At 63.9% G+C, this 56,579-nt stretch carries 55 protein-coding genes (1 of these 55 running past the window's edge); 31 read left to right on the top strand and 24 right to left on the bottom strand.

The window, feature by feature from the left end:
* A protein-coding gene (gene katG / locus ASD80_RS05885; protein WP_056230309.1) for a catalase/peroxidase HPI crosses the window boundary here: on the bottom strand, positions 1–872 show its start. Its footprint begins 1,336 nt before the window's first position; 872 of the gene's 2,208 nt are visible here — the first part of the coding sequence; it begins with the start codon at positions 870–872; its stop codon lies off the left edge, out of view.
* A gap of 93 nt (positions 873–965) precedes the next feature.
* Between katG and ASD80_RS05880 the strand changes: the two genes are divergently transcribed.
* On the top strand, positions 966–1,868 hold the full coding sequence (locus ASD80_RS05880) for a hydrogen peroxide-inducible genes activator (protein WP_056230306.1): 903 nt from the start codon (positions 966–968) through the stop codon (positions 1,866–1,868).
* Here ASD80_RS05880 and rarD read toward each other — a convergent pair.
* Positions 1,855–2,808: an EamA family transporter RarD gene (rarD, locus tag ASD80_RS05875; protein ID WP_056230302.1), complete on the bottom strand. Its 954-nt coding sequence runs from the start codon at positions 2,806–2,808 to the stop codon at positions 1,855–1,857. The two genes, ASD80_RS05880 and rarD, sit on opposite strands and share 14 nt — an antisense overlap.
* A gap of 193 nt (positions 2,809–3,001) precedes the next feature.
* Here rarD and ASD80_RS05870 point away from each other — a divergent pair, with 193 nt between their 5' ends.
* On the top strand, positions 3,002–3,448 hold the full coding sequence (locus tag ASD80_RS05870; protein WP_056230299.1) for a host attachment protein: 447 nt from the start codon (positions 3,002–3,004) through the stop codon (positions 3,446–3,448).
* A 189-nt stretch (positions 3,449–3,637) separates the two neighbouring features.
* Here ASD80_RS05870 and ASD80_RS05865 read toward each other — a convergent pair whose 3' ends face one another.
* From ASD80_RS05865 to ettA, 4 genes are all read right to left on the bottom strand, one after another.
* Positions 3,638–4,474 (bottom strand): alpha/beta fold hydrolase, encoded by an 837-nt coding sequence (locus ASD80_RS05865; RefSeq protein WP_056230296.1) that lies wholly within the window; start codon positions 4,472–4,474, stop codon positions 3,638–3,640.
* Between the two features lie 47 nt (positions 4,475–4,521).
* Positions 4,522–4,863 (bottom strand): hypothetical protein, encoded by a 342-nt coding sequence (locus ASD80_RS05860; protein ID WP_156460349.1) that lies wholly within the window; start codon positions 4,861–4,863, stop codon positions 4,522–4,524.
* A 107-nt stretch (positions 4,864–4,970) separates the two neighbouring features.
* Entirely contained in the window at positions 4,971–5,468 is a 498-nt protein-coding gene (locus tag ASD80_RS05855) for a hypothetical protein (protein WP_056230292.1), read from the bottom strand.
* Positions 5,468–7,123, bottom strand: coding sequence for an energy-dependent translational throttle protein EttA (ettA, locus tag ASD80_RS05850; protein WP_056230289.1), 1,656 nt, complete (start codon positions 7,121–7,123; stop codon positions 5,468–5,470). Before ettA ends, ASD80_RS05855 begins: the two co-directional genes overlap by 1 nt.
* A gap of 155 nt (positions 7,124–7,278) precedes the next feature.
* Between ettA and ASD80_RS05845 the strand changes: the two genes are divergently transcribed.
* Positions 7,279–8,172 carry a TolB family protein gene (locus tag ASD80_RS05845; protein ID WP_056230376.1) on the top strand — a complete coding sequence of 298 codons (894 nt, stop codon included), beginning with the start codon at positions 7,279–7,281 and terminating at the stop codon, positions 8,170–8,172.
* Between the two features lie 4 nt (positions 8,173–8,176).
* On the opposite strand, the gene ASD80_RS05840 is transcribed toward ASD80_RS05845, so the two are convergent.
* From ASD80_RS05840 to ASD80_RS18700, 4 genes are all read right to left on the bottom strand, one after another.
* Positions 8,177–9,766, bottom strand: a complete 1,590-nt coding sequence (locus ASD80_RS05840) for a tetratricopeptide repeat-containing diguanylate cyclase (protein ID WP_056230288.1) — start codon at positions 9,764–9,766, stop codon at positions 8,177–8,179.
* Between the two features lie 90 nt (positions 9,767–9,856).
* On the bottom strand, positions 9,857–10,957 hold the full coding sequence (locus ASD80_RS05835; protein ID WP_056230285.1) for a methyl-accepting chemotaxis protein: 1,101 nt from the start codon (positions 10,955–10,957) through the stop codon (positions 9,857–9,859).
* Between the two features lie 149 nt (positions 10,958–11,106).
* Positions 11,107–13,275 (bottom strand): FdhF/YdeP family oxidoreductase, encoded by a 2,169-nt coding sequence (locus tag ASD80_RS05830; protein ID WP_056230284.1) that lies wholly within the window; start codon positions 13,273–13,275, stop codon positions 11,107–11,109.
* 109 nt (positions 13,276–13,384) lie between these two features.
* Positions 13,385–13,546, bottom strand: coding sequence for a hypothetical protein (locus ASD80_RS18700; protein ID WP_156460347.1), 162 nt, complete (start codon positions 13,544–13,546; stop codon positions 13,385–13,387).
* 201 nt (positions 13,547–13,747) lie between these two features.
* Here ASD80_RS18700 and greA point away from each other — a divergent pair, with 201 nt between their 5' ends.
* The 5 genes from greA to ASD80_RS05805 all read left to right on the top strand — a co-directional run bounded on the left by greA (position 13,748) and on the right by ASD80_RS05805 (position 19,401).
* Positions 13,748–14,221, top strand: a complete 474-nt coding sequence (gene greA / locus ASD80_RS05825) for a transcription elongation factor GreA (RefSeq protein ID WP_056230281.1) — start codon at positions 13,748–13,750, stop codon at positions 14,219–14,221.
* A 158-nt stretch (positions 14,222–14,379) separates the two neighbouring features.
* Entirely contained in the window at positions 14,380–15,330 is a 951-nt protein-coding gene (gene trxB, locus ASD80_RS05820) for a thioredoxin-disulfide reductase (protein WP_056230279.1), read from the top strand.
* Between the two features lie 34 nt (positions 15,331–15,364).
* The gene (locus ASD80_RS05815) at positions 15,365–16,258 is read left to right on the top strand and encodes a LysR family transcriptional regulator (RefSeq protein ID WP_056230277.1); all 894 of its coding nucleotides are present in this window, start codon (positions 15,365–15,367) and stop codon (positions 16,256–16,258) included.
* Positions 16,259–16,405: 147 nt separating this feature from the next.
* Positions 16,406–17,110 carry an HAD family hydrolase gene (locus ASD80_RS05810; RefSeq protein WP_056230274.1) on the top strand — a complete coding sequence of 235 codons (705 nt, stop codon included), beginning with the start codon at positions 16,406–16,408 and terminating at the stop codon, positions 17,108–17,110.
* A 1,181-nt stretch (positions 17,111–18,291) separates the two neighbouring features.
* Positions 18,292–19,401 (top strand): hypothetical protein, encoded by a 1,110-nt coding sequence (locus ASD80_RS05805; protein WP_056230270.1) that lies wholly within the window; start codon positions 18,292–18,294, stop codon positions 19,399–19,401.
* A gap of 137 nt (positions 19,402–19,538) precedes the next feature.
* Here ASD80_RS05805 and ASD80_RS05800 read toward each other — a convergent pair whose 3' ends face one another.
* Complete coding sequence (locus ASD80_RS05800) at positions 19,539–20,741, bottom strand: pyridoxal phosphate-dependent aminotransferase (RefSeq protein ID WP_056230267.1); 1,203 nt, start codon at positions 20,739–20,741, stop codon at positions 19,539–19,541.
* Between the two features lie 208 nt (positions 20,742–20,949).
* On the opposite strand from ASD80_RS05800, the gene ASD80_RS05795 reads away from it, so the two are divergent.
* The 3 genes from ASD80_RS05795 to ASD80_RS05785 all read left to right on the top strand — a co-directional run bounded on the left by ASD80_RS05795 (position 20,950) and on the right by ASD80_RS05785 (position 22,414).
* Positions 20,950–21,246: a hypothetical protein gene (locus ASD80_RS05795; RefSeq protein WP_056230265.1), complete on the top strand. Its 297-nt coding sequence runs from the start codon at positions 20,950–20,952 to the stop codon at positions 21,244–21,246.
* 85 nt (positions 21,247–21,331) lie between these two features.
* Positions 21,332–21,760, top strand: a complete 429-nt coding sequence (locus tag ASD80_RS05790) for a CBS domain-containing protein (RefSeq protein ID WP_056230262.1) — start codon at positions 21,332–21,334, stop codon at positions 21,758–21,760.
* An 18-nt stretch (positions 21,761–21,778) separates the two neighbouring features.
* Positions 21,779–22,414 carry a LysE family translocator gene (locus tag ASD80_RS05785; protein WP_056230259.1) on the top strand — a complete coding sequence of 212 codons (636 nt, stop codon included), beginning with the start codon at positions 21,779–21,781 and terminating at the stop codon, positions 22,412–22,414.
* A gap of 1 nt (position 22,415) precedes the next feature.
* On the opposite strand, the gene ASD80_RS05780 is transcribed toward ASD80_RS05785, so the two are convergent.
* Positions 22,416–22,802 (bottom strand): GNAT family N-acetyltransferase, encoded by a 387-nt coding sequence (locus tag ASD80_RS05780; RefSeq protein ID WP_056230256.1) that lies wholly within the window; start codon positions 22,800–22,802, stop codon positions 22,416–22,418.
* Positions 22,803–22,923: 121 nt separating this feature from the next.
* On the opposite strand from ASD80_RS05780, the gene ASD80_RS05775 reads away from it, so the two are divergent.
* The 3 genes from ASD80_RS05775 to ASD80_RS05765 all read left to right on the top strand — a co-directional run bounded on the left by ASD80_RS05775 (position 22,924) and on the right by ASD80_RS05765 (position 26,134).
* A complete protein-coding gene (locus tag ASD80_RS05775) occupies positions 22,924–23,580 on the top strand; it encodes a Spy/CpxP family protein refolding chaperone (RefSeq protein ID WP_056230253.1) in 657 nt (218 codons plus the stop codon).
* 87 nt (positions 23,581–23,667) lie between these two features.
* Complete coding sequence (locus tag ASD80_RS05770; protein ID WP_156460345.1) at positions 23,668–24,900, top strand: aminotransferase class V-fold PLP-dependent enzyme; 1,233 nt, start codon at positions 23,668–23,670, stop codon at positions 24,898–24,900.
* A 328-nt stretch (positions 24,901–25,228) separates the two neighbouring features.
* The gene (locus ASD80_RS05765; RefSeq protein ID WP_056230251.1) at positions 25,229–26,134 is read left to right on the top strand and encodes a DMT family transporter; all 906 of its coding nucleotides are present in this window, start codon (positions 25,229–25,231) and stop codon (positions 26,132–26,134) included.
* A 141-nt stretch (positions 26,135–26,275) separates the two neighbouring features.
* On the opposite strand, the gene ASD80_RS05760 is transcribed toward ASD80_RS05765, so the two are convergent.
* A complete protein-coding gene (locus ASD80_RS05760; protein ID WP_082555088.1) occupies positions 26,276–26,656 on the bottom strand; it encodes a DUF2147 domain-containing protein in 381 nt (126 codons plus the stop codon).
* A 325-nt stretch (positions 26,657–26,981) separates the two neighbouring features.
* Between ASD80_RS05760 and ASD80_RS05755 the strand changes: the two genes are divergently transcribed.
* From ASD80_RS05755 to ASD80_RS05725, 7 genes are all read left to right on the top strand, one after another.
* Positions 26,982–27,575 carry a thymidine kinase gene (locus ASD80_RS05755; protein ID WP_056230245.1) on the top strand — a complete coding sequence of 198 codons (594 nt, stop codon included), beginning with the start codon at positions 26,982–26,984 and terminating at the stop codon, positions 27,573–27,575.
* A 66-nt stretch (positions 27,576–27,641) separates the two neighbouring features.
* Complete coding sequence (locus ASD80_RS05750; RefSeq protein ID WP_056230242.1) at positions 27,642–28,037, top strand: acyl-CoA thioesterase; 396 nt, start codon at positions 27,642–27,644, stop codon at positions 28,035–28,037.
* Between the two features lie 214 nt (positions 28,038–28,251).
* Positions 28,252–28,911 (top strand): SH3 domain-containing protein, encoded by a 660-nt coding sequence (locus ASD80_RS05745; protein ID WP_082555087.1) that lies wholly within the window; start codon positions 28,252–28,254, stop codon positions 28,909–28,911.
* A 116-nt stretch (positions 28,912–29,027) separates the two neighbouring features.
* Positions 29,028–29,594, top strand: coding sequence for an SH3 domain-containing protein (locus tag ASD80_RS05740; RefSeq protein WP_056230236.1), 567 nt, complete (start codon positions 29,028–29,030; stop codon positions 29,592–29,594).
* A gap of 211 nt (positions 29,595–29,805) precedes the next feature.
* Positions 29,806–30,441: an SH3 domain-containing protein gene (locus ASD80_RS05735; RefSeq protein WP_056230234.1), complete on the top strand. Its 636-nt coding sequence runs from the start codon at positions 29,806–29,808 to the stop codon at positions 30,439–30,441.
* 149 nt (positions 30,442–30,590) lie between these two features.
* Positions 30,591–30,965, top strand: coding sequence for a hypothetical protein (locus ASD80_RS05730; RefSeq protein ID WP_056230230.1), 375 nt, complete (start codon positions 30,591–30,593; stop codon positions 30,963–30,965).
* Between the two features lie 137 nt (positions 30,966–31,102).
* Positions 31,103–32,401: a PQQ-dependent sugar dehydrogenase gene (locus ASD80_RS05725; protein ID WP_056230226.1), complete on the top strand. Its 1,299-nt coding sequence runs from the start codon at positions 31,103–31,105 to the stop codon at positions 32,399–32,401.
* Positions 32,402–32,456: 55 nt separating this feature from the next.
* Here ASD80_RS05725 and ASD80_RS19170 read toward each other — a convergent pair whose 3' ends face one another.
* Positions 32,457–32,963, bottom strand: coding sequence for a type ISP restriction/modification enzyme (locus tag ASD80_RS19170; protein ID WP_082555086.1), 507 nt, complete (start codon positions 32,961–32,963; stop codon positions 32,457–32,459).
* Positions 32,953–35,607 carry a type ISP restriction/modification enzyme gene (locus ASD80_RS05720; protein WP_082555085.1) on the bottom strand — a complete coding sequence of 885 codons (2,655 nt, stop codon included), beginning with the start codon at positions 35,605–35,607 and terminating at the stop codon, positions 32,953–32,955. The genes ASD80_RS19170 and ASD80_RS05720 overlap by 11 nt, the downstream gene beginning before the upstream one ends.
* A 282-nt stretch (positions 35,608–35,889) precedes the next feature.
* Between ASD80_RS05720 and ASD80_RS05715 the strand changes: the two genes are divergently transcribed.
* On the top strand, positions 35,890–36,570 hold the full coding sequence (locus tag ASD80_RS05715; RefSeq protein WP_056230223.1) for a hypothetical protein: 681 nt from the start codon (positions 35,890–35,892) through the stop codon (positions 36,568–36,570).
* A 3-nt stretch (positions 36,571–36,573) separates the two neighbouring features.
* On the opposite strand, the gene ASD80_RS05710 is transcribed toward ASD80_RS05715, so the two are convergent.
* Positions 36,574–36,945, bottom strand: coding sequence for a DoxX family protein (locus ASD80_RS05710; RefSeq protein ID WP_056230220.1), 372 nt, complete (start codon positions 36,943–36,945; stop codon positions 36,574–36,576).
* A 335-nt stretch (positions 36,946–37,280) separates the two neighbouring features.
* On the opposite strand from ASD80_RS05710, the gene uvrB reads away from it, so the two are divergent.
* From uvrB to ASD80_RS05690, 3 genes are all read left to right on the top strand, one after another.
* Positions 37,281–39,818, top strand: a complete 2,538-nt coding sequence (gene uvrB, locus ASD80_RS05705; protein WP_413813363.1) for an excinuclease ABC subunit UvrB — start codon at positions 37,281–37,283, stop codon at positions 39,816–39,818.
* A gap of 124 nt (positions 39,819–39,942) precedes the next feature.
* Complete coding sequence (locus ASD80_RS05700) at positions 39,943–40,596, top strand: hypothetical protein (RefSeq protein ID WP_056230214.1); 654 nt, start codon at positions 39,943–39,945, stop codon at positions 40,594–40,596.
* Between the two features lie 331 nt (positions 40,597–40,927).
* On the top strand, positions 40,928–42,313 hold the full coding sequence (locus ASD80_RS05690) for a DUF4407 domain-containing protein (RefSeq protein WP_156460344.1): 1,386 nt from the start codon (positions 40,928–40,930) through the stop codon (positions 42,311–42,313).
* 8 nt (positions 42,314–42,321) lie between these two features.
* Here ASD80_RS05690 and ASD80_RS18935 read toward each other — a convergent pair whose 3' ends face one another.
* Positions 42,322–42,870, bottom strand: coding sequence for an SH3 domain-containing protein (locus ASD80_RS18935; protein WP_056230204.1), 549 nt, complete (start codon positions 42,868–42,870; stop codon positions 42,322–42,324).
* A 566-nt stretch (positions 42,871–43,436) separates the two neighbouring features.
* Complete coding sequence (locus ASD80_RS05680) at positions 43,437–43,871, bottom strand: hypothetical protein (protein WP_156460343.1); 435 nt, start codon at positions 43,869–43,871, stop codon at positions 43,437–43,439.
* Between the two features lie 129 nt (positions 43,872–44,000).
* On the opposite strand from ASD80_RS05680, the gene ASD80_RS05675 reads away from it, so the two are divergent.
* Positions 44,001–44,360, top strand: coding sequence for a hypothetical protein (locus ASD80_RS05675; RefSeq protein ID WP_056230198.1), 360 nt, complete (start codon positions 44,001–44,003; stop codon positions 44,358–44,360).
* Between the two features lie 65 nt (positions 44,361–44,425).
* Here ASD80_RS05675 and ASD80_RS05670 read toward each other — a convergent pair whose 3' ends face one another.
* On the bottom strand, positions 44,426–44,902 hold the full coding sequence (locus tag ASD80_RS05670) for an Lrp/AsnC family transcriptional regulator (RefSeq protein ID WP_056230195.1): 477 nt from the start codon (positions 44,900–44,902) through the stop codon (positions 44,426–44,428).
* A 115-nt stretch (positions 44,903–45,017) separates the two neighbouring features.
* Here ASD80_RS05670 and ASD80_RS05665 point away from each other — a divergent pair, with 115 nt between their 5' ends.
* A complete protein-coding gene (locus ASD80_RS05665) occupies positions 45,018–47,378 on the top strand; it encodes a transketolase (RefSeq protein WP_056230192.1) in 2,361 nt (786 codons plus the stop codon).
* Here the strand turns inward: ASD80_RS05665 and hemH are convergent.
* The 3 genes from hemH to ASD80_RS05650 form a co-directional block, all read right to left on the bottom strand.
* Positions 47,375–48,400 carry a ferrochelatase gene (gene hemH / locus ASD80_RS05660; protein ID WP_056230188.1) on the bottom strand — a complete coding sequence of 342 codons (1,026 nt, stop codon included), beginning with the start codon at positions 48,398–48,400 and terminating at the stop codon, positions 47,375–47,377. The two genes, ASD80_RS05665 and hemH, sit on opposite strands and share 4 nt — an antisense overlap.
* A 103-nt stretch (positions 48,401–48,503) precedes the next feature.
* On the bottom strand, positions 48,504–50,123 hold the full coding sequence (locus ASD80_RS05655) for a DUF1007 family protein (protein WP_056230187.1): 1,620 nt from the start codon (positions 50,121–50,123) through the stop codon (positions 48,504–48,506).
* 9 nt (positions 50,124–50,132) lie between these two features.
* Positions 50,133–51,032, bottom strand: a complete 900-nt coding sequence (locus ASD80_RS05650; protein WP_056230184.1) for a LysR family transcriptional regulator — start codon at positions 51,030–51,032, stop codon at positions 50,133–50,135.
* 144 nt (positions 51,033–51,176) lie between these two features.
* On the opposite strand from ASD80_RS05650, the gene ASD80_RS05645 reads away from it, so the two are divergent.
* Positions 51,177–51,599 carry a MarR family transcriptional regulator gene (locus ASD80_RS05645; protein WP_156460342.1) on the top strand — a complete coding sequence of 141 codons (423 nt, stop codon included), beginning with the start codon at positions 51,177–51,179 and terminating at the stop codon, positions 51,597–51,599.
* A 96-nt stretch (positions 51,600–51,695) separates the two neighbouring features.
* Positions 51,696–52,160, top strand: coding sequence for an SH3 domain-containing protein (locus tag ASD80_RS05640; RefSeq protein WP_244488945.1), 465 nt, complete (start codon positions 51,696–51,698; stop codon positions 52,158–52,160).
* 35 nt (positions 52,161–52,195) lie between these two features.
* Here ASD80_RS05640 and ASD80_RS05635 read toward each other — a convergent pair whose 3' ends face one another.
* Entirely contained in the window at positions 52,196–53,119 is a 924-nt protein-coding gene (locus tag ASD80_RS05635) for a DMT family transporter (protein ID WP_056230179.1), read from the bottom strand.
* Between the two features lie 76 nt (positions 53,120–53,195).
* Positions 53,196–53,525, bottom strand: a complete 330-nt coding sequence (locus tag ASD80_RS05630) for a hypothetical protein (protein WP_056230176.1) — start codon at positions 53,523–53,525, stop codon at positions 53,196–53,198.
* A gap of 194 nt (positions 53,526–53,719) precedes the next feature.
* Between ASD80_RS05630 and ASD80_RS05625 the strand changes: the two genes are divergently transcribed.
* Entirely contained in the window at positions 53,720–54,511 is a 792-nt protein-coding gene (locus tag ASD80_RS05625) for an SDR family oxidoreductase (protein WP_056230172.1), read from the top strand.
* The gene (gene uvrC / locus ASD80_RS05620; protein ID WP_056230167.1) at positions 54,508–56,394 is read left to right on the top strand and encodes an excinuclease ABC subunit UvrC; all 1,887 of its coding nucleotides are present in this window, start codon (positions 54,508–54,510) and stop codon (positions 56,392–56,394) included. Before ASD80_RS05625 ends, uvrC begins: the two co-directional genes overlap by 4 nt.
* Positions 56,395–56,579 lie beyond the last annotated feature (185 nt).

Below are 56,579 nucleotides of genomic sequence, written 5' to 3'. Positions count from 1 at the left end.
GCCTCGATGCCGGCCGCTTCCGGCTCGGCCCCGACATTGGCCGCGTCGCCCGCGCCATGCGTCTTGCCGAAGGTATGGCCACCGGCGATCAGCGCTACGGTTTCCTCGTCATTCATCGCCATGCGGGCAAAGGTGTCGCGGATGTCGCGGGCCGAAGCCAGCGGGTCCGGATTGCCGTTCGGTCCTTCGGGATTGACGTAGATCAGGCCCATCTGCACCGCCGCCAACGGATCGTCGAGGTCGCGGTCGCCGGTATAACGCTCGTCGGCCAGCCACTCGCCTTCCTTGCCCCAGTAGATATCGAGCTCCGGCTCCCAGGTATCGACGCGACCGCCGGCAAAGCCGAAGGTCTTGAAGCCCATGGATTCGAGCGCGACATTGCCGGTGAGGATCATCAGGTCGGCCCAGGAAATGGCCGAGCCGTATTTCTGCTTGAGCGGCCACAGCAGGCGCCGCGCCTTGTCCAGATTGACATTGTCCGGCCACGAATTGAGCGGCGCGAACCGCTGCTGGCCGCCACCCCCGCCGCCACGGCCATCGGCCACGCGATAGGTGCCGGCGCTGTGCCAGGCCATGCGCACGAAAAGCGGGCCGTAATGCCCGAAATCGGCCGGCCACCAATCCTGCGAATCCGTCATCAGCGCCCGCAGGTCGGCCTTGAGCGCATCGAGGTCGAGCGCATTGAACGCGGCAGCATAGTCGAAGGCTTCGCCCATCGGGTTGGACAGGGTCGAATGCTGGTGCAGCACCGAAAGATCGAGCTGGTTGGGCCACCAGTCGCGGTTGCTGCGACCCGCCGATTTACCGTGATCCACCGGGCACTTGCCGGCCGAGGCGGCGGCTTGCGGATCGGGGGAAATCTTGTCGTCCATGGAGGGCTCCTGTTGCTGCTGCCCGCCTTATAGGGGGGTGACAACCATTAGGCCAATCGATAATTCTTCCCTATTCGATAGGAAAAAATTATCGTGAACATATCCCTCAAGCAGATGCGGTATGCCCTTGCCGTCTCCCGCACTGGCCATTTCGGGCGGGCGGCGGAAGCCTGTGCGGTGTCCCAGCCCGCCCTGTCGCAGCAAATCCTGGCGCTGGAGGCCCTGTGCGGCACCCCGCTATTCGACCGCCTGCGCAGCGGCATCCGCCTCACCCCGTTCGGCCGGGAATTTGTCGGCCTGGCCGCCGGGGTCATCGAGCGCGCCGAAACCCTCGATGCCTTTGTGCTCGGCCATGCCGGCCAGCCCGACCGGCCCCTCCGCTTCGGGCTGATACCCACGGTCGCACCCTATCTGCTGCCCGAGATTTTCCCGGCGCTCACAGCCGGCCTACCCGGCCTCGATTTCACCATCAGCGAAAACCGCACCGACGCGCTGATCGCCGGGCTGGGCGATGGCAGCCTCGACGTGGTGCTGATCGGCACCGAGGCGCCTGCCGGCGGCCCCAGGCTGGTCAGCCGCCCGCTATTCGACGATCCCTTCGTGCTGGCCACCAGCAGCATCGAGCCCACCGCCGCGCCGGTCTCGCTGGCGAGCCTCGCCCCCGAGCGCATCCTGCTGCTCGACGAGGGCCACTGCTTTCGCGACCAGACCATCGCCGCCTGCCGGCTCGACAGCGATCCCGCCGGCCGCACCTTTGCCGCCACCTCGCTGTCGACCATTGTCGAATTCGTCGCCAACGGCCAGGGCGTGACGCTGCTGCCCGCCATCGCCCTGCGCAAGGAGGCCACCGATCCGCGCATCGCCATCCACGACCTGGTCTCCCCCGGCGCCGGCCGGCGCCTGTCGCTGGTCTGGCGCGAGGCGACCCCATTCGGCAAGACCTTCGAAAAGATCGCCGAAGTGATCAAAGGGACGCGGCCAGCTACCGCGACTTAGGCTGCGCCCGGCGCCGGAAACTGTCATAGCTGAACACCATCAGCGACACCCAGATCAGCGCGAAGCTCAACAGGCGCAGCCCGTTGAGGTGCTCGCCAAACAGGAAGATCGCCACCAGGAACTGGATCGACGGCGCGATATACTGGAACATGCCGATCGTGGTCAGCCGCAGCCGGCGCACCGCAAAGGCGAACAGCAGCAACGGAATCGCCGTCGCCGGCCCGGTTAGCACCATCAGCGTCATGAGGTAGGGATCGGCATGAACGCCGGGGCCGGTGGCGATGACCGTATAGAGGATGAAGCCCAAGGCCGCCGGGGTCAGCATCACCGTTTCGGCAAACAGGCCCGTCGCCGGCCCGAGATGGGCCGTCTTGCGGAAATAACCGTAAAACCCGAAGGACAGCGCCAGCCCCAGCGCAATGAACGGCACGCTGCCCAGCCCCACCGCCTGGATGCCGATGGCCACCACGGCGATCAGGATGGAAATGGTCTGCAGCCGGTTCTGCCGCTCGCCGAGCAGGATCATGCCCATCAGCACATTGACCAGCGGATTGATGAAATAGCCGAAGCTGGCTTCCAGCACCTGCCCGGTTTCCACCGCCCACACATAGAGCAGCCAGTTGCCTGCGAGCAAAACGGCGGAAAGCAGCGTGCCAAGCACGCGCTTCCTGTCGGCAAACAGCGTGCGTACCTCCCCGAAGCCGCCCGAGAATGCCAGGATGCCCGCCAGCAGCACCAGCGACCACACCGTGCGCTCGGCCACGATCAGCACCGAGCCGGCAGCCTCGACCGCGCGGAACAGCAGCGGCAGGAAGCCCCACAGCGTATAGGCGGCCAAAGCCGCCAGTACACCGTTGCGACCATCGCTTGCAGCCGGCTGGGACGGAGCGGACACCTCGGCCGGCACAATGGCCTCCGGTGCGGATTCTGGAAGGGACATAGAAAAACTCCGCATCCCGGACGGGATGCCTGAAAGTCTCCTGATACCAGTCCGGCTCCGATCCGGCCAATCAGACTTTGTGATCCCGCCACCTTGCAAAGCTGATGGGTGCCGCCAACCTTTTCCCCATCGGGGCGTTGATTGAGCAGCGTCGCGTCCGGCGCCCCACGACCAGACCAGCAGGAGCTCACACATGAAAAAGACCGTCACCTGGGTTTTGATCGCCGATGGCGCACAGGCGCGCATCCTCGAAAACACCGGTCCGGGCAAAGGGCTCAAGCAGGTGGAAGGGCTTGATTGGGCCATCGATCCGCTCTCGGCGCAGGAGATCGTGACCGACCGCCCCGGCAGCCGGAGCGGCGGCGGCAGTTTCGGCGGCGGCATGGAACCCCGCACCGACCCGGTGGAACACCGCGAAACCGAATTCGTGAAGTCGGTCGCCGCCACGCTCGACCGCAAGCAGCAGCAGGGCGCCTTCGACCGCCTCGTCATCGCCGCCGCCCCCATCGCCCTGGGCGACATCCGCAAGGCCATCACCCCCGCGGTGAAGAAAACCGTCGTGGCCGAACTGAGCAAGGACCTGACCAACACCCCCACGGCGCAACTCGACCAGCACCTGGACGGCATCCTCGCGACCTGACGGGAAATATGTAGCAATTCCAAAGCACTGAACACAGAAGCCGATTCAACCTTCCAATGCGTTGAATCGGCTTCTCAATGTCTTGAATCAGTTTGTGAAGGGGAACCCGCCTGCCTCGATGGGGCCTGTTGCCATCAAGGCTGCCCCATCGTCATCACCCGGCCTGTCCGGGTGATCCATCTTCCCTCCCTATTCGTCATCCTCATCATCGCCACCCTCGGTGGCGTCGAGAAATTCCAACAGCATGGAATTGACCAGCTCCGGCCGCTCGATGCTGGGAATATGCGCCACCCCCTCCAGCACCGCGGCAAAAGCATTCGGCATTTCTTCCGACAGGTGCTCATGCCGGTCGATGATAGCGGTGAAGTCCTCGTCGCCCACCAGCAGCAAGGCCGGCGCACCAACCTCACTGACACGCGGCCAGGCGGCGGGCGGACGCTCCTCCTGCGTCAGCTCCGGCTTGCACAGCGCGATGGCGTTCATGTCGAGAAACAGCTCACGCACGGCCCCTCCAACCCGGCCACTCTGTGCCCGTGGCCCGTCGAGCCATTCATGCGCCTGCACAAGGTTGAGCATGTCGCGGTCGCCACGCTCCCACGCATCCTCCTCGGCGGCCTCGATCATCTGCTCGGCCTGTGTCGCGCTCCACGGCGCCCCGGTAACCGAGGTGCCGATCAGCACCAGCCCGATCACCCGCCCCGGATGGCGCAGCGCGAAATCCAGCGCCAGCCCCCCGCCCATCGAGCAGCCGACAAACACCGCCGCATGAATATCGAACGAAGCGAGCACCGCCTCGAGGTCATCGACATGGCTGAATGCTTCGTCCGGGCTCTCGGACTCGCCATAGCCGCGCCGGTCATAAGCGATGGCGTGCCACCCCTCCTCGGCGACCATCCGCATCTGGCTCTGCCACATGCGCTTGTCGCAGACCCCGGCATGGAGGAACACCACCGGCAGGCCTTCGCCGAGCTGCCGGCCCGCCAGCACGGCCCCGCCGACAGCGACCGAAAACGCCTCGCCAATCACGTGCAATTCTCCGTCTCGGTGGCGTCGCTCTCCGACGGGCGCCGCTCTTATTGCTCGACCAACACGCAGAATTCGAAATCTTCGCCGCGCGCCCAGCAGCCCGGCCTGCCGTCAACAGCGCGGAAGTCGCGCAGTTCCTCGGGCATCTGCCCAGGCCGCGCATCGGCCTCGATCAGAAAGGCCGAACCAGTGCCGCCCTCGGTCAGCGTGAAGGCAAAGGTCTTGCCGTCAGGAAGCGCAAAAGTCAGCCCGCCGCCATCCAGCGCCACGTCGCAATCGAACGTATCGTAGCCGGTCACCATACACTGCCCCGGCGCCGCCGCCGCCAGCGTCACCATCGCACCAACAGCAGCGGCCACGACCGCGGCCGCCCAAATCATCCGTTTCAAGTCTTGCCCCCAGAGCAATCAGCCAACGTATCGCCGTGACGCTACCTTTAGCGCGGGATTGCCGGGGTGTCGCGCGGTTTTGCCACATAAGGCAAATGAGTTGATGGCTACAACAATTCCTGTGCGACCACTCGGAGGCGCTCAGTAACGTCCAACACACCGTCGATAGCCCAGTGATCTTCCTGCAAGCGCAATATCCAACCATTCACGTGTGGGGAGAAACGCGTGATGGGTTCGATCACAGCGTGAGGCATGATCATCGCCCTCTCGACTTCGTAGTTTTCCTTCAGCAGAAGAACCGCCAAATAGTCGAAGCCTTTTTCTGGCAGTCGACGTAGCGCTCCGAGTTGACGTGATCTACTGCTGGTCCGCGTCGTTCTTCTGCACTTGATCTGATATCGCTGACCCAACGCGTCTATTGCGTCGAATGCGGCATTCGAATTGGAAACAAGTGCCCAATCCATCGCCTTGGCGAATAGGTGTTCGGCATAGTCGCCGGTAGGATTGTTCGCACTTCTGAGAATCTGCCGACCTCGCAGCTCACCCGCAATTTCCGCGTGCAACTGCAGGAGCTCGGCAGTTCTCAATGTTGCAAGATCTGCCACTACCTTGTCAGCGGCTTATACGTCGCCCGCTTCGGGTTCACCGCATCCGCGCCCAGCCGCCTGATCTTGTCCTGCTCGTAATCCGCGAAATTCCCCTCGAACCATTCGACGTGACTATCCCCCTCAAACGCCAGCATATGCGTTGCCAGCCGGTCGAGGAACATGCGGTCGTGGCTGATGATCACGGCGCAGCCGGCGAATTCCTCCAGCGCTTCTTCGAGCGCCGCGAGGGTTTCGGTGTCGAGGTCGTTGGTCGGTTCGTCGAGCAGCAGCACATTGGCGCCACTCTTGAGCATCTTGGCCAGGTGGACGCGGTTGCGCTGCCCGCCCGAGAGATTGCCCACCTTCTGCTGCTGGTCGCCGCCCTTGAAGTTGAACGAGGACGTATAGGCGCGCGAATTCACCTCGCGCTTGCCCAGCATCAGCACTTCGTCGCCTTCCGAGATTTCTTCCCACACGGTCTTGTTGGGGTTGAGGCTGTCGCGGCTCTGGTCGACATAGCCCAGATGCACATTCTCGGCCACGGTCACCGTGCCGGCATCGGGCTTTTCCTGGCCCGTCAGCATCTTGAACAGCGTGGTCTTGCCGGCGCCGTTCGGCCCGATAATGCCGACAATGCCGCCCGGCGGCAGCTTGAAGGTCAGGTTGTCGATCAAGAGGCGCTCGCCGAACGATTTGCTGAGCCCGTCGATGTCGATGACATTGTGGCCCAGCCGCTCGCCGGCCGGGATGATGATCTGCGCGGTGCCCGACATGGTCCGCGCTTCGTTGAGCTTGACCAGATCGTCATAGGCCTTGATGCGGGCCTTGGATTTGGACTGGCGCGCCTGCGGGCTCTGGCCCATCCATTCGCGTTCGCGTTCCAGCACCTTGGCGCGGGCCGCATCCTCGCTCTTTTCCTGCGCGAAGCGCTTGGCCTTGGCGCCGAGATAGGCCGAATAATTGCCCTCATAGGCAACGCCGCGACCCCGGTCGAGCTCGAGAATCCAGCCGGTGACATTGTCGAGGAAATAGCGGTCATGGGTGATGATCAGCACCGCGCCTTCGAATTCGCGCAGGTGGCGTTCGAGCCATGCCGTGGTTTCGGCGTCGAGATGGTTGGTCGGCTCGTCCAGCAGCAGCAGGTCGGGCTTGCTCAGCAGCAGCGCACACAAAGCCACGCGGCGGCGCTCGCCACCCGACAGCTTAGTGACATCGGCATCGCCGGGCGGGCAGCCCAAAGCCTCCATGGCCACTTCCACCTGCGACTCCAGGTCCCACAGATTCTCGGCGTCGATCTTGTCCTGCAGCGCGGTGGCTTCGTCGGCGGTCTCGTCCGAATAGTCCATCATCAGCTCGTTGTAGCGATCGACGATGGCCTTCTTTTCCTTGACCCCGGTCATGACGTTGCCGAGCACGTTCAGCGCCGGGTCGAGCTCCGGCTCCTGCGCCAGATACCCCACCTTGGCGCCCTTGTCGGCCCAGGCTTCGCCCTGGAATTCGGTATCGATGCCGGCCATGATCTTGAGCAGAGTCGACTTGCCCGAGCCATTGGGGCCCAGCACGCCGATCTTGGCATCGGGGTAGAAGCTGAGATGGATATTATCCAGCACCTTCTTGCCGCCGGCATAGGCTTTGGACATTCCGTGCATGTGGTAGATGAACTGGCGAGCCATAGGCTTGCTGACCTCTTCGGGGTTTTCGGTGATTGGCCGCCTATGTAGGGGAACCGGGGCTATCAGGCAACTGCGGCATGCCGGTGCGGCGTCTGGAAATCGCTTTTCCCCGCATGCTAGGCTCGGCGCGCCTCCTCCGTCCTCCGGTGCCCGTCATGACCCATATTTTCCCCCGCCGCGGCCGCTCGCTGGCATCAGGACAGCGTTCCGAGCTGACCGTCATCGCCACTGACGGCAAGGCCGAGGTGATTTTCACCGCCACCGAGGTCATCGAGGCGCCCAACTGGTCCGCCGATGGGCAGTGGCTGGTGTTCAACGCCGGCGGGCGGCTCTATCGCATCGCCCCGAGCGGAGGCACGCCGGGGCCCATCGATACCGGCGCTCTCGCCAATCTCAACAATGACCATGTCCTGTCGCCTGACGGGAGCACCATCTATGTCAGTTCCGACGACGGCCATCTCTATGCACTGCCCTTTGCCGGCGGCACGCCGCGCCGCGTTTCCAACACCCACGACACACCGTTCCACTATTACCTGCATGGCATCTCGCCCGATGGCGCCACGCTGACCTATGTCGCGGTGGAGCAGCGCGGTGACGAACGGCAGGCCAATATCTTCACCATCCCGTCGGCCGGCGGCCCGGACACCAGGCTCACCGACCTCTCCATGCCCAATGACGGCCCGGAATATTCTCCCGATGGCCGCTGGATTTACTTCAACTCCGAACTGGCCGCGAGCCGGCCCGGCCATGCGCAGATATTCCGCATGAACGCCGTCGACGGCAGCGACCTCGAACAGCTCACCTTCGACAGCCAGGTGAACTGGTTCCCTCATCTATCGCCCGATGGCCGGCTGGTGGCCTTTCTCAGCTTTCCGCCGGGCACGCTCGGCCATCCCGCCGACAAGCATGTACTGTTGCGCCTCATGTCGCCCGAAGGCGAAAATCCGCGCGTACTGGCCAGCTTCTTCGGCGGCCAGGGCACCATCAATGTCAATTCCTGGGCGCCCGACAGCCGGCGGCTGGCCTACGTGGCCTATCCGCGGGGCTAGGCAGTCAAGCGGTCAGGCTGACCTCTTCGACCAGGTCCGTACTGATCACCCGGTTGCGACCCGATGCCTTGGCCCGATAGAGCCTGCGGTCGGCCACCGTCATCAGCTCCGTCAGCGGACCGCCCCTGGAGGCGGCCACGCCGATGCTCGCGGTCAGCCGCAGCCTCGGCGCCAGATCGGTCAGGTCGGCGCGTTCGAGTTCGCCGCGCACCGCCTCCGCCACAGCCGACGCCGCCTGGATGTCGAGCCCGGCGAATAGCAGCGCGAATTCCTCGCCCCCGAGCCGGAAGGCCCGCATATGCTGGCCAAGCCCGCTGAGCACGCCGGCCACGCGCTGCAGCACCGCGTCGCCCACCAGGTGCGAATACTGGTCGTTGATGGCCTTGAAGTGGTCGAGATCGGCAATGGCGAGACAGAAGCGGCTGCCCTGCAACTGCTTGAACGCCGCGTCGAAACTGCGCCGGTTGGGCAGGCCCGTCAGCGCATCGTGCCCCGCCTGCTCCTCCAGCGCCGCCGCCTGCACGCGCAGCTTGCTGGTTTCGAGCTGCATTTCCACCAGTTGCGCGCGACGGCGGATCATCTCGCCCATCTGGCGCTGATAGGCGATATGGAACCGCTTGTAGAGCGCCAGCGCTTCGGCCGTATTGCCCAGCGCTTCCTGCACTTCGGAGAGCCGGCGGATAGTATTGGCCTTGTGGTCGGCATGCGAACTCGCCTCGGCCAGCGCCACCGCGCGCTCGCAGAATTCCAGGGCCTCCGCGAGCCGCCCGGTGCGCGTCAGCAGTTCGCCGCGCGTATAGAGATAGTGGATATTTTCGCGCAAGCCGACCTCGCCGGTCAGCGCGTCCCAGCGCTGGAGATAGGCGCCCGCCACGTCCTCGCGGTGAAGCAAGGCATAATATTCGGCGCCGTTGCACAATGCCGTGCGCAGCGACCACTTGCAGCCACAGGCCTCGGCAACGGCGATGGCCTGGTCATTGGTGGCCAGCGCCCGCTCGCGCCACTGCCGCCCCTCATCCACCTTGCCCTCGTTCTCGGCCGCCTCGGCAATCGACACCTGCGAAAACGCCAGGTTGCAGAGGTAGAGCGACTCCGCCCACGGGTCACCCGTATCGCGCACCAGCGCCAGGCTTCGCTCCAGTAGTGGCCCCACCAACTGGTCCTGCCGGCAGTACATCAGCGTCACGGCCTTAGCATTGACGGCAAAGGCCAGGATGGACGGGATGTCGGCCAGTTCGGCCAGGCTCACCGCCGTACTGGCCTCGGCAAAGCCTTCGTCAACGAGGCCGAGTTCGACCAGCAGCCAGGCATAGATGGCGCTCGCATGCGCCTCGCGCGCAGTATCGCCGAGCTGCGCCCACAGCGCCTTGGCGGCAATGGCGCAGTCGATGCCCTGCTCGGCATGGCCCAGTTGCAGGCAGAACCAGCCGATCTGCGTCAGGCATTGCGCAATGCTGGTATCGTCTTCCGCCTCGCGGGCCACTTCGAGCAGCGCGCGCACCTCCTGCAGCGCCTCGGCCGAGCGGCCGGAACGCCCCATATCCCAGGTCCGGGTCAGGGCATCGGTCAGGTCGGGGACAGACGGTTTGGGCACGGCAGCGCCTGAGCTTGCGATCGATCGCCTCAGGATCGGCTTTTCGCGTAAACAAACCGAAAAGGCAGCCGTTGCAAGGCCACCGATGGCTCAGCGCCCGGCCATTCCCAATGCCTGGCGGATCGACTCGTCCTGTTCGGTGCGCTGCAGGATGACGCCCCACCAGCCCAGCCCGTCATATTCCTGGTAGCCCAGCGTGCGGGCGAAGGCGACGATATTGCCCCTTCCGTCATAATAGCTCCCGCGCTGGCGATCTTCATGGCGCAGGTCGAAGGCGGTGAAGCGGCTTTCCGGCCGCGTCGAGGCGATCACCCTGCCCCGGCCATCGAGCAGCATGACCTCGGTGCGCTCGGCGATCTTGGGCGGCAGGGCCGCCTCGGTCTCGACGATGGAACGACCCTGTTCCTGCCAGTCGAAATAGACGCCCAGCGTGCCCAGCACCTGGCCATTGGCGCGGCCATTGCTGCGCACTGCCGTACTATAGACCAACGCCTCGCGCCCGCCATGATGCGGGCTCTCCGCCACCTCGCCCACCGCATAGGCATCGCCCGAGCTGGTGCTGCGCGCCGCACGGAACCAGGCCTCGCGCGAAAAATCGGCCCCCACGATATTGCGGGCATGGTCGGCATTGGCGCTGGCCACCACGCGGCCCTGCGCATCGGTCAGCACCAGGTCGCAATAGACGCTGTAAAACCTGTTGATCGTGGCCAGCCGGTTGGCCGCAAAACCCACCGCATCGGCACCGGCGTCGGGCTCCAGCGCCTGCCAGAACGCTGTATCGGTGGCCCACCAGCGCACATCCGCGGTTCGCTCATAGAGGTTGCGCACGATCAGTTGCACCAGCGATTGCGCCAGGTCGATCAGGCGCGCACCCTCCATCTCGTCGACCAGCGTCTCGCTCATGGCCCGGCTGAGCGAAATCCGGCCCACCAGGACATCCTGGAAGCGGGTGGCGATATCGGCCGCCCGGTCGGCCAGCCGCTGCACTTCGTCGGCCACCACGGCAAAGCCCTTGCCGGCGTCCCCGGCCCGCGCGGCTTCGATGATGGCGTTGATGGCCAGCAGCTTGGTCTGCTTGACGATCTGCAGGTTGCTGCTCGAATAGGATTGCAGCTCGGTCCCGATGCCGTCCATCACCACACGCATGGCGCGCGGCGATGCGGCTACGGCCGCATTGTCGTTCGAATTCATCTTTGCGTCCCAATGCACCTTGGGTCGGCCAGACGATTGTCGCTTGCGCGCAGGCAATATTTTACGGCAAAGGACAGCCACTTGGTTCGACAGTATTAGCGGCCGGATCATGAATGGATATGGTAACCAGCCGGTAAATTTGTCTTCTTCTATATCTCGATCCACACCGGCACGGATTTGAACGCGGGCGTCTTGCTGCGCGGATCGACCTCGGTGCCGACAAGCACATTGGCCTCGGGATAATAGGCCATGGCGCTGCCCCGCGGCAGGTCGAACATTGTGGCGATGGCGCTCATCCGCCCGGTATCCGATGCCAGCGTCACCGCCTGCCCCTCGCTGAGGCCGAATGCCGCCATGTCCTCGCCATTGAGGAACACCGCATGCCGCCCGGCGCCGCCGCGATAGCTGTCCTTTTCCTCGTAGATGATGGTGTTGAACTGCCCCTCGCTGCGCATCGTCGCCAGCGTCAGTCTGTCACGCTGCAGTTTCGGCAGCGGTGTCACCACGAAATGCGCCTTGCCGTCCACCGTGCCGAATTCGGGCGTGTGCATGACCCGGTGTTTGATGTGAAATTCCTGCTTGGCCACGCCGATATCGGCCAGTTGCTCCATGCCCGGCACGATGGCGGCGATGGCGTCGCGCACCTTGTTATGTGCGCTGAAGGCCTTGAAATTTATGGGTGAATTCGGCAGCAGCCGTTGCCCCAACTCGCCCAGTATCCAGCTTTCGGGCCGCACATTGTCCAGCCGGTGAATGCCGCCGTCGGAAAGCCGGACATAGTTGAACATCGATTCCTGCGTCGTCGGCTCCCATTCTTCGTCGCGCGCCGTCACCGGCAGGATCATCACCTCGCCGTCGCCCAGCCCGTGCACATGACCCATATTGAGCGTGGTGGTGAGGAACAGCTTGAACCCGATGGCCCCCATCGCCCGGCTGGCAAAAGCCCGATCCGGCGTGGCGCCCCACAAATTGCCCCCCATGATGACCGCGCTGTCGATGTCGCCGGCCTCGGCCGCCTTGAGGCAGGCCATGGTGTCAAAACCCTTCTCCTCGGGGAATTTCACCCCGAATTCGGCCTCCATCTTCGCCAGCACCGCCTTGGCCAGCACCGGCTTCACCCCAATCGTGCCGATGCCCTGCACGTTGGAATGCCCGCGCAGCGGCAACAGGCCGGCATAGCGCTTGCCCACCATGCCGCGCAGCATGGCCAGGTTGGCGATGGCCTCCACATTGGCGACGCCGTGAATGTGGTGCGTCATGCCCATGCCCCAGGCGAACACCACCCGCTCGGCCTGCCCGTAGCGCCGGGCGACATGGGTAATCTCCTCCCGCCCGATGCCGCAGGCGTCCGTGATCTCGTCCCAGCCCAGCGCATCGAGATCGGCCCGGAAGGCGGCAAAGCCACTCGTATGGTCGGCCAGGAAAGCTTTCGCCTCCAGGCCCAGCTCCAGCACCGCCTTGGCAATGCCCTTCATCAGCGCGATGTCCGAACCGATGCGCGGCTGCACATAGTCCGAGGCAATCTCGCTGCCGCCCTTGAGCATCGAACTCGGCGATTTGGGCACTGCGAACTTCACCAGCCCCGGCTCCTTGGCCGGATTGATGACGATCACCTCCCCGCCCCGCTCGCGGCAGTTCTTCAGCATGTGGATGAAGCGCGGATGGTTGGACGACGGGTTGGCGCCGATCACGAAGATCATGTCGGCCCCGGTCAAATCCTCCAGCTCGACGCTGGCCGTGCCCTTGCCGATAGTGGTCGCCAGCCCCTCGCTGGTCGCCTGGTGGCAGTAATACGAGCAGTTGTTGACGTTGTTGGTGCCATAGGCCCGCGCCACCAGTTGGAACAGGAAACCCGCCTCGTTGGACGAGCGTCCCGAGGAATAGAAAAAGCTCCGCTTCGGATCGGTGGTCCCGAGCCGGGCCGCGGCATGCTCGAGAGCGAAATCCCAGTCGACCGGCTGGAAATGATCCGATCCGGCCGCCTTGAACAAGGGCGTGTCCAGCCGGCCCAGATGCTCCATCTCCCGCCCGTTCAGTTCTTGCAGGTCTTCCAGTTCATGCTCGAAAATCGCGTATGGAATGGCCGGTTGGATATCGGTCGATTGCGCCTGCACGCTCTTGTTGCAGACCGAAGGGAACTCGCCCAGCTCATTGGTCATACCGCCGCGCTGCCCGCCCATGCCATAGGCACAGGCCTTGCAGGCATTCTTGGCCGTCAACGCCTTGCCGGCCTTGCCCACGCCCATATGGGTAATGGTGGCTAGTGTATACAGAACCTTCTTGGGCCCACCCCCAACAATGCGGCTTGTATCGGCCATGGCACGGCTCCGGCTAAATTGTGTATACATAGTTGACGGATTGCACCGCCGACGCAAGCGATCTGCGTTCCGCTCGCTCGGAAATGTACCCCCATCCGGCCCGGCGCGCCTAGCGTCCTTCCGGCAGGAAGCCGGGCGCCCAGGAATGATCCAGCCCCTCGGCAATCACGGTGGCCGTCAGGTTGCCGGCGCTGGCTTCGACGGCCTGGCCGAGGGCCGGCGGGGAGGCAAGCGTCCGAATCGCTGCGGACGTGACGGCGAAGCGGTACATTTCGAGGGCCTTTCATTGCGGCCGGGTCCAGAAACTTGAATGCGTATGTGGACATGACCATGTTCATGCCGACACCCGCTTGACCGCAACGCGGCGGGCGGGCAATTTGAGCTTATCTCCCCTCAAAACTAATCGTGAAGCGCACGCCGAACGGATTTTGGCTGGGGAGAAGCCTATTAGCTTGCCGAATGGAGGCGACGAATGGACAAGATCCCGATGACGGTGGGCGGCCACAAGGCCCTGACCGCCGAGTTTGAGCATCGTACTGCGAGCGAACGCCGTCGCATCATCGACGCCATCGCCGAAGCGCGTGCCCATGGGGACCTGTCCGAAAACGCCGAATATTCGGCGGCCAAGGAACAGCAGAGCCTCAACGAGGGCCGCATCAAGGAACTCGAGACCATCCTGGCGCTGGCCGACATCATCGATGTCAGTAAGCTCAGCGGCACCTCGGTCAAGTTCGGCGCCACCGTCACCTATCTCGACGAGGACACCGAGGAAGAAAAGACCTACCAGGTCGTCGGCGATCCCGAAGCCGATGCCTCGGCCGGCCGCATCTCGATTTCCTCGCCCATCGCCCGCGCCATGATCGGCAAGTCCGAAGGCGATTCGTTCGAGGTCGCCGCTCCCGGCGGGGCCCGCAGCTACGAAATCATCAAGATCAAGTATGTCTGATGCCCAAAGGTTAGGCATTCGCCTGGCCTGGGGTGTGACATTTCCGTCTGTTCCACAGGCGCGTGGCTGCCATTGGAATGGTTTGCCTTGAAAGAATACTCCTTCGCCCTCTACCTTAGGGGCCGAGGGAGTATTCGCATTTGTCGGAGAGCGTCGCGATGCACGCGAAAGTCATCATCATCGGTTCCGGTCCGGCCGGTTACACCGCCGCCATCTATGCGGCGCGTGCCATGCTGGAGCCCGTGATGATTCAGGGCCTGCAGCCCGGTGGGCAGTTGACCATCACCACCGATGTCGAGAATTACCCCGGCTTTGCCGACGTCGTCCAGGGCCCCTGGCTCATGGACCAGATGAAGGCCCAGGCCGAGCATGTCGGCACGCGCATCGTCAACGACATCATCGTCAACGTCGATTTCGACCGGCGCCCCTTTGTGCTGACCAGCGACAGCGGCACCGTCTACACCGCCGACAGCGTCATCATCGCCACCGGCGCCCAGGCCAAGTGGCTGGGCCTGCCCAGCGAGCAGAAATTCCAGGGCTTTGGCGTCTCCGCCTGCGCCACCTGCGATGGCTTCTTCTATCGCAACAAGGAAGTGCTGGTGGTCGGCGGCGGCAATACCGCGGTCGAGGAAGCCCTGTTTCTCACCAATTTCGCCTCCAAGGTGATTCTGGTGCATCGCCGCGACGAGTTCCGCGCCGAGCGCATCCTGCAGGACCGCCTGTTCCGCAATCCCAAGATCGAAGTGCGCTGGAATACCGAGATCGTCGAGGTTGGCGGCTCGCCCATGCCGCCTTCGGTCAATACGGTGACCCTGCGCGACATCGCCAGCAACCGCACCTATGAGCAGCCGATCGACGGCATCTTCATCGCCATCGGCCACGCGCCCTCCACCTCCATTTTCGCCGGCAAGCTCGACATGAAACCGGGCGGCTACCTGCAGGTGAAGCCCGGCACCACCGAAACCAACATTGCCGGCGTCTTTGCTGCCGGCGATGTGACAGACGACGTTTACCGCCAGGCGATCACCGCCGCCGGCATGGGTTGCATGGCCGCGCTCGAAGCCGAACGTTACCTCGCCGAACACGAACTCGCCGAAGCGGCGGAGTAGCACACAGACACCCAACCAAAGGCGTCACCTGGAAATGCTCGACTGGGACAAACTCCGGATTTTCCACACCGCCGCCGAGTCGGGCAGTTTCACGCATGCCGCCGAAAAGCTCGGCATGAGCCAGTCGGCCGTGTCCAGGCAGATTTCAGCGCTTGAGGACGACCTGGGCCTCAAGCTCTTCATCCGCCATGCCCGCGGCCTGGTGCTGACCGAAGTGGGCGAACAGCTCTTCCGCACCGCCCATCGCATGCATTGGGAACTCCAGCAGGTGGAAACCCAGATGTCCGAGAGCCAGGACGTCCCCACCGGCCCGCTCATCGTCACCACCACGGTCGGCATCGGCTCGACCTGGCTATCCTCGCGGCTCGACGAATTTTTGAAGCTCTATCCGCTGATCCAGCTCGAAATCCGCCTCAACGACGCCGAGCTGGACCTGGCCATGCGCGAGGCCGACGTGGCCATTCGCCTGCACCGGCCCAACCAGTCCGAGATGATCCAGCGCAAGCTGTTCACCGTGCACAACCACTTCTATGCGTCGACCGGCTATATCGACGAGTTCGGCATGCCCTCCAGCGCCGAACAGCTCGATGACCACCGCATCATCAGCTTCGGCGAGCCGGTGCCGTCCTATCTCGGCGACATCAACTATCTCGAACGCATGGGCCGCAGCGATTCCAGCCCGCGCCGCGCCGCGCTCAAGGTCAACGCCATCTATGGCATGCTGCAGGCCTGCCGCGCCGGCATCGGCATCGCCATGCTGCCCGACTACGTCACCGAAAAGGAAGACGGCCTGGTCCAGGTGCTGCCCGAGATCGAGCTGCCGGCCTATGAGGGCTTCTTCGTCTATCCCCCCGCCCTCAAGAACTCCAAGCGCGTCGGCGTTTTCCGCGACTTCCTCGTCGCCAAGGCGCGGGAATGGAGCTTCTGACATCGCGCCACGCCCTCGTGGTTCGAGGCTCGCGAAGGGCTCGCACCTCACCATGAGGGCTGCTGGAACACCGGATCAAGAGTAGCCCTCATGGTGAGGTGCGCCACTTGGCGCCTCGAACCACGAGGGCGTGCCACCGAGGCCCCCATGCCCATCACCACCATCGCCCTCGATGCCGACGATACCCTCTGGCAGAACGAGCAGTTCTTCCGCTTGACCGAACAGCGCTTCGCCGATCTGCTCAAGGACTATACCGACGCGCCCGACCTCAACGATCGCCTCATCGCCTCGGTCACCAAAAACCTTGCCTTCTACGGCTTCGGCATGAAGGGCTTTGCCCTCTCCATGGTGGAAACCGCCCTCGACGTCACGGACCACCGCGTCCCCGGCACGGTCATCGCCGAAATGCTCGCCGCCGGCCGCGAGCTGCTGAGCTATCCCATCGAAACCCTGCCCCATGTCGACCAGGCCCTCGACCAGTTGCAGCAGACCCACCGGCTGATCCTCGTCACCAAGGGCGATGTCTTCGACCAGGAGCGCAAGGTCGCCGCCTCGGGGCTCGCCGGCTATTTCGCCGCTATTGAAATCGTCGCCGACAAGAACGCCGCCACCTATGCCCGCGTCTTCGAGCGCCATACCGATGGGCCCGACCACACCGTCATGGTCGGCAACTCCCTGCGCTCCGACATCCTGCCGGCCCTCGCGGCGGGCAGCTTCGCCGTCTATGTCCCCCACGACCTGACCTGGTCCTACGAACATGCCGACGAACCTGTGGGCGAGCCGCGCTATCGCAAGATCGCCCATCTCGGCGAGCTCGCCGACGCCATAGCCAGCCTGGAGCGCGCGGAATAGGCACGTTCCAAACCGCATGCACGCCGCGCATGGCTTCCATGTCACCTGCCCGATTGTTGGGCAGAAGCCCGCGGCCTATATGCCCTGCAGCACAGCGGGTGCTTCTCCTCCTCCCTTGCGCCCTGCTGCGTTCCCTCCTTGCGGGAATTCGTTCCTGCAACTTTGTGGCTCCGCTCTCCCCTCGAGCGGGGCCACATTCTTTTTCAAGCCTGCGCAAAATTGCATGGCTGACATGTTTGTCATCGTATTGTCTACCGATCCGATAGAGTTCATATAGCCAGTGTCGCTGAGACGCGCTCCGTATCCTCCTCCCTCGGACCCCGTATCGCGACACCGAACCGGGATCGTATCCTCCTCCCTCGATCCAGGTTCAACGGCAGAGCGCATATCCTCCTCCCTTGCTCTCTGCCCCACTTTCGATTTGGCTTCGGCCGGTCATCAGGCTCCAACTTCGGTTGGAGCCTCTTTTTTTGGCCTTCCCACCCACTGCACCGGCGCAATGGACAACTTGTCGCTGTGCGAAATGCATGGCAGTCATGTTGACCCATCTATTGCTGACCAAACGGTCAAAACCTATATTGGCCTTGTCGCTGGTGAAGCCGCTCCGTCTCCTCCTCCCTCGGACCCGCTTCTTGCGACACCGGATCTAGGCCATCTCCTCCTCCCTTGGCTTGGGTCCACCCGGTTCGGCGCATATCCTCCTCCCTTGCGCTGGACCAAAACTTTCGATTTGGCTTCGGCCCTATCATCAGGCTCCAACTTCGGTTGGAGCCTCTTTTTTTGCCCAGGGTCCCGCGTGGAAACCGCCAGCGAATCTGCATGGCAGCGTTTCCCATTGCGCGTTTGTGTCGCGCGACCCGGCGTCCGATACTGCCTCTTGACCAGACCAGCGGCGTTCGTGGCGCCGCTCCTCCAAGGTCAGATGCTTCGGCTGAAGACCTCTAAGGCCCCGCCCATCCCCTCGGGCGGGGCCTTTTCTTTTTCAAGCGTTTCCAGCAAAAGTGGCAACGGTTTGCGGTTCGGAAACGCAACAAACCAAGACACTGGTCCATTCTTGCCCCGACCCCGGCAAATTCTGCCGTCCCCGCCGCCACACGCCGGCTCAACCAGTTGTTTTTGCTGACCCTTCCCCGCGGCATGTTGCTTGCATCACGGTCTTTGACCGTTCGCAGGAGCATCCGATGGTTGCCGTCAGCACCGCCTATTCGACCAACAGCTACTACAAGGCCGCAGCCTCGGCCCAGGCGGCCAATGCCGCCAACGCTGCGGCGGCAAGCACGGCGGCTGGCAATACCACGGAACAGGCGGCCACCTCGGTCACCCTGTCGGACGAAGCGATGGCCGCCCTCGCCGACCGGGACTTCGCCGCCGTGATCGCCGATGCGCGCGCCAAGCTCTCCGCCCTGCTGACCGAAGCCGACCGCACCTCGCCGCTCGAGGGCGACAAGCTGGCGCTCGATCTCTCCAGCCTCGATGCCCGCGAACTCTTTGCCATGGCCAGCGACGACAGCTTCACCTCGGACGAGCGCGACGCCGCCGGCCTCGAAATGCAGCGTCGTTTCGAGGCCGCCCTGGCCGGTCCCGCCGCCGTCGCCCAGGTGACCGGCAATTTCACCGGCCTCTACAAGGCCGCCGCCGAATATCTCGACAGCCTCGGTCCCGAGGAAAAGGCCGGCGCCGACTGGATCGCCGGCCGCGCCGCCATCACCGAGGCGCAAAAGCAGTTGCAGGTTGCCCCCAAGACCATGCCCGATGCCGGCGAGGACGATCCCGTCGCGCTCTACTTGGCGCTGGTCGAGGCCGGCCAGGCCGCCGAGCCCCAGGCCATCGAGGACGTGGCCACCGGCGCCCGCAAGACGCTCGACACCCTCTATGCCGACGCCATCAAGGCCGGCAAGGTGCCCACCTTCAACAAGTCGACCACCATCGGCACCTATATCGACATGTCCAAACTGCCCAGCCGCACCCTGTCATCCATCGTGCTGGACGGCACCGGCCAGTTCACCACCCAGGAAGTCAGCGCCGCCAATACCGCCCTGCGCGGCAAGAGCGGCGCGGCCCTGGTCGCCGGCTTCCAGAATGCCGCCAAATCCAGCGACCCCACCGCCTTCAGCCAGAACATCATGGCCATCTTCGCCTCGATGAGCGCCGAGGAACGCCAGGCCGCCGGCTGGAGCGAAAAGTTCTACCAGGCCGCCGTCGACAGCTACACCACCACCAGCAAACTCACCCAGATGTTCGCCGAAGCCGGCGGCGACAGCACCGGATTTTTGAGCTGGATGGGGAAATAGCTTCTTTTTCACCTCTCCCTTTGGGGAGAGGTCGACCCTCTTGGGTCGGGTGAGGAGGCCTTCCCCAGGCGCCGCACCAAGAAAAGGCCCTCACCCGGCGCTGCGCGCCGACCTCTCCCCAAAGGGAGAGGTGACGCCTAGCGTATCCCCGCGCAGAACCCCTGGATCCGCGCCACCGCCTCTTCCAGTTCCGCGTTACTGGCCGCATAGCTCAGCCGGAAATGCCCCGGCAATCCAAATGCCGCGCCATGCACCAGCGCCACGCCGGTTTCCTCCAGCAGCGCCATGACGAAATCCTCGTCACTATCGAGCGTCTTGCCCCCGGCGGTGGTCTTGCCCAGCAGCCGCTTGCACGAGGGGAACACGTAGAACGCCCCCTCCGGGGTCAGGCAATCGAGCCCGGTATTGGCATTGAGCCCCTTGACCACTAGGTCGCGCCGCTCCTGGAACACCTGCCGCCACTCCGCGAGGAATCCCTGCGGCCCGTTCAGCGCCTCGACCGCCGCCCATTGCGCGATGGAACTGGGATTGGTGGTCGACTGGCTTTGCAGCTTCAGCATCGCCGCCAGCAATGGCCGTGGCCCGGTGCAATAGCCGATGCGCCAGCCGGTCATGGCGTGCGACTTGGACACCCCGTTCATCGTCAGCGTGCGCGGCTGCAAAGCCGGCTCCACCTGGGCGATGGTGGCAAATGTGCCGCCGTCATAGACCAGCACTTCATAAATATCGTCGGTGAGAATATGCACATGTGGGTGCCGCAGCAGCACCGCCGCCAGCCCCTTGAGCTCCTCTGCCGTATAGGCCGCCCCGCTGGGATTGGACGGCGTATTGAGGATCAGCCACTTGGTCCGAGGCGTGATCGCCGCCTCCAGCACATCCGGCTTGAGCTTGAAGCCGGTGCTCGAATCCGCCACCGCGAAGACCGGCTCAGCGCCGCACAGCCGAACAATCTCGGGGTAGCTCACCCAATAGGGCACCGGCACCACGACCTCGTCGCCGGGATTGAGCGTCGCCATCAGCGCGTTGAAGATGATCTGCTTGCCGCCCGAGGCCACGAAACAGTCCGCCGCCGTCACATCCAGCCCGTTGTCGCGCCGGAACTTGGCCGCCACCGCTTCCTTGAGCTCGGGAATGCCGTCGACATTGGTATAGCGCGTCTTGCCTTCATTCATGGCGCGAATGGCCGCTTCACGCACATGCAACGGCGTGTCGAAGTCGGGTTCGCCCGCCGAGAGCGCGATGATATCGCGCCCCTCCTGCGCCATGGTGCGCGCCTTCTGGCTGATCGCCACCGTCGCCGACGGCGCCACGCGCTCCAATGCCTCGGACAAGAACCCCATTCGTCACTCTCCCCGGAAATGCCGGCAGACAGATACGGGGTCGCGCCGGCGGCGGCAAGCGCTACGAAGGTGGGCGCGCCGCCTCCCGACGGGTCTGGTGCCACAGTTTCGCCCTCAAATGGTACGCGCCGCACCCTATTCGACACAAACTCGAACCGCATTCACATGGCTTGATAGCACCATTGCGAAGACACGGACGACGGATCCCATGCACAAATCGACGTCCAGGCGGAAAAGTTTCAGGCTCTACGCCATTGCCACGACGGCCCTGCTGGGTCTCGGCGCGATGGCTGCCCTGATTGCCGGCGTCACACCGGCCACTGCCGCGAACCTGGCCAGCCAGCCCGACACCCAGATTGCGGTGTTCATGGTGCCACTGACCATTCTGGTCGTCGCGATCTTGCTTGAAGCCACGCGCATTGCCTTGCGCGGCGCTCTCCCGGCCGAGGCACCGCTTCGCCGCACGACCCATCGCCATTGGTCTCCCGGCCAGGGCGAAGGCTGACTTCCCGACGTCACTGGGCCGGCCTTGCGCCGGCCCTTTTCTTTTCCGACCATCGGGCTACACTTGGACCGAGGAGGACTTCAACATGCTTGTCGATACCATCCTGCAAACCAAGGGCGTGATCGTCCACACCCTGCCTGAAACCGATACCTTGGCCGATGCGGTTGGCCTGCTCAACACCCACAATATCGGCGCCGTAGTCATCACCGATGCCGGCGGTGCCATCATCGGCATCCTGTCCGAGCGCGACATCATCCGCCGCCTCGGCAAGGATCCGGCCGGCGCCCTGGCCCTGCCCATCGGCAAGGCCATGACCCGCGGCGTCGTCACCTGCCGGCGCGACACCAACATTGCCGAGGTCATGGAGCGCATGACCAGCCTGCGCATCCGTCATATGCCCGTCGCCGAAACCGGCGGACTGGTCGGCATCGTCTCCATCGGCGATGTGGTCAAATACAAGATCCAGGAAGCCGAACACGAGGCCGAAGTGCTAAGGGAATACATCGCTTCCTGATCCGCGCGGGCCGTTCCGATGCTGCAGAGTTTTCTTCTCGTCTTTCTCGGCGTCGCCGCGGCCCAGGCCTCGCCCGGCCCCAACATGTTCGCCGTCATTGGCGTCGCCCTGGGCAATGGCCGCCGCGCCGCCCTGCTGGTTGTCGCCGGCATTGCCTCGGGCACCCTGGTCTGGGCGGCCATGGCCGCGCTCGGGCTCGGCGCGGTCTTCGCTGCCGTTCCCGCCCTGCTCACCGCGCTCAAATTCATCGGCGGCGCCTATCTCTGCTATATGGGCTTTCGCGGCCTGCGCGCCGTGCTGCGCGGCACCGATTCCGCGTTGCGCGCCGAAACCCGCCCTCTTTCGGACCTTGCCGCCTGGCGCCGTGGCCTCTTCGTGGTTCTGACCAATCCCAAGGCCCTGCTGATGTGGCTGGCTTTGGCCACGTTCCTTTTCGGCACCGGGCTCAATCCCGGCCAGGTCCTGCTGTTCGGCCCGGCCGTGGCCCTCTCGTCGGCGCTGATCTACGGCTGTTACGGCGTCATGTTCTCCACCGGCCTCGCCAGCCGCGGCTATGCCCGCTTCTGGCGCTGGATCGAAGCCGCCTTCGGCACCGCTTTCGGTGCTCTGGGCCTCACCCTGCTCATTTCGGGCATCCGGGATTTGCGCCCCTAGCCTACACCAACCGCATCAGCCCCGCCGCCGTCGGCCCAAACCCGCATTGCCGGTAAAAACCCTCCAGATGCGGCTCGAAATCCACATGCAGCCACTGCGCCCCGCGCTGCCGCGCCACCGCCGCCGCCCGCTCCACCAGCCGCGAGGCAATGCCCCGCCGCCGAAACGCCGGATCGACGCAGGTATCGAGGATAAAGGCATGCACGCCGCCATCCCAGGCGACATTGACGAAACCGACCAGCGTGGCGCCGTCATAAGCGCCCATATGCGCCAGGCTCCGCTCCAGCAGCGGCCGGAAACTGTCATGCCCGTCATCGCCCCATGCCGCGCGCCACAGCCGGTGCATTGCGTCGTCGGCCGGGAACGGGTCCGTCACGATCTCGATCAAATCGACCTCCTGTCCTTACCAACCTGACCAAGTCTTCATCCGCTCGCAAGGTCGTGAACAGGCGACACTCTCTAGGGTCATTCATGCCGGATCAACCGGCTCCCATGCAAAGGACCCCTCCATGAAGACGATCACGACGACCGCCATTGTGGCGCTGATGACGGCCACTATCGGCCTTTCCGCCATTGCCCCCACCTATGCGCAGGATGCTGCCGCCCCTGCCCAGGAACAGAAAGGGGAACAGGCCTTCCGCCACGACGGTCCCGGCATTCACTTCCGCCAGGACGGTCGCGAGGGTGCCGCCCGCGGTGGCCTCATTGATTTTCTCGGCAAGGGCGACGGCACCGAAGCCGTCGAAATCGCCCTCGTCCGCCTCAGCCACGCCATCGAGATGACCGCCGAGCAGCAGGCGCTGTTCGATACGCTCAAAACCGACGCGCTGGCCGCCGCCCAAGCCTTCTCCACCGCCACCGAGGGTCTGCGCCCCGCCGCGCCGGCCGAGGGTCAGGCGGCAGAGCCTCCTGCCTTCTCCGACATGCTGGAAAACCGCATCGCCTTCGAAACCGCCCATCTTGCCGCGCTCGAAGCCGTGCAGCCGGCAGCCACCGCCTTCTTCGACAGCCTCACCGCCGAGCAGCAGGCCCAGTTGACCCCGCAGCGCCCCGATCGCGGCGACATGCCGGGCGGCTTCGGCAAGGGCGGCTCGCGTCATCAGGGCAACCAGCAGGGCGGCCCCGGCGCTCCGGCGCCCGGTGGCGCCCCGCCGGCCAACGGCTAACCACCGCAAACCCCGGCGCTCAACCGCCGGGGTTTGCTTTTTCCCGGCCATCCACTACCAATCGGAGACCATTCGACTGGATAGACCATGACCGCCCTGCCCCTCGATCCCGCCCGTATCCGCGCCGAATTCCCCGCCTTTGCCGAGCCGTCCCTCAAGGGCCAGGCCTTCTTCGAAAATGCCGGCGGCTCCTATACTTCGCGCGCCGTACTGGCCAAGCTCGACCACTATTATCGCGCGACCAAGCTCCAGCCCTATGGCCACTATCCGGCCTCCCAGGCGGCCGGCGCCGCGATGGATTTGAGCTTCGAGCGCCTCGCCCAGGCCCTCAACGTCACCGCCGACTGGATCCATTTCGGCCCCTCCTCCTCGGCCAATACCTATGTGCTGGGCAATGCCTTTGCCTTCTGGCTCAAGCCGGGCGACGCCGTCATCGTCACCAATCAGGATCACGAGGCCAATACCGGCGCCTGGCGCAGGTTGGCGAAAATGGGCGCCGAAATCCGCGAATGGCAAGTCGACCCCCTGACCGGCCGCCTCTCCCTGTCGGACCTCGACAAGCTGCTCGACAGCAAGGTCAAGCTGATCGCCGCGCCGCATTGCTCCAATGTCACCGGCGAGATCAACCCCGTCGCCGACATCGCCGCGCGCGCCAGATCCATCGGCGCCGTCACCGCCATCGACGGCGTCAGCTACGCCCCCCACGGCCTGCCTGACCTCGCGGCGCTGGGCGCCGATATCTATTTTTTCTCCGCCTACAAGGTCTATGGCCCCCATCAGGGCGTCATGGCCGTACGCCCGGAGCTGGCCATGTCGCTGCCCAATCAGGGCCATTTCTTCAACGACGACAAGCCGCGCTACCGTCTGACCCCGGCCGGCCCCGACCACGCCCAGATCGCCGCCGCCTCCGGCATCGCCGATTATCTCGAAACCGTGGCCGCCATTGCCGGCAGCAATGTCGAGGGCACGAGCCCCTTCCGCCGCGCCCACGCCGCCATGCGCGCCCAGGAAATCGCCCTGGCCACGCCCCTGCTCGACTATCTGCGCAAGAAGAACTCCGTCCGCATCATCGGTCCCGACGACCCCGCCCTGCGTGCGCCCACCATCGCCCTCGGGCTCGCCGAGCCCGCCGCCACCGTCGCCGCGCGCCTGGCGAACCACAACATCATGGCCGGCGGCGGCCACTTCTACGCCTATCGCCTGCTCGAAGCCGTCGGCATCGCCCCCAGCCACGGCGTCCTGCGCCTGTCCTTCGTGCACTACACGACACCCGAGGAGATCGATCAGTTGATCGCCGCACTGGACGAAGAACTACCTTAGGTTCGCGCCCACCATATCTGCCTTCCCCTTATATAAAACTGGCCGACCGAAAATGTTTCGGCTTGGAGCGACCCGAAGGGTCAAATCGCTCCAGTGGAGCGATTTGAGTGAACAAGGCCATGAGGGCTGTGCCCGAATGGCTGGATCAAGGGTGGGGGATGTTTGGCCCCGATATCCGGGCCAACCGCCACCCCCTCCCAACCTCCCCGTCAAGGGGGAGGAGCCGCGCGGCGGACGTGGCGAGGTCGTGCCAGCCTATATGCGATAGCCCTCCCCACAAGGGGGAGGGAGACGACTGAAAAATCTCGCCCACAACCACCGAGCCCCCATGTCCCGCCCCGTCGCCGCCCTGCTGCTCCTGATCTGCACCATGCTCTGGGGCTTCGCCTTCATCGCCCAGAAATCGGCCATGGATTCCATGGGTCCGCTGACCTTTGCCGGGGTGCGCTACCTGCTCGGCGGCCTGCTCGTCCTGCCGCTGGCTTTGTGGGAGCGCCGCCGCCGCACCGCACCGCTGACCGGCATACATTGGGCCTTCATCACCGCGATGAGCCTGGTCTTCTTCATCGGCTCCTGGCTGCAGCAGGCGGGCCTTGCCACCACCACTGCCACCAATGGCGGCTTCCTCACCGGACTCTATGTCTTCTTCGTGCCGCTGCTGGGCTTTCTTATCTTCCGCAGCCGCCCGCATCCCATCATCTTTTTCAGCGTACCGCTGGCCCTGATCGGCATCTACTATCTCAATGGCGGCGGGCTCGACAGTTTCAGCCAGGGCGATGGCCTCATCGTCAGCAGCGCCATATTCTGGGCCATGCACGTCATCCTGCTCGGCCATGTCGCCCGGGCCACCGGCCTGCCCATCTTCGTCTCGGCCGTCAGCTTCCTCGTCGCGGGAACGGTGGCCCTGGCGCTGGCCTTCATCATCGAGACCCCGAGCTGGGACGGCATTTCCGCCGGCTGGATCGAGATCGCCTATGCCGGCATTCTCTCGACTGCGGTGGCCTTCACCTTCCAGGCCATCGGCCAGCAATATGTCCCGCCGGCCAATGCCGCCATCATCCTGTCGGCCGAAAGCCTGTTCGCCGCCATCGGCGGAGCGCTGTTGCTGGGCGAACGCCTGCCCCCCATCGGCTATGCCGGCGCGGCGCTGATCTTCGTCGCCATCCTCGCCGTCGAGGCCCTGCCCCCACTCTGGGCCAGGCGCCAGGCCCATGTCGCGCGAACCACCAACTGAGGCTGTCCCCAGCCATCTCTCCAACCACCGCGCGTCACCCTCGGGCCTGACCCGAGGCTCTGTACTTACCGAACGCTCAGCAAGTGGAACACCCTCGGGGTCAAGCCCGAGGGTGACGATCGCGTTGCCGGGGCGGCCTGCCTACTCCTGATACCGATACATCCGGTACGTCTTGCACACCACAAACACCACGCAGCCTTCGAGCACGATCTCGTCCTCGCTCACCTGGGTAATCGTGCCGCCGGCCGTCTGCCCATAGATATGCAGGTCGCCCTTCCACTCCTGGGGGCCGGTCTGCGCCGCGTGGTCGATCAGCAATGTATTGAGATAGGGCAGGTTTTCCTCATTGTCGGCGCCATTGCCCAGCCAGATCAGCGTGCCGCACAATTGCGTGCCGTCGCCGCACATCTCCACCGAATAGCGAGAATCCCGCATTTCGATTTCCCATGTGCCCACCGGCGAGGCCAGTGCCGGCTGGACCAGCAGCGCCAATGCACCAAGCACGAAAACAGATTTACCCATCGCAACAAAACTCCACGCTGTGGATAACCAGCCTGCCACCGCCAAGCTGAACTGCAACTGAACGATATCTGGGCGGACCCGTCACCTCCGCGTCATACAAACTCGCTAAGCGTTCAGGCGTTCCCGGCCCATCCCCCATGTGGCCCGGACCCGCCGCGCCCCACGTCCCCAACGTCGCGCCCGGCTTTTGGAGAGTGCGGCCGCCAACCCCGGCTCTCCCGCCGATCCAGTCGGCATTCTGGCCGCCCCGGTTGGGCGGCCTCTTTTTTGTGGAGCACCCGGTTTTCCGCTCGCGTGGATCAGGACGCTCCGGCACAACGGAACCATGGCCAAGCTCTATTTCTCCTATGCGGCAATGAATGCCGGCAAGTCCACCTTGTTGCTGCAGGCTGCCTACAATTACCGCGAGCGCGGCATGCGGCCGCTGCTCTATACCTCCTCGCTCTATGTCGAGAACGGCGTCGGCCTCATCGCCTCGCGCATCGGCATTTCCGAGCCCGCCTCGCTCTATGGCGCCGACGACGATCTCTACCAGGCCATCCGCGAGGAGACCGAAAGCGGCAAGATCGATTGCGTCTTTGTCGACGAGGCCCAGTTCCTCACCCCCGACCAGGTCTGGCAGCTCGCCCGTGTCAGCGACCGGCTCAAGATCCCGGTCATGTGCTTCGGCCTGAGGACCGATTTCCAGGGCAAGCTGTTTCCCGGCTCCATGCAACTGCTGGCCATTGCCGACGAGCTGCGCGAAATCCGCACCATCTGCGAATGCGGCGCCAAGGCCACCATGGTCGTGCGCCAGAGCGTCGATGGCCGCGTGCTCACCGATGGCGAGCAGGTATCGATCGAAAAATCCGTCTATATCTCGCTGTGCCGCAAGCACTGGGAAGAAGCGGTCGGCCGCTGGCCGGTGAAAGGACCCTAAAGCGTTTTCAGCAATAGTGGCCACGGTTTTGCGGTTCGAAAACGCGACACAACAAAGGACTTGAACATGCTGTCGGATTCCACCGAACCCAAAGGCGCGCTGACCATCCGCACCCTGGCCATGCCCGCCGATACCAATCCGGCCGGCGATATTTTCGGGGGCTGGGTGATGAGCCAGATGGATATTGCCGGTGCCATCGCCGCCGTCGAGCGCAGCGGCGGCCGCGTCGTCACCGTGGCGGTCGAAGCGATGACCTTCATCGCCCCGGTCAAGGTCGGCGACATTCTCTGCGTCTATGCCAATGTCGAGCGCGTCGGCACCACCTCCATCACCATTTCCATGGAAGCCTGGGCCCGCCGCAACCGCATCGCCGACCGCGTCAAGGTCACCGATGGCCGCTTTATCTATGTCGCGCTTGACGAAGACGGCTCCAAGCGCCGTATTCCGCCGCAGGCAACCTGAACGATTCCGTTCAGCCAGCGTTCAGGCGCGGCCCGCTAGAACCGCTCACAAGGGCGATGCCGCCAGGCACCGCCAAGTTACGACAATGACTCGACAATTTCCGGGGGGCCGGAACTCTTTTCTTCGTCTCCCCGTTTCTTGAGCAAAGGCTGGCTGCCGTAAAGCGTCGTCCCATCCCGGGACCGGCTGGACCAGTACATGAGGAGCGTTAGACATGAACCGCCATACCCGCAGGATGTTGCTCAACATCGCCACCGGCGTCGCCGTTGCCGCCACCGCCGTCGTCGTGTTCCTGCCGGCTGCCTATGCGGCCCCCGGCGTCGTCACGGGCAATGTCAACGTGCGCTCCGGCCCCGGCACCAGCTACGGCGTCGTCGATGTCGCGACTCGCGGCACCCAGGTCGATGTGCAGCAATGCCAGGGTTCCTGGTGCTACATCAACAAGTCCGGCCCCGACGGCTGGGTTTCGGCCAGCTACCTGAGCGCCGGCGGGCGGCCGGTCAATCCGAGCCAGCCGGGCCTCTCCTTCGGCTTCACCATCGGCGGCCCCAACGGCCCGCAGATCAGCATCGGCGTCGGCAATCAGCCCCAGCCGCGCCCGCCGGTCGTCCGGCCCCTGCCCGAGCCGGTCTTTAGCGAAGTCTGCTTCTACGACCGCACCCGCTTCCGCGGCACCAGCTTCTGCCTCGAATCGGGCGATAGCATCCGCAATCTGGGCGATTGGGCCGACCGTATCTCCTCGGTCGAGAACGACGATGGCCTGCAGGTCCAGGTTTGCTCGGAGAGCAACTATCGCAACTGCCGCACCTACACCACCAGCGCCTCCTCGCTGGGCGATTTCGACGACTATATCGTCTCGGTTCGCGTGCGCTGATCGCGCCGCCTGACCATCTCAAGGGCGTGGCTCCGGCCGCGCCCTTTGCTTTGCCCTTGGAGGCCGTCCCCTGCCGCGCTAGTGTGCCCTCCGTTGACACGTCTCGAGGTACTGCCATGCGTCGTTTCGGCCGCCTTCTGACCGCCCTTGCCGGCATCATGATCCTGGCAACGGCCTCCGCCTTCGCCGCCTCGGAGTCCGGCACGCATGCCTGGAGCAGCGATCCCCTGACCCTGCGCAACGGCCCCGGCCTCGCCTATGACGTCACCGGCCAGATCGCTGCCGACCTGCCGATCAAGGTGCTGCGCTGCGAGGACCTGTGGTGCGCCGTGGATGGTCCGGGCGGCCACGGCTGGACCGGCAAGCAGTTCATTGTCTTCGGCCTCACCTCCACCGACTGGCCCGGCGGCGTCCACCCCGATTACCCGTCCGGCGGCAGCATGTGCTTCTATACCGGCGCCAATTTCACCGGCGCCGAATTCTGCTTCGGCTCCGGCCGCGTCATTCACGACCTGGCTTTGCTGGGCCTCGACAACAGTTTCTCCTCCGTCAGGGTCAACGGCGCCTCCGCCGCCGCCTGCCGCGACCGCGGCTTCCAGAGCTATTGCGAGCGCATCATCGCCGACCAGCCCGCCCTCGACCCATACCTGCGCCGCGCTTTGTCCTCGATCCGGGTCTACTGAGCCCGCTGCTGCGTCACAGCCTGTGGCCTCGCTATTGCACGACACCACCGACGGGCTCTATCCCCCGTTCATCTTCGCGCCCCATCCCGGCCACTTCCGCCTGCCCCGCTAAACACCCCGTTCAGCAGCAGTTCAGCCGCAATACTGTCTATTCCCCCTCAGAACAGGCGAGCTTCACGCTCACTGCAAGTCAAACGAGGGTATCTTCAAAATGAACGCCAAGCACATCACTGCTCTGTCTTCCGGCGCCGCTATCGTCCTGCTGTCGACTGCTGCCGCCTTTGCCCAGCCCGGCGTCGCCACCGGCGCCGTCAACGTCCGCACCGGTCCCGGCACGTCCTATTCCAAGGTGGGCACGCTCAGCACCGGCGAGCTCGTCGACGTCAAGGATTGCCAGGGCTCCTGGTGCTTTGTCGACCGCAATGCCGGCACCGACGGCTGGGTCTCTGCCAACTACCTCAAGCCCGCCGCCGCCCAGCCGGCGCCCGCCCCGTCCGAACCCGAAATTCCGTTCAACTTCGGCGTCACCGTCGGCCCCGGCGGCCCCTCCTTCTCCTTCGGCATCGGCGATGCCCCGCCGCCGCCCCCGGCTCCCGCCACCCCCAAGGTCTGCTTCTTCAAGAGCACCAACTTCGCAGGCAGCAAGTTCTGCGTCAGCCCGGGCGACAGCAATTCGCACCTGGCCGGTGGCTGGAACGACTCCATCTCCTCGGTCAGCGTCGAAGGCGGCGCCCAGGTAACGGTCTGCAAGAATTTCGGCTATGGCGGCTCCTGCGCCACCATCATCAATTCCAAGCCGTCGCTCAGTTCCTACAACAACGCCATTTCGAGCTTCCAGGCGCTCTGACCGCGCCCGCTCCCAGGCCTGGCGCCGCCCTTCGGGGCGGCGCTTTGGCGTTCATCGCGCCGATGGATTTCGCGCCGGCCCCGCCCTACCATGCTTTGATCCGGCCGAGTCTGTGAGGAGACGTTGAGGCCAGCTTTTTGGGGGAAACCATGCCACGCATATCCGAATACTATTTCCGCAGCGCCATTCTGTTCCTGATCGTCGGCATATCCGTCGGCATCCACATGGAGATCAGCCAGAACCACAACGTGATCGGCGCCCATGCGCATATCAACTTGCTCGGCTGGGTCACGTCAGCGCTGTTCGGCGGCTATTATGCGCTGAACCCGGCCAAGGCCGCCGGTCGCCTGCCCATGATCCAGTATGTCGTCTATACACTCGGCGTGGCCATGATGGCGGTGTCGCTCTATCTGCTGCTGGCTGGCAATGAGGCTTTGGGGCCGGTTGTTGCAGTATCCTCGCTGGTCACATTCATAGGCGTCCTGCTGTTCGCCTGGGTGGTCTGGACACCCGCCCGCGCCTGAGCCGACCCCCAACCCAGGCGCCGTCCACCCACTGGACGGCGCCTGGCCTTCGGCGCGAAAAAACCATGCCAGCCATGGTGTTCACGCCGCTGCAATGCCATTACCTTGGCCAAACCATCCGACACCAGAGTTGCCAAATGACCGAGTCCATCTTCGCCAATATCGTCGCCGCCATCGGTGCCGTCGCCGTCGCTGTTCGCCACCGCGGCGATGGACCGCGCCCGGCCGTCTATGGCGCGGCCCCCGTCATTCCGGCGCCCAAGGCCCAGGGCAGCATTCCGACGCTGAAAATGCCCACCGCCAAAGGTTGGGAAAACGGCCGCACGCCCACGCCGGCCGCCGGCCTCAAGGTCAATGCCTTTGCCACCGGGCTGGTTCATCCCCGTAACATCCATGTCCTGCCCAATGGCGATGTGCTGGTCGCCGAATCCATGGGTGAATCGGGCAAGCCCAGCTCGCTGTTCGATCACGCCATGTCGAGCACCATGAAGCGCGCCCGCGCCTCCGGCACCAGCCCAAACCGCATCACCCTGCTGCGCGACGCCGATGGCGACGGCATTGCCGAAATCCGCCACCCCTTCATCACTGGCGTCCGCCAGCCCTTCGGCATGGTCCTCATCGGCGATACGCTCTATGTCGGCGCCAGCGACGCCGTGCTCGCCTATCCCTATGAACCCGGCGCCACCAGCATCACCGCCCCCGGCAAGAAGCTCATGGACCTGGTCCCTGGCGGCCACTGGACGCGCAATCTCATCGCCAGCAAGGACGGCAGCAAGCTCTATGTCGCCGTCGGCTCGCTCACCAATATCGGCGATGCCGGCATCGCCGCCGAAACCAACCGCGCCTGCATCCACGAGCTCGACCTCGCCTCCGGCCAGTCGCGTATCTTCGCCGGCGGCTTGCGCAATCCCGTCGGCATGGCCTGGGAGCCAGCCTCGGAAACGCTGTGGACCGTGGTCAACGAGCGCGACGGCCTCGGCGACGAAACCCCGCCCGATTACCTGACCTCGGTGCGCGATGGCGGCTTCTATGGCTGGCCCTATTCCTACTGGGGCGTCGTCGATGACCGCGTCCCCCAGGATCCCGCCCGCCCCGCCGCATCGCAGGACCATCCCGACTACGCCCTGGGCGGCCACACCGCCTCGCTCGGCCTCTGCTTCCTACCCGAGGGCACCCTCCCCGGCTTTCCGTCAGGCATGGCCATCGGCCAGCACGGCTCCTGGAACCGCAGCAAGCTCAGCGGCTACAAGTTGACCTTCGTCGCCTTCGCCAACGGCAAGCCAACTGGCACACCGCGCGACCTCCTCACCGATTTCCTCTCCCCCGACGAAAAACAATCCTACGGCCGCCCCGTCGGCGTCGCCCTCGCCACCGACCAGTCCGTCCTGATGGCCGACGACGTCGGCGACGTCATCTGGCGGGTGACGGGGGCATAGGAGCAGTTCGTCGCCCTCATCACGCCGGTCGGGCAGCGACCTCGGCCGGCGTGGCTCACCGCTTCGCCAGCTTCATCGCCTCGGTGATCCTGACGGTCTCGACACTCACTCTTGCCACCCGTCCGATCAGATCAACTACCCTCTCCTTGTAGTCGGCGAACCGATAGGTGTTGAACTCATCGCGGATCGTCGGATCCCTGGGTGTCTTTTCCTTGTGCTGGTCCAGTACCCATTCGACGCCCGAGCGATTGCCAAGCCGATAGGTCCACGCCTCGGCCGGCACGCCGCTCAACTGTGTCTCGCTGTCGAGCCGCACCATCCCATTATCCCTGTCGACCTTGAGCATCGCCCTGGGCGCCACGCCCGCCAAACGCGCTCCTTCGTCTGCCATGTCGAGACGCATCAGCGGCCAGGGCTCCGCATTTTTGTAGTCGATATGCAGCGCCATCAGTTGCTCGCCCCATGCCGCCCATTGCCAGAAGTCGCGGTAGAACGGAATGCGCGGAAATTCACGCTTGAGGTTCAGCGCATATTTCTCCCGATAGACCGGATCATGCAGCACGCCATAGACATAATGGAAGACATCGTCCTTGCTGAGCGGACGCTTGCCTTTCTTCGACGCGCTTTCCGCGCCGGGGTGACGGCGCCTTCCCCTCCGCACCCCCCACCGGCTCCCCTTCATCCGCGTCCAGCCGCGCAGGATCAAGCGCGCCGTTGACGCCATAGGCCCTAATGAACTGCCTCAGCCCCCAGTCGGTGATGTTGTCGATCCGAACGCCGTCTTTGGTGAAGCGATAGCGTGCTACCTGCTGATACCCGTCAATTGCCGCTCCAAAGTGGAGATCGGCTGGCCCATCTACCGCAAGAATGCAGATGTCCGAGCGGGCGCCCTTGTCGTTAAAGCAGATCGCCTGATTTTTTTCGTCCTGCGGAAACGCCTCGGAACTCCAACCCGGTCGGTCAACAAACAGCGCCGATTGGTAGTGCCACTTGGCAGTAAATGGCCGATATGACGCCAGCCTGAGACGCCCGGCCTCGTAAAGTTCTTTCTGGCCCGCAGCCTTTCGGCGCTTCAGACTCTCGGACCACTTTATGTCCGACGGGTACTCCGCCGCATTTGGGGAAACCTTGTCGTAGCGCTCCGCGAGAAGCGACACCTTGCGATTGAGAGTGGCGCGATCAAAATCGTAAAGCCACTCGTCGCGATTGGTGGAAACGCCCAGAGAATAGGATTTGAAGATCGCACGCTCACGCGACGCCCAGGTCGCAGCTTTTGTCTCCTGATTGGCTACGGGAAGAAACTGCTCCCAATCACCATCGGGGACGTCGCTCCAATTCGCATTTTTGTCAGGCTCCACCCGAGAAAAGTCGATGGATGCTGCATTGTGGCTCGCCAGAAAGTTCAGCTTGTCTTCGGCATCCTCCGCTCGCGGCCTGCCGGCATAGAATATTTTCCCACTGCCTTTGTGCGAACGCCTGACGAAGAAGGCGATCGCGACGCCCGTCCCTATCCCGAATACGTTTCCACCCCCGGCATCGTCCTTGCGCTTCCAGTCCCCGCCAAGGTCGACGACGTACACTTCGGAAAACTCGTTCACGACCGCCCTTCGAAATCCGTCATCCTGGCGAGAATCGACGAATGCTCTGTTGGTGATGAAGGCAACTACGCCCTCGTCACCCAAACGGTCGGAGGCCCAACGAATAAAGCGCTTGTACATGTCATATTGCTTGGTCTTCTGCGCCGTTGACTGCGCGATATAGGTCGCCTTGATCGCCGCATCGATATGCGGATAGGCCCTGTTCTTGTTGTTGTCGTTCTCGTTCTGCTGGTTCGCATTGTAGGGCGGGTTGCCGATGATCACAGAGATTTTGCGCCGGTTCTGTCGTTTCACCCGTTCAATATTCTCGTCGCTCAGCCCCGCAAACAGGTCATGCTGGTGCCCCCGCTTGATCCCCAGTCCACCGATATTGTCCAGCGTGTCCACGAAGCACAGGTTGGGGAACTCGACATATTGCCCGGTGATTGCGGCATAGGTGGCCTCAATGTTCAGATTGGCCACGTAGTAGGGCAGGATCGCCACCTCATTGGCATGCAGTTCATCCCTGTATTTCTTCGCCAGCTTCCCCGGCTGCCCGCGAAAATGCTCCAGCAACTCGCAGATGAAGGTGCCCGTCCCGGTCGCCGGATCGAGGATTTCCACACCCTCGTCGATCAGCGCTTTGCCGAAATGCTTCTGCGTCAGCCAGTCCGCCCCATCCACCATAAATTTGACGATCTCGTTGGGCGTATAGACAACGCCGAGGCGGTCGGCCTTCTTGGCGTCATAGACCTTGTAGAAGTTCTCATAGATGACCTTCAGGAACGCCTGCTTCTCGCTGTGCTGCGTGATGATCGCCGCGTTCGAACGGATGGTTGCATAGTATGGCCGTAGCGCCGTGAGCGTCTGGCGTTTCAGCGTTCCTGTGAAGAACTGCGTCTCGAGGCGGTACAGTTCCCGTGCAATATTGTTCTTCTGGTGGAAGTCCGGATCGTCGAAAACCTGGCTGAAAATCTCTTCGGTCAGAATATGCTGGATGAGCATTTCCCGTACATCGGCGTCGGTAACCGCCGGATTGATTGTGTCCCGCGCATGGTCGAGAAAACGGCCGGCGGCGTCCCGAAACGTCGCGTTGCTGCCATAGGCGCCATCAATCCCATCGCGCAGCGCCCCAAGCACGGTCGGCAGGTCGGACTTGAACTGCTCCACTGCTTTGCGGAACTCGGCGATTTCGGTGCGTTCATAGCTGAAAAACAGGCCGAGCAGGCGCAGCAGTTCATCCCCATCCGACATGCGACACCGCATGACCGGTTGTCGGTTCTGGATCAGCACTGCCTCGCGTGAATCCTCAAACAGGATATTGTCCTGCGGATAGCCACAGCGCAGCTTCTTGTCGATCTCGCTGTCAAGATCGTCGGCCTCGTCCTTGGCCTCCCAATAGCCGAACGGCACTCGCAGCGCATGCAGGATCGTGCCATCCGGCCGCACCCGAGTCTTCTGCGCGGAGAGGAATTCATATTGTGCCGCAAAGACCAGGTTCTTCTGCCGCGACCACCCCTTGAGCAGGTCCTTGAAGGCCTCGCTGACCACCCCCTCGGTCGTGGTTCCCGACACCTGTTTTAGTCGATCAATCTCATTGAAATACTCAAGAACTAAAGCTCTGCTCATGGCGCGCTCCGCGCCAATTCAAATTCACTGGATAAACGAGGCGCGAATAAACGTCATTTGTCGATATCAATCGCAGCAACAATTCATGGGATTATTTATGAATCTACACCACGCCTGATAACCAAAATTTCCAAATCTCGAAAGGCGGCAAGCGGACTTACTTAGTTTACCAAATTCGCCACTGAGAACGTCATTATTGGTAAACGACCCGCAATCACTTTCCCTTGCCGCCTACAATACCTTCCTGCTACGGCTCTATACCTCCGCCTACCGGACTCCCCCATGCTGCCCTGGATCAAGCTCGATGAAACCACCATGCCGGGCGGCGGGCCGCTCAGGCTCATGCAGCGTGGCACCGAATTCTCCATCATGTCGGGCACGATCGAGCTGATGAACAGCCGCCTCAGCGGCTCCGAGGAGCAATTGGCCACGCTGTCGGCGACCCGCCTTGCCGGCCGGGCCGGGCTGCGCATCCTGATCGGCGGGCTGGGCATGGGCTTCACCCTCCGCGCCGCCCTCGACTGCTTCGGGGCCGATAGTGAAATCGTCGTGACCGAACTGGTGCCGGAGGTCGTCGCCTGGGCCCGCGGTCCGCTGGCCGCCATCCATGGCGCCAGCCTCGACGATCCCCGCGTCGGCATTCATCAAGGCGACGTGGCCACCGCCATCGGTGCCGGCAAGCCGTTCGACGCCATCCTGCTCGATGTCGATAACGGGCCCGACGGCCTGTCGCGCCCCGCCAATGACCGGCTCTACAGCGCCGGCGGCCTCGCCGCCGCCAGGGCGGCGCTGGCGCCCGGCGGACACCTGGCGGTGTGGTCCTCCGCGCCCGATGCGAAATTCACCCGGCGCCTCCGGCAGTCGGATATGACCGTCGAGGAAATCGCCGTTCGCGCCACGCGCTCGGGCAAGGGCGGCCGGCATGTCATCTGGTTTGCCACCAGACCCGGCCGCCGGGCCTGATCTTTACTTCACCAGCGGAAACAGCGAACGCAGCTTTTCCTCGCGCAGCCACAGCGCCACCCACACCGCCACGCCCAGATAGATGGAAAACAGCGTGTGGCTGAACAGCGGGTTGTCGACCCGCAGATTGGCCGCCAGCGCCGCGCCCAGCAGCCCCGTGGTCAACACCGCGCCCAGCAGCGCCGTGCGCGGAATGAGGAACAGGATCACGCATCCCACCTCGATACAGCCGATCAGCACCAGATATTTCAGCGGCCACCCCACCACTTCCATGGCGTCCGTGGCCGCCGCAATGCCCATGAATTTCGGCGCCGCCGAAGCGATGGCCAGAAACAGTCCGATCAGCCCACTAAGAACCCAACCTGCAATCTTCATTTCACTCTCCCGATGACGGCCCTCTGCCGCCCCATGCCCTCACGACGACAGGCCGGGCGCCGTTTCGACACCCCAGCCGCCAATTTTTCCTTGCCATTCCTGACTCCCCCTGTCAGCAGCCCCCGTTCCCTCTCCGTTCGAACCCCGATATGCTCTTCGGAACATTGCACAACCGCGCCTCGTTCCCCATCTGAGTCGCCTCCCCAGATCGCGAGCATCCCATGGCCGACAAGTCCGCCCGCCCGGGCAAAGCTGATTTTTCCATCGACGACTTCCTCGGCGAGATCGAGAAGGCCGAGGATTTGGCCGCCAACAAGCCGCTTTATGCCGAGCGCATGCGCAACAAGCGCGCCCTCGACCGCGCCGACCAGAAGCTGGCTGCCGAAGCCGCCCAGGCCGAGGAGGATGCGCGCAAGGCCCTGGCGACCGCCGAAAAGAAAAAGACCGCCCTCGAAAAGCGCCGCTCCACCAAGTCCAATAACGACACCGCTACCGGCATGTCTGCCCGGACCAGCAAGACCAAGATCAACTCCGTCGACCGCATCGATTTCGACGGCATGGGCGAACCGGCCCAGGCCGGCTTCGGCCACATGCCGTCCGACAAGGCCCTCTCCGCCCGCGACATTTCCCGCGCCGCCGCGGCCGATCCCGAAACCCTCGGCAAACTCCGCGATGCCCTCGCCAGTGCCCGCTCGAAATCCGGCTCCAGCCGCACCGTCGAAGATGCCCAGACCGTCGGTGTCACCGCCACGGTCAAGGCGCTCGAACAGATCATCCTGCATGGCCGCAAGGAGGTGGAGGGCTCCTCCCCCTGGGTGCCGCACAAGGCCGCCAACCTGCTCGAAAAGCGCGCGCCGTCGCGCCCCTTCCGCATGCAGACCGACTACAAGCCGGCCGGCGACCAGCCCACCGCCATCGCCGAACTGGTCGAAGGCATCAACAATGGCGAATCCGACCAGGTCCTGCTCGGCGTCACCGGCTCCGGCAAGACCTTCACCGCCGCCCAGGTCATCGCCCAGACCAACCGCCCCGCCCTCATCCTCGCCCCCAACAAGACCCTGGCCGCCCAGCTCTATGGCGAGTTCAAGTCCTTCTTCCCCGACAATGCGGTGGAATATTTCGTCTCCTACTACGACTATTACCAGCCCGAGGCCTATGTCCCGCGCACCGATACCTATATCGAGAAGGAATCCACCATCAACGAGCAGATCGACCGCATGCGCCACTCGGCCACCCGGGCGATCCTCGAGCGCGACGACGTCATCATCGTCGCCTCCGTCTCCTGCATCTACGGCATCGGCTCGGTCGAAGACTACACCGCGATGACGATTGATGTTCAAAAAGGCCAAAAGATCGACCAGCGTGAGCTGCTCGCCAAGCTGGTGGCCCTTCAATACAAGCGCGGCGACACCGGCTTCGTCCGCGGCACTTTTCGCGTGCGCGGCGACACCGTCGAGATTTTCCCCGCCCACTATGAAGCAGCCGCCTGGCGCGTCTCGCTCTTCGGCAACGAGATCGAGTCGATAGTTGAGTTTGACCCTCTTACGGGCAAAAAATCCGCCGACCTCACCTTCATCCGCGTCTTCGCCAATTCCCACCACGTGACGCCGCGCACCACGATGAACCAGGCCATCAAGGCCATCCGCGCCGAGCTTGCCGCCCGTCTCCAGGAGCTCAACGGCGCCGGCCGGTTCCTCGAAGCCCAGCGCCTCGAACAGCGCAGCCTGTTCGATCTCGAAATGATGGAAGCCACCGGCTCCTGCGCCGGCATCGAGAACTATTCGCGCTACTTCTCCGGCCGCAAGCCCGGCGAGCCGCCCCCGACCCTGTTCGAATACCTGCCCGATAATGCCCTGGTCTTCGTGGATGAATCCCACGTCACCATTGGCCAGCTCGGCGCCATGTATCGCGGCGACCTGCGCCGCAAGGCGACCCTGGCCGAATACGGCTTCCGCCTCCCCTCCTGCATGGACAACCGCCCCCTCCGCTTCGAGGAGTGGAACGCCATGCGCCCGCAATCGGTCTATGTCTCGGCCACGCCCGGCTCATGGGAAATGGACCAGACCGGCGGCGTCTTCGCCGAACAGGTCATCCGCCCCACCGGCCTCATCGATCCCCCGGTCGAAATCCGCCCGGCCAAGGCCCAGGTCGATGATGTCGTCGATGAAATCCGCCAGACCAATGCCAAGGGCTACCGCACCCTGCTGACCGTCCTCACCAAGAAAATGGCCGAGGACCTCACCGAATACCTGCACGAACAGGGCATCCGCGTCCGCTACATGCATAGTGACGTCGACACCATCGAGCGCATCGAAATCATCCGCGACCTGCGCCTGGGCGCCTTCGACGTCCTCGTCGGCATCAACCTCCTGCGCGAAGGCCTCGACATCCCCGAATGCGGCCTCGTCGCCATTCTCGACGCCGACAAGGAAGGGTTCCTACGCAGCGAAACCAGCTTGATCCAGACCATCGGCCGCGCCGCCCGCAACGTCGACGGCAAAGTCGTCCTCTACGCCGATAGAGAGACGGGCTCCATGACCCGCGCCCTCGCCGAAACCAACCGCCGCCGCGAAAAGCAACTGGCCTACAACGAGGCCAACGGCATCACCCCGCAGTCGGTGCGCTCCAACATCCACGACATCGTGGACTCGGTCTACGAACAGGACCACGTCACGGTCAGCATCGGCAAAGGCAAGGACGGCAAGGAACAGGTCGCCGTGGGCGCCAACCTGGCGGCGGTCATCAAGGACATGGAAGCCCAGATGCGCGAGGCGGCGACGAACCTTGAGTTCGAGAAGGCAGCGAGGCTGCGCGACGAGGTGAAGCGGTTGAGGGAGATGGAGTTGGATACGTTGAGTGGGGAGGTTAGCTGAAATCGAAGGCCCGGTGAAGACTCGTAGGAGAGCGGCCCGAGATAGGAACTAGTTAATAAACTTGCGCTTCCCTACATCCACGCTTCATATTAACCTTAGGCTAAGGATACTTAGGAGGTGGGGTATGGCGCAGTGGCGAGTTGAGAAATCTTCCGAAAAAAGCGCTCTGACAACTGTTGGTGAGGGTGAGGTCGAGGTGCTGCCGCCAGGCAACTTGAGGGTACTCGACGCTGGCGCCGACCCCCGTCGATACCTGAACAGCATGCGCAGCCGGCTGGGCTTTCTGGCGAAGATGCGCACCGATCGAGAGACAGAGCGGGAAATTCGACGCATCACCGGAGAAATGACGGCAGAATTGTTCAACGCGCAAAAAACTGTGGTGCTGGATAGGCTTACTGCCAGCGTTGCGCTCGAGAAAAGAGAGACACTTCGTTTGTTCATCGAGCAAGCTGTTCAGGGCGATGAAGCCGTCCGTCGGCAGTTGGAGTCTGCACAGAAGCAGATGACAGGCGCGGCCGAAGAAGAGGCGGTAATCGTGCTCAAGGAGAAAACCGCAAAGATCAAAAGCATTCAGGCGAGGCGGGACGCCGGCGAAGTTGCCAGCAACGACTGCGACGACATGGTCTCCCTCTACGAAAGAAATGCAGAAGGACTGCTAACGGCAAAGTTCGAGCGCATCACCAAGCTCTCGCAGAGCTATGAAGACCACTTCATGCGGGCGCTCAAGATGTACGAAGAGCGCAACCACAAGGTCACCGACCGGCTTCTCGGTGATTGAACAGCGCCGCGTAGCAGTCCGCAAGTTCCATGATCAGAAGTAGCGCAGGGCTTTCGTCATCGAGCCCACTCGTGGCCTGCAGCTGAAAAAAGAGCTCAGCGCGGGCCTCCTGATGCGGAGTCAAGGAAACAAAGGCCGGATCGGTCCTCAAGCGATTGACCTGGGCCCGCGTTAAGGGACCCAGGGCAGGATGAGCATCGAGACCAATGGTGCTGATTGAAGCGGGTTGCATACCGCATTGTGCCGGCGGCATGGTTAACAGTTGGTTACGGAGGCCTCTGGCTTGTTGTCGGCAATATTCTACACAATAGCTGGCATTGATACGCATGCGATGAAGCAGTCCACGCGTGTCGACCAGATTTGGGGCGTCCAACTGGGCATCTCGTTGCTGCTGACCTTTATCGTGGTCGCGGCAGCCACCTATGCATCAGTTTCATACTTTGTGCCGCATTATCCAATCAGCGCAGCTATGGCTTTGGTGGTCGCGACAATCGTTGTGCTGTTCGATCGCGCCTTGTTCCAGGCGGACTGGTTCGAGATGGGCGTTCTAACCGAGATTTCCAACGAATCGGAGGCCGGAGTTTGGCGCCTCGTTGTTAGATACCTACCCAGATTCTTCAAGATATGTGCCCGCTTGGGCATTTCGGTGCTGCTTGCGTTTACGGTGTCGACGATGGTCGAACCGGCAGCGTTTGGAGGAATGATCCGCGATCTGCTTGAGACAGAAAACGAACTGGCCAATGCGGAATACCACGATCAGGTTGGTCGTTTAGAGGCGGACCTTACTGACCGCAAAGGTGAACTGGAGACGCAAATTGATATGCTTAGCCAACGCGTGTCCGCTGAGGCACTCATTGATGGCCCTAGGTCTATCGAAGTTCCTGCCGAGCTAAACTCCCAGAAACTGGGGATCGAGTCCGAGATTGACGGACTGGTTCAACAGATTGACCGACTTGAGGAAGAGAACAGGCAGCTTAAAGTTGACATTGCTTGCGAAATGACCGGCTGCAAAAGCGAGGAATATACCGGCGTTCCCGGGTGCCCTCCCGGGTCAAACTGTTTCCAGTTTCAATTGCGCCTGCAGAACAACCAGGATCGCCTCCAAAGTCTCAACGAAGATCTCAGCAAGGCCAATACTGGACTTGACGCTGTTGTTGGCAATATCGAAGCCGCTAAGAACGACGCGGTCTTGTCGCCTGACGAGGTGCAAGGGATCCGTGACCAGATTGTCACCCTAAGCGCAGATCTGGCAGCGCATAACGCGGAAAGGCCACTCCTTATTCGATCACTGGAGAACAGGCTTGTTGAGACCGGGGTGTTTGTCCCGCTAAGGGATGACCCGATAGTTCGGTTGGCGGCCCTTGACCGGTTGAAGGCCGATCCAGAGAACGGCGCTACGGTCGCCTACTTGGAATGGATATTGAAGGCTTTTGTAGCATTCCTTGAAATCGCACCAGTCGTTGCGAAGATGTTCTTTTCGCCACCCAGTGCCTATGCAGCACTGGTCCGGCTTCAAATTTTGGAGAAGCAGGTCAGTGCGCGAAGCAAATCACGAGAGTTGGTTGATCGGGAGCATCGTGAGCGTGATACCGCAGAGGATGCACTGGAGAAGGTTCGTGCCAATGCTCGAACGCGCGCCAGTGTAAATATAAGACTCGACGACATCGACAACACGATCCCCATGCCGCGTATGAGCCGAGGCAGCAACGACGCTTGACAGCCCGCTTATCGACAGATCGACTCGCACGGCACGCCGTCCCCATCGCCATCCAGCGCCCCGCCCCAACTGCAATTGGCCAGATACCGCCGCGCTTCCCGGCATGACCCGATCTGCGAGCAATAGCGCCGCGACGGACAGGACGCCGCCGTCTGCCGCTGCACAACCCCATAGCCCGGCTGGTTCCGCGTCGGTACCGAAATTGCCGGCTCCACCGGCGCCCCAGTCAGGTACCGCTCGCTAACCCAGCCAATCCGCCCCTGCGCCGAGATCAGCACCCAGCCGCTCCGCCGCTCCCCGGCCAGCACCCTCGTATTGCGCGGCAAACTCGTCAGCACGCGCCCGCTGGTGCTCGGCGCCTCGCGCAGGTTGAGGCTGTTGGCCGACACGAACAGCGTCGCATCGAACCGTGGCGCCGCCGGAATATCCGCCCGCACCACAGCCTGCCCGCCTGCCGGATCGACCCTCGCCGTCACCGGCGTATCGGTGCCCCCGATGATATTGCCCAAAGCCGCCAGCACCATGATGCCAGCAAGCACCCAGAACAGTTTGCGCATGCCCCCTCCGCCCGAACCATCGCGCGGCGCCACCTCTCTGTCCAGTCAGCCAGCCTCAGCCCGCCTCTCGCTGCCCCACGCTCCCATCCCCCCTTCCGTCCTCTTCCGTCCTCCATCCTCATCCTTCCCTCCTCCTTCCCCCTCCTCCCTCTCTCCTCCCTCTCTCCTCCCTCCATCCTCCATCCTCCCTCCCGTCTTCGTTCCTCCCGTCTTCGTTCCTTCCTCCCGTCATCCTTCCTTCCTCCCTCCGTCTCCACCGCCCACCCTCCCTCGTGTTGCAAATAGGTCCTAATTGCAACACAGTGCCACCTCACCCCGATGTCACCCCGGCCTTGAGCCGGGGCCCATCCCGAGATCAAGCCGCAGCCGCAAGGTGGATCGTCCGGCCACCGGACAAGCCCCCCACCTCAGGGTGTCATCCCGGTCAAGGCCGGGATGACACCGTGTTCGGGGCGGCAACTGGAAAAAGCAAAAAAACCTATCCCCTACCCCCGCGCCGCCCTCCCTGCCGCATTCGCCCGGCCTCACTGCGGCGGGCAGGCCGCGATGAGCCGTGCGAACTCCGCCTAGGCGGCATCGGTCGTGTAGCGGGCCACCTCGACCCCGTCGACCAGCACGGAAACCGGCCCCGTCAGCAGCGCCGCCAGGTCCGGTCCGAAGCTGGTCATGGCGTCCACCGCGAAGCGGCCCTGCATTTCGGTGCCGCCGGCCGCCATGGTGACGCGCCGCTCGCCATCGGCCAGTGCCAGTTCACCCGGCGCGGCGCCATCCGCCGGCGGATCGATGAAGACGGTGATATAGACCTCGGGAAAACCCTGCTGGCAGTTGAGGGCGAAAAGCGGCAGGCCCTGCTCGATCCAGGACAGGTCGAAATTGACGAAATCCGCCTCGATCCTGTCTTCCTGCAAGTGCCAGCCGCCCAATTCCGCCTCCTGTGCCCCGCCCTGGCTCATCGCCGCCAGCATCAGCCCCATCGCCAGTCCGCCGCGCCACAAACCCATCGCACCCCTCCATCCGTCACCCCACGCCAGCCCGGCTGCGCGAGATAAAAGTCGTCCCAGGCATCGGCGCCGCCATGCATCCGCCATGTCCATGCGTCATGCAAGGCCGGTCACCGTCGGAACTCTGCCATGCGCGCGCTCGCCCTCGCCATCCTCATCGCCCTTGCCGCCGCCCTGCCGGCGCAGGCCCTCACGGTCACCGCGCGGGTCTCGGGTGGCAATATCGCCGTGCATGACGGGCCGGGCTTCCGCTATGCCATTGTCGGCCGCCTGACCGACGGCATGGAAATCCCCATCGATGCCTGCACGCAGAACGATTCCGACTCGCCCTATGGCAGCTGGATCGGCGATGCCGGCTACAGCCTGCGCGGCGCCGGCGCCACCCAATGGTGCCGCATTCCGGGCCAGGGCTGGGTGGATCGCAGCTACATTGTCGGCCGCGGCCTGGTCAATGTCACCCCGCCCGATTTCGCCGGTCCGGGCTGGTAGCCGGATTCACACTTCCGCGCGCTCGATGCTAACAGTGTGCTAACCAATTCGCCCCTGATGCGAATTCACAAAGGCAGCACCCGGGAATACTTCACCTGCCCCAGCGAGAAGCTGCTTTCGATGCTGGCCAGGCCCTCCACCTGCGTCAGCCGCTCGCGCAGGAACTGCTCATAGGCCCCCAGATCGGCGCAGACCACCCGCAGCAGAAAGTCGAACTGCCCGGTCATCAGATAGCATTCCATCACCTCCGGCCAGCCGCCGATCGCCGCCCCGAACGCATCCAGCTCATGGCTGCGTTGCCGCTCTAACCGTATGGAAATAAACACGGAAACCGGCAGCCCCACCGCTTTCTGCTCCACCACGGCGCTATAGCCGGCAATGATCCCCGCCCGCTCCATCTGCCGTATCCGGCGCAGGCAGGGCGAGGCCGAAAGCCCCACCCTTTCAGCAATCGCCTGGATGGTCATGCGTCCGTCTTCCTGCAGCGCCCGCAGGATTCTCCGGTCGAGCGCCGTCAGCGCGAATGTGGTGGTTTCCGCCATTTTCCTGCTCCAATCTGGGCAAATCCTGCGCAAACCTGCGCTACCAAGGTCAAAATAGACAAGAACCGCCGCATCACAAGGCGCAAAATCAGGGCATTATGACCGGGGGGAAAGCATGGATCGGATCGCTAGCATCGAAGCGCTGACCAGGAAAGCCCTGTGGCTCTCGAACTGGATGATCCACCACGCCAATCACCTCCGCCCCAATGTCGACGGCGTCAAGGTCGGTGGCCACCAGGCCAGTTCGGCCTCCATGGCAGCCATCATGGCCGCGCTCTATTTCGGCGTGCTGAAGCCGGAGGACCGGGTCGCGGTCAAGCCGCATGCCGCCCCTGTCTTTCATGCCATCCAATATCTGTTCGGCAAGCAGAGCCTTGAAAAAATTCAGCAATTTCGCGCCTTCGGCGGTGCCCAATCCTATCCCAGCCGCACCAAGGACACCGATGATGTCGACATCTCCACCGGCTCTGTCGGCCTCGGCGTCGCCTTCACCGCTTTTGCTTCATTGATCCAGGATTATGTGCGGGCAAAACCCTGGGCTGACACGTCGCGCCCCGAAGGCCGCATGGTCGCCCTTGTCGGCGATGCCGAGCTCGACGAGGGCAATGTCTATGAATGCCTGCTCGAAGGCTGGAAGCATGGCTTGCGCAACACCTGGTGGATCATCGACTATAACCGGCAGAGCCTCGACGGCGTCGTCCGAGAAGGCCTTTACGATCGCATCGAAGCCATCTTCCGCGCCTTCGACTGGAATGTGGTCACCCTCAAATACGGCGCCCTGCAACGCGCTGCCTTCGCCGAGCCGGGCGGCGACAAGCTCAAGGCCTGGATCGATGCCGCCCCCAACGCCATCTACTCCGCCCTGATGTTCCGCGGCGGCGCAGCCTGGCGCGAGCGCCTCAATGACGAGATCGGCGACCAGGGCGAAGTCTCCGCCCTGCTCGCCCGCCGCAGCGATGCCGAACTGGCCGAGCTGATGGCCAATCTCGGCGGCCACTGCACGCAAAGCCTGCTCGAACAGTTCGAAACCGCCGGCAGCGACAAGCCCACCGTCTTCATCGCCTATACCGTCAAGGGCTGGGCTACGCCGCTGGCCGGCCACAAGGACAATCACGCCGGCCAGATGACGTCGGCGCAGATCGAGCAGCTGCGCCAGTCCATGCAGGTCCGCGAGGGCCACGAATGGGACAAGCTCGAGGGCCTGGCCGACCCCGCAGCCATCGAGCGCTTCCTCGCCGATGTGCCGTTTAATACCAGCGAATCCCGCCGCCACACCGCGCCGGCAGTGGCCACTATCGGGCCCCAGTTTGTCGGCACCGGCCTCACCTCGACCCAGACCGCCTTCGGCAAGATTCTCGACGCCATCGCCAAGACCGACAGCGACCTCGCCCGCCGCATCATCACCACCTCGCCCGATGTCACCGTCTCGACCAATCTCGGCACCTGGGTCAATCGGCGCAATCTCTACGCAAACCGTGAAATGGTCGATGTCTTCCAGAAGGAAGCCATTCCCAGCGCCCAGAAATGGCGCTTCACGCCCGAGGGCCAGCATCTCGAACTGGGCATCGCCGAGATGAACCTGTTCCTCGCCCTAGGTGCCGCCGGGCTCAGCCATTCGCTGTTCGGCGAGCGCCTGCTGCCCATCGGCACGCTCTACGACCCCTTCATCGCGCGCGGCGCCGATGCGCTGAATTATGCCTGCTACCAGGACGCCCGTTTCCTGCTGGCGGCCACGCCGTCCGGCGTGTCACTGGCCGGCGAAGGCGGCGCGCATCAGTCCATCGCCAGCCCGCTGATCGGCATGGCGCAGGATGGCCTGGCCAGCTTCGAGCCGGCCTTTGCCGACGAATTGTCTGTCATCATGGATTGGGCCTTCGACTACATGCAGCGCTCCGGCGATGCGCGCCCCGATCTTGCCGATTGGCCGCGCGACGTCACCGGCGGCTCGGTCTATCTCCGCCTCTCTACCCGCAGCATCGAGCAACCGCCCCGCAAGGTGGACAAGGCCCTCACAGACGGCATCATCCGCGGCGCCTATTGGCTCAAGCCACCGACGCCCGAATGCGAGGTGGTCATCGCCTATCAGGGCATCCTCGCCAGCGAAGCCATCGCCGCCGCCGGAGCCATCGGCGGCGACCGGCGCAATGTCGCCGTGCTGGCCGTCACCTCGGCCGACCGTCTCAATGCCGGCTGGCATGCCGCCCAACGCGCGCGCCTCCATGGCGACCACGCCGCAAGCAGCCATATCGAAACCTTGCTCGCCGACACTCCCTGGCGCGCCGGCCTCGTCACCGCCATCGATGCCCATCCGGCGACGCTCGGCTGGCTCGGCAGCGTCCTCGGCCATCGCACCATCACGCTGGGGGTGGAGCATTTCGGCCAGACCGGAACAGTCAATGACCTATACGCGCATTTCGGCATCGACGCCGCCGCCATCGAGGCTGCAGCCCGGAGCGTGATCGGCGGGCGCGGCTAAATCCAGCCCGCCAGTTCCCGCCGCACCACGGCCTCGATCATGTCCATGCCGCCGGGACTGTCGTTCAAACACGGAATATAGGCGAATTTCTCGCCACCAGCTTCCATGAAGCCGTCCCGGCCCTGCATGGCGATTTCTTCCAGCGTCTCGATACAGTCCGCCGAAAAGGCCGGCGCCAGGATGGCCACCTTTTTCACGCCCTTGCCCGGCAAGGCCGCCAGCGTCACGTCGGTATAGGGCTCCAGCCATTTGGTCGGCCCGAACCGGCTCTGGAAGGTCACCATGAGCCGGTCCCTGTCCCAGCCCAGATAGTCCTGCACCAGGCGCGTCGTCTCGTAGCACTGGTGATAATAGGGGTCGCCGCGCTCCAGGTATTCCACCGGCATGCCGTGATAGCTGGTGATGACCAGCTCCGGTTCGAAATCCAGCGCCGCCACCCCGTCGCGGATCGAATTGCCAAGCGCCGCGACATATTCGGGAGCGTCGAAATAGGCCGGTGCCGTACGCACCGCCGGCTGCCAGCGCATTTTGCCCAGCGCCTCGAACGCCTTGTCATTGGCCGTCGCCGTCGTCGTCGCCGAATATTGCGGATAAAGCGGCACCAGCAGAATTTTCTGGCATCCAGCCGCCTGCAGTTTCTCCAGCACGCTGCGGGTCGATGGATTGCCATAGCGCATGGCGAAATCCACCACGATATCGTCATGCCCGGCCAGCCGCGCGGCCAAGGCCACGGCCTGGTCGCGGGTGATCACCCGCAATGGGCTCTCGTCCTTTTCCTTGTCCCATATCTGCGCATAGGCATGGCCGCTCTTCTGCGGACGGACGCTCAGGATCGCCAGGTTGAGGATCGGCCACCATAACCATTTTGGCGTCTCGATAACGCGCGGATCGCTGAGGAATTCCTTGAGATAGCGCCGCACGTTCCAATAGTCCGTCCCATCGGGCGTACCCAGATTGAGCAGCACGACGCCGATCCTGGATGGGTTGATATGCGGATGATCGGACGGCAGGGATTGAGACATGAAGTGCCAGTTTGGAAGGGTTCTAGGCTGGCGCGCACCATAACGGCTCTCCCGTCATCCGCAAGGCGGCGATGGGTCGCGCTATCCTCTTGCCTTGCCGATTTCACAAGCTGGCAATCACCAGCAGCACGCCGAATGTCAGCACCGCCACTGCCCCCAGCAGCTCCAGCCACCACACCACGGCCGCCGTCCCCGGATTGTCCACACCACCGACGCGGCGCGCCAATCCCTTGGCCGTCACCGCGATCGTTGCCAGCACGGCCACCGTGATCGCCGTCCCTGCCCCCATCAGGAACACTGCCGCAATGCCCGCCGGCAGCAACCCCTGCGACAAGGCGAAGACCAGCACCACCAGCGCCCCCGAACAAGGCCGCAGCCCCACGGCCAGCACCACGCTCAATTGCTCGCGCAGGCTGCCGCCCGCCGCCTGTGGCGTCACTACATGCAGGTGGTCACCATGGTCATGCTCATGGTGATGGTGCTCGTCATCCCCATGCAGATGCTCATGTGCCTTGTGCGCCATGTTCTCGTGATGATGCTCGCCCCAGCCGAACACCTTGCGCGCCACCAGCCACAGGCCCAGCAGCGCCACCAGCCCATAGGACACGATGCCGATCCAGTTGGCCGCGTCACCCATGGCGATACTGGTCATGCCCAGCACACCGGCCGCGATCAGCACGAACACCACCGCCACCAGTGATTGCAGCAGCGCCGACACCACGCTGAGCAGCACCCCGCGCCGCAGCTGCGTCTCGTTGGCCAGCACATAGGACGATATCACCACCTTGCCATGCCCCGGCCCGGCTGCGTGGAATATGCCATAGAGAAAGCTCAGCCCACCCAGCACCCAGAAGGCCGTCCAGTCGGTGCGCAGTGCATCGAGCGAGGCGGTCATCGCGCCATAAAAGCTCCGCTGCTGCTCCTGCAGCCAGCCGAAAAACCCGGTGCGCGGCAGGTTCAGCCCCGGCTCGGGCGGCGGCCCGCCAAACGGCATGCTCGGCCTGGCCTCGGCCACCTGGTTGACCGCCTCCACTGCGCTTGCCGGCGCCACCGCCGGCATGCCACCGCAGGTCACCACGATCATGCCCTGCGTACCACGCATCGCCGCCGCCAGGTCGGGCGGCAGTTCCAGCACTTCAGGCCCCAGCGCATAAAGCCGCTGCTCCACTTCAGGGTCCATCGGCCGGGGCGGTTCGAGTACCGCGCCGCAGCCGGCGGGCGCATTTTCCAGCGTCACATCGCTCACATCGGCGAAGCCGATGGCGACGTAGTATTCGGGATCGTAGACCGCCAGCTCGAACGGCCCGGCCAGGGGCATCGGCGTCACCGCATCGGCCGAATAGGTCAGGGTCACCCGCCCGTCCTCATAGACCATGCGCTGGTCGCCAGCCGGGGTGAACGCCATCAGCGCATCGCCCTCGCCGGCATAGGTGTAAAAGCCATAGTCGGCCAGCCCGACCATGTTCTCGTCGGCTAGGTCCTGCATTTCCTCCGGGCTGGTTTCCCGGTCGCCATTGGTGTCCAGCCCCTGCACCATCCAGGCCGAAAATGCGCTGTCGAAGGTCCAGGCATGCCTGAGGCCCGCCACGGCGCCATTGCCGTCGAATACCACGGTCACCTTTGCATCGATCAGGATATGCGGATGCGCCAACGCCGGCGTGGCAAGCATCAGCAGAACAGCGGCAGCGCCGGTCACACGACGCCAGATGGAACCGAAATTCAATTCTTGCCCCTAGTGAATGGGGTGGCTCTGGAACCACTCGACCAGGTGGTCGATCAGCGCCCGCACCTTGCCCGCCAGATGCCGCCGATGCGGATAGACCGCCTGCAGCGTCTGCCCGGTCGGGAGGTAGTCCGCCAGCACCGGCACGAGTTCCCCGCTGGCCACGGCCGGATCAGCCAGATAGGACGGCAATACGACAAATCCGAGGCCCATTATCGCCGCCTTGCGTGCTGCCAGCGGCGAATTGACCCGCAATGGCCCGTTGACCGGCACCGAGATGGTCTTGCCCTCCTCGATGAAGCGCCAGTTCGATTGGCCCTGCAGGTTCACATCGACAATGCAGGGCAGGTGCCGCAGATCTTCGGGATGGCTGGGCGTGCCATGCTGCCTGAGCAGGTCCGGCGCCGCCCCCACCACCACATGCATGTCGGCGATCTTGCGGGCGATCAGCGAGGAATCCGCCAGCGTCGAAATGCGCAGGGCCACATCGATCCCCTCGTCGACCAGGTCGACATAACGATCCTCCAGCCGCAGATCGAGCGTCACCTTGGGATATTTGCGCAGATATTCGTAGATCGCCGGCGCCAGCGTCGACTCGCCGAAATTGCGCGGTGCCGAAACCCGCAGCAAGCCGCGCGGCTCCGCCGTCTGGTCGGTGATCGTCGCGTCGAGATCGTCCAGCTGCTGCAACAATGCGCTGGCTTCCCGATAATAGGCCTCGCCCGCCTCGGTCAGGCTGAGTTTCCGTGTGGTGCGGTTCATCAGCCGCACGCCCAGATAATCCTCGAGATCGGTCACGTATTTGCTGAGCAGCGCCTTGGAGCGCCCATGCTGGCGCGCGGCCGAAGAAAAGCCACCGGAATCAAAGACCTGAACGAAAGCGCGAATTCGGGCAAGATCCTGTGTCATGACGTTCCGTTCACGAGATCATCGTAATCGACGCATAACTCATCTGCGTTGAGTGAACAATAACCGGCCTTGGTCGTTCCACGATTAACGATAGGATGGGACGCCAATCGACGCGCCCGAGGAGTTCGGACTATTTTCCCGCCCATGTCCAGACCGTCATCCCGATCCATGCTCTACCGGCTCATCGAAGCCGGGCAGCTCGCGCACAAGGCCCTGCTGCTCCCCCTGGTGGAGCGCGGGCTGGAACCGGGGGACGATGCCATCCTGTTTGAACTCGGCCGCTCCAGCACCACCGAAGCCGAACTGGCCGCCGAACTCGGCCTCACCGACGTTGCCCTCGAAACCCGCCTGGCGCGCCTTCTCGACCGTGGCCTGGTCACGCGCCAGGCCGTCGGCCCCGAGCTTGCCGCCGGCGTCGCCCTGACCGAGCGCGGCGTGCGCATCCGCAACGGCCTTGCCGATCACTGGACCCAGCTCGAAGAAGCACTGATGGGCGAGCTCAAGCCCAAACAACGCAAGAAGCTGGCCGACCGCCTCAAGCGTTTCGTGGAATTGCTGCGTCTCTGATCGGAAACTGACGCATCCATTCAGCTTCGGTTCAGGCGCAATGGCGCTTTCTCTCGTTCAAAGGCATTCAGGTGCCGCAAACGAAGGAGATCAACAATGGTTCTCAGCAAGAAGATCATGGCAGGCGGCCTGGCGGCATTGGCGCTTCTGGCGACCACCGCGACGGCGTTTGCCGCTCCGGCCTATGCCACCGGCAATGTCAATGTACGTTCGGGCCCAGGCACGGGATATTCCCGCGTCGACACTTTGCGCCGTGGCGAACAGGTCGACGTGCAGCAGTGCCGCGGCAGTTGGTGCTACGTGGAAAAGCGCGGCCCCGATGGCTGGGTTTCCGCCAATTACCTGAGCCGCAGCGGCGGCGGTTGGGACGATGACGACGATTGGGATCGCCCGCCCCACTGGAATCCGCGTCCGCCACGCCCGCCGCACTGGAATCCCTATCCCCCGCGGCCGCCACACTGGAATCCGCCCCGTCCGCAGCCCTGGCCCGGTCACGGCGGCAACAATAGCGGCAGCGTCTGCTTCAACGGCCCCAACGGCTACTTCTGCATCGGCAACTAGTCATTCCAACGCCGCCCTCCGGGGCGGCGTTTTGCCTATTCCTGTCCCGGCAGCGTCGCGTCCGCCACCACGCGTACCCGCTTGATGCGCTCGCGCGCCATCACCACCAGCCCCGCCGCCACGATGATCCCGGCGCCGGCCAGCGAGATCGGATCGATCCAGTGGCCGAAGACGAAGGCGCTAAGCAGGATAGCCCAGGGCAGCGAAAAATAGTTGAACGGCTGCACCACGCTGGCCGGCGCCATCGAAAGTGCGAACACCATCACCCCGTGGCCGGCGCAGGTCGTCCCCATGATGACCACTACCAGCAGGAAGTCGCTCCAGCCCATCGGCTGCCAGAAGAACACGCCGACCACCCCGGACAGCACCAGCCCGATCGTGGCCGTATAGACCATGCTGGTCGCCGCGCTGTCATGCTGGCTGACCTTGCGGGTGATGACGATATAGATCGAATAGAGCGTCGCCGAGGCCAGCGCGAACCCAACGCCCCAATCGAGCGGCAGCCCACCCGGCCGCACGATCACCAGCGCCCCGGCAAACCCCACGCCGACCGCGACGAAGCGGAACACGCCCACCTTCTCGCCTAGGATTGGAATGGCGAACAGCGTCACCAGCAGCGGATAGACCACGGTGATCGCCTGCAACTCGCCCAGCGGCACCGTGCGCAAAGCCAGCGCGAAAAACCAGATATCGGCCATCAGCAGCACGCCGCGCAGCACCTGCAGCAGCGGCACTTTCGAATTCAGCGCCTGGCGCAGCGGCGCCTGCCGCATCACCAGCAGCAGCGAGAAGGCGGCGAAGCCCCAATAGCGCATCATGGTGATCTGGAAGGGCGAATAGGTCTGCACCAGCACCTTGGAAACCGCATCCTGTACGCCGAATACCCCGATGGTAATGAGCGTCAGCATGATCGCCCGCCCGATATTGTCGGTGCGGATATCGGCGGCAGGGGACGACATGGCGGGTACAATCAAAGGGACATGAAGAACGCCCCGGCTTTTGGATGCCGGAGCGTTCGAAGCGCTATCGCAAAGCTCAGGCCTTGGCCATAGAGGACTTGATGAGCCCGGCAATGGCGGTAAGAATACCGCCGCCGACCAGACCGGTCGCGCCCTGGCCCGCCAGTGCGCCCCAATCAAGTCCGCCAGCCACCGCCGTCGCGTCGGCGGCCACTGCGGCCTTGCCCACCAGGGCGTCAAGCCCGGGGATCATCCCTGCAAGCCACGTCCCAGCAAAGCCGCCGATCGCGCCGACAATAGTATTACCGGCCGTACCGAGGTTGAGCGACTTGGCGATTTGCCCGATGACATTGCCGCCGACACCGCCGCCGACAAGCTGGACCAGAATAGGCACGATGACTTCCATTTGCTTCCCCCTCATGGAATGCCCCGCGGGGCCACCTGCCGCGCGGTGACATAGAGAGCCTACGCCCGAACCCGAGCCAACAAAAGGACAAGACTGCTGTCCGAACCTGTCAGCAGACCCCAGTAAATCAGCCATTCTCGACGATATTGAACCGGGGGCCCAAAGCGGCCTATGGTCCGCCCACAAGGTCTTGTATGCCCATCATGTCGAATCGCCCCACCCCATCACCGGCTTCCCCCGTCGCCCTTGTCACCGGCGCCGGCGACCGCATTGGCGCCGCCATAGCCCTCGCTCTGGCCGATGCCGGCCTTGCCGTGGTCATCCACTACCGCTCCGATGCTGAAGGCGCGCGCCAGGTGCGTGACCGCATCAATGCCACCGGCGGCCGCGCCGCCATCCTCAAGGCCGATCTCACCAGGCGCCCCCAGCGCGCCGCCTTGGTCGAAAAGGCCGCCGGCCATTTCGGTCCGCTGACAGTGCTGGTCAACAACGCCTCGGTCTTCGATCCCGATAGCGCCGGCGATGTCGACGAAGCGCTGTGGGACCGGCATTTCGCCATCCATGCCGAAGCGCCGATCTTCCTCGCCCGCGATTTTGCCGCGCAGCTCCCCGAGGGCGCCGAAGGCAATATCGTCAACATTGTCGACGAGCGCGTGCTGCACCCCTCGCCCGCCTATTTCAGCTACACCCTGTCCAAGTCGGTGCTGTGGACGGCCACCCGCACGCTGGCCCAGTCGCTGGCGCCCGCCATCCGCGTAAACGCCATCGGACCGGGCCCCGTGCTGCCCCATTCGCGGCAGGACGAGGCGACCTTCCGCGCCAATGTCGCTGCCCTGCCCTTGCGCGTCCATGCTGGCCCCGAAGCCATTGCCGATGGCGTCCTCATGCTGCTCCGCACCCCATCCATGACCGGCCAGATGCTGGCGCTCGATGGCGGCCAGCACCTCGAATATCCGGCGCGCCGTGCGCCCACGCCCCGATCATGACCGACGATACCGCCCCGCCGCCGCCCAGCGGCCACGAGGTCATCCGCGCCTTCGTCCGCACCCTGCCCGCAGCGCCGGGCGTCTACCGCATGCTCGATGCGGAGGGGGCCGTCATGTATGTGGGCAAGGCCCGCAACCTCAAGGCGCGCGTCACCAACTATACCCGCCCCGACGGCCTCGAAGTCCGCCTGCAGCGCATGATCGCCGCCACGGTCAGCATGGAATTCGTGCGCACCGAGACCGAGTCCGAAGCACTGCTGCTCGAAGCCAACATGATCAAGCGGCTCAAGCCCCGCTTCAACGTGCTGCTGCGCGACGACAAGAGCTTCCCCTATATCCTCATCGCCACCGATCACGAGGCGCCCGAGCTGACCAAGCATCGCGGCACCCGCCGCCGGCAGGGCCACTATTTCGGCCCCTTCGCCTCTGCCACCGCTGTCGGCCGTACCATAGCGAGCCTGCAGAAGGCCTTCCTGCTGCGCAATTGCTCGGACTCTTTCTACGCTGCCCGCACCCGCCCCTGCCTGCAATTCCAGATCAAGCGCTGCGCCGCCCCCTGCACCCGCGAAATTTCGCTGGAGGGCTATGGTGAGCTGGTGGAAGACGCCCGCCAGTTCCTGTCCGGAAAGTCCAGCGCCGTACGCGACCACCTGCAGCGTGACATGAACCAGGCCGCCGAACAGCTCGATTTCGAGCGCGCCGCCCTGCTGCGCGACCGCCTCTCCGCCCTCGCCCTCATCCAGTCGCAGGGCGACGCCACCGCCAAATCGGTGGAGGAAGCCGACGTCTTCGCCATCCACCACGAAGGCGGCCAGTTCTGCGTGCAGGTCTTCTTCTTCCGCGCCTTCCAGAACTGGGGCAACTACCCCTATCGCCCCCGCGCCGACGCCAATCTCTCCGATGCCGAGGTGCTCGAAGCCTTCATCGGCCAGTTCTACGAAAACCGCACCCCGGCCCGCCTGGTCCTCATCAGCCACGAACTCAGCGAGCACGCGCTGATGGAGGAGGCCCTCTCCACCCGCGCCGGCCGCCGCGTCTATATCGAGCAGCCCAAACGCGGCGAAAAGCGCGACCTGGTCAATCATGCGCTCAACAATGCCCGCGAGGCCCTTGGCCGCCAGCTCGCCGAAGGCGCCAGCAATCGCCAACTGCTCGAAGGCGTCGCCGAAACCTTCGGTCTCGAAAGCGTGCCCCGCCGCATCGAAGCCTATGACAATTCGCATATATCAGGCACCAACATGGTGGGCGCCATGGTCGTGGCCGGCGAGGAAGGCTTCTCCAAGAAGCACTACCGCACCTTCAACATCAAATCCGACATCGTGGCTGGCGACGATTTCGGCATGATGCGCGAGGTGCTGACACGTCGGTTCACCCGCCTCGCCAGCGAGAGCGAAAACGACGCCGAAGACGAAAATACCGGCTTGCCCGACTGGCCCGATGTCGTCTTCATCGATGGCGGCGCCGGCCAGATGAGCGCCGTCCGCGGCGTCATCGCCGAACTGAACCTGCCCAGGGAAGTGACCTTCATCGGCATCGCCAAGGGCGAGGAGCGCGACGCCGGTCGCGAGAAATTCTTCATGGAGGGCCGCGAAGCCTTCATGCTGCCCCATCGCGATCCGGTGCTCTATTACGTCCAGCGCCTGCGCGACGAGGCCCACCGCTTCGCCATCGGCACCCACCGCGCCAAGCGCAAGAAGGACCAGATCAAGAACCCGCTCGATGAAATCGACGGCATCGGTCCGACCCGCAAGCGCGCCCTGCTCAACCATTTCGGCTCCGCCAAGGCCGTCGGCCGCGCCAGCCTGACCGACCTGCAATCCGTCCCGACGATCTCAAGCGCCATGGCCCAACTGATCTACGACCACTTCAACCGGGTGGAGTAGGCCCTCCGCGTCCCCCACCCACCAGCCGTCACCCTCGGGCTTGACCCGAGGGCTCTGCACTTGCGGAATGCCGAGCAAGTAAAGTGTCCTCGGGTCAAGCAACTGTGGATTGTTTGACGATAGCATTGAGGATGGTGATGAACTTTCTCATTGCAGCGTTGATGGCGAGTTTGAAGGGTTTTCCG

Origin of the sequence: Devosia sp. Root635, assembly GCF_001427605.1 — a bacterium.
GTDB lineage: Bacteria > Pseudomonadota > Alphaproteobacteria > Rhizobiales > Devosiaceae > Devosia.
Note: the sequence above shows the minus strand (reverse complement) of the source record. Positions and strands in the feature narration are given on the sequence as shown.

Excerpts from the sequence above, each read along its gene's own strand:
- ASD80_RS05650 (WP_056230184.1), bottom strand. The coding sequence starts at position 51,032 with ATGACACAGGATCTTGCCCGAATTCGCGCTTTCGTTCAGGTCTTTGAT.
- ASD80_RS05690 (WP_156460344.1), top strand. The coding sequence starts at position 40,928 with ATGAAGCAGTCCACGCGTGTCGACCAGATTTGGGGCGTCCAACTGGGC.
- ASD80_RS05775 (WP_056230253.1), top strand. The coding sequence starts at position 22,924 with ATGAAGACGATCACGACGACCGCCATTGTGGCGCTGATGACGGCCACT.
- uvrC (WP_056230167.1), top strand. The coding sequence starts at position 54,508 with ATGACCGACGATACCGCCCCGCCGCCGCCCAGCGGCCACGAGGTCATC.
- ASD80_RS05870 (WP_056230299.1), top strand. The coding sequence starts at position 3,002 with ATGAAAAAGACCGTCACCTGGGTTTTGATCGCCGATGGCGCACAGGCG.
- ASD80_RS18700 (WP_156460347.1), bottom strand. The coding sequence starts at position 13,546 with ATGTACCGCTTCGCCGTCACGTCCGCAGCGATTCGGACGCTTGCCTCC.
- ASD80_RS05645 (WP_156460342.1), top strand. The coding sequence starts at position 51,177 with ATGTCCAGACCGTCATCCCGATCCATGCTCTACCGGCTCATCGAAGCC.
- greA (WP_056230281.1), top strand. The coding sequence starts at position 13,748 with ATGGACAAGATCCCGATGACGGTGGGCGGCCACAAGGCCCTGACCGCC.
- ASD80_RS05740 (WP_056230236.1), top strand. The coding sequence starts at position 29,028 with ATGCGTCGTTTCGGCCGCCTTCTGACCGCCCTTGCCGGCATCATGATC.
- ASD80_RS05760 (WP_082555088.1), bottom strand. The coding sequence starts at position 26,656 with ATGGGTAAATCTGTTTTCGTGCTTGGTGCATTGGCGCTGCTGGTCCAG.
- ASD80_RS05845 (WP_056230376.1), top strand. The coding sequence starts at position 7,279 with ATGACCCATATTTTCCCCCGCCGCGGCCGCTCGCTGGCATCAGGACAG.
- ASD80_RS05770 (WP_156460345.1), top strand. The coding sequence starts at position 23,668 with ATGACCGCCCTGCCCCTCGATCCCGCCCGTATCCGCGCCGAATTCCCC.
- uvrB (WP_413813363.1), top strand. The coding sequence starts at position 37,281 with ATGCGCAACAAGCGCGCCCTCGACCGCGCCGACCAGAAGCTGGCTGCC.
- ASD80_RS05665 (WP_056230192.1), top strand. The coding sequence starts at position 45,018 with ATGGATCGGATCGCTAGCATCGAAGCGCTGACCAGGAAAGCCCTGTGG.
- ASD80_RS05715 (WP_056230223.1), top strand. The coding sequence starts at position 35,890 with ATGCTGCCCTGGATCAAGCTCGATGAAACCACCATGCCGGGCGGCGGG.
- hemH (WP_056230188.1), bottom strand. The coding sequence starts at position 48,400 with ATGTCTCAATCCCTGCCGTCCGATCATCCGCATATCAACCCATCCAGG.
- ASD80_RS05640 (WP_244488945.1), top strand. The coding sequence starts at position 51,696 with ATGGTTCTCAGCAAGAAGATCATGGCAGGCGGCCTGGCGGCATTGGCG.
- ASD80_RS05790 (WP_056230262.1), top strand. The coding sequence starts at position 21,332 with ATGCTTGTCGATACCATCCTGCAAACCAAGGGCGTGATCGTCCACACC.
- ASD80_RS05680 (WP_156460343.1), bottom strand. The coding sequence starts at position 43,871 with ATGGGTTTGTGGCGCGGCGGACTGGCGATGGGGCTGATGCTGGCGGCG.
- ASD80_RS05635 (WP_056230179.1), bottom strand. The coding sequence starts at position 53,119 with ATGTCGTCCCCTGCCGCCGATATCCGCACCGACAATATCGGGCGGGCG.
- ASD80_RS05720 (WP_082555085.1), bottom strand. The coding sequence starts at position 35,607 with ATGAGCAGAGCTTTAGTTCTTGAGTATTTCAATGAGATTGATCGACTA.
- ASD80_RS18935 (WP_056230204.1), bottom strand. The coding sequence starts at position 42,870 with ATGCGCAAACTGTTCTGGGTGCTTGCTGGCATCATGGTGCTGGCGGCT.
- ASD80_RS05670 (WP_056230195.1), bottom strand. The coding sequence starts at position 44,902 with ATGGCGGAAACCACCACATTCGCGCTGACGGCGCTCGACCGGAGAATC.
- ASD80_RS05815 (WP_056230277.1), top strand. The coding sequence starts at position 15,365 with ATGCTCGACTGGGACAAACTCCGGATTTTCCACACCGCCGCCGAGTCG.
- ASD80_RS05755 (WP_056230245.1), top strand. The coding sequence starts at position 26,982 with ATGGCCAAGCTCTATTTCTCCTATGCGGCAATGAATGCCGGCAAGTCC.
- ASD80_RS05830 (WP_056230284.1), bottom strand. The coding sequence starts at position 13,275 with ATGGCCGATACAAGCCGCATTGTTGGGGGTGGGCCCAAGAAGGTTCTG.
- trxB (WP_056230279.1), top strand. The coding sequence starts at position 14,380 with ATGCACGCGAAAGTCATCATCATCGGTTCCGGTCCGGCCGGTTACACC.
- ASD80_RS05800 (WP_056230267.1), bottom strand. The coding sequence starts at position 20,741 with ATGGGGTTCTTGTCCGAGGCATTGGAGCGCGTGGCGCCGTCGGCGACG.
- ASD80_RS05675 (WP_056230198.1), top strand. The coding sequence starts at position 44,001 with ATGCGCGCGCTCGCCCTCGCCATCCTCATCGCCCTTGCCGCCGCCCTG.
- ASD80_RS05745 (WP_082555087.1), top strand. The coding sequence starts at position 28,252 with ATGAACCGCCATACCCGCAGGATGTTGCTCAACATCGCCACCGGCGTC.
- ASD80_RS05630 (WP_056230176.1), bottom strand. The coding sequence starts at position 53,525 with ATGGAAGTCATCGTGCCTATTCTGGTCCAGCTTGTCGGCGGCGGTGTC.
- ASD80_RS05785 (WP_056230259.1), top strand. The coding sequence starts at position 21,779 with ATGCTGCAGAGTTTTCTTCTCGTCTTTCTCGGCGTCGCCGCGGCCCAG.
- ASD80_RS05730 (WP_056230230.1), top strand. The coding sequence starts at position 30,591 with ATGCCACGCATATCCGAATACTATTTCCGCAGCGCCATTCTGTTCCTG.
- ASD80_RS05810 (WP_056230274.1), top strand. The coding sequence starts at position 16,406 with ATGCCCATCACCACCATCGCCCTCGATGCCGACGATACCCTCTGGCAG.
- rarD (WP_056230302.1), bottom strand. The coding sequence starts at position 2,808 with ATGTCCCTTCCAGAATCCGCACCGGAGGCCATTGTGCCGGCCGAGGTG.
- ASD80_RS05805 (WP_056230270.1), top strand. The coding sequence starts at position 18,292 with ATGGTTGCCGTCAGCACCGCCTATTCGACCAACAGCTACTACAAGGCC.
- ASD80_RS05795 (WP_056230265.1), top strand. The coding sequence starts at position 20,950 with ATGCACAAATCGACGTCCAGGCGGAAAAGTTTCAGGCTCTACGCCATT.
- ASD80_RS05710 (WP_056230220.1), bottom strand. The coding sequence starts at position 36,945 with ATGAAGATTGCAGGTTGGGTTCTTAGTGGGCTGATCGGACTGTTTCTG.
- ettA (WP_056230289.1), bottom strand. The coding sequence starts at position 7,123 with ATGGCTCGCCAGTTCATCTACCACATGCACGGAATGTCCAAAGCCTAT.
- ASD80_RS05725 (WP_056230226.1), top strand. The coding sequence starts at position 31,103 with ATGACCGAGTCCATCTTCGCCAATATCGTCGCCGCCATCGGTGCCGTC.
- ASD80_RS05625 (WP_056230172.1), top strand. The coding sequence starts at position 53,720 with ATGCCCATCATGTCGAATCGCCCCACCCCATCACCGGCTTCCCCCGTC.
- ASD80_RS05765 (WP_056230251.1), top strand. The coding sequence starts at position 25,229 with ATGTCCCGCCCCGTCGCCGCCCTGCTGCTCCTGATCTGCACCATGCTC.
- ASD80_RS05835 (WP_056230285.1), bottom strand. The coding sequence starts at position 10,957 with ATGAATTCGAACGACAATGCGGCCGTAGCCGCATCGCCGCGCGCCATG.
- ASD80_RS05700 (WP_056230214.1), top strand. The coding sequence starts at position 39,943 with ATGGCGCAGTGGCGAGTTGAGAAATCTTCCGAAAAAAGCGCTCTGACA.
- ASD80_RS05750 (WP_056230242.1), top strand. The coding sequence starts at position 27,642 with ATGCTGTCGGATTCCACCGAACCCAAAGGCGCGCTGACCATCCGCACC.
- ASD80_RS05735 (WP_056230234.1), top strand. The coding sequence starts at position 29,806 with ATGAACGCCAAGCACATCACTGCTCTGTCTTCCGGCGCCGCTATCGTC.